Annotated in this window: 43 protein-coding genes and 1 pseudogene; 23 read left to right on the top strand and 21 right to left on the bottom strand. The window is 70.8% G+C overall.

The window, feature by feature from the left end; all coding sequences use genetic code 11:
• Positions 1 to 63 precede the first annotated feature (63 nt).
• Positions 64 to 1,569, bottom strand: coding sequence for an MFS transporter (locus tag G5C51_RS11095; RefSeq protein WP_165235755.1), 1,506 nt, complete (start codon positions 1,567 to 1,569; stop codon positions 64 to 66).
• A gap of 61 nt (positions 1,570 to 1,630) precedes the next feature.
• Between G5C51_RS11095 and G5C51_RS11090 the strand changes: the two genes are divergently transcribed.
• Positions 1,631 to 2,614, top strand: a complete 984-nt coding sequence (locus G5C51_RS11090; RefSeq protein ID WP_165235752.1) for a helix-turn-helix transcriptional regulator — start codon at positions 1,631 to 1,633, stop codon at positions 2,612 to 2,614.
• Here the strand turns inward: G5C51_RS11090 and G5C51_RS11085 are convergent.
• Positions 2,606 to 3,244, bottom strand: coding sequence for a Uma2 family endonuclease (locus G5C51_RS11085; protein ID WP_165235749.1), 639 nt, complete (start codon positions 3,242 to 3,244; stop codon positions 2,606 to 2,608). The two genes, G5C51_RS11090 and G5C51_RS11085, sit on opposite strands and share 9 nt — an antisense overlap.
• A 338-nt stretch (positions 3,245 to 3,582) precedes the next feature.
• Here G5C51_RS11085 and G5C51_RS11080 point away from each other — a divergent pair.
• Positions 3,583 to 4,122 (top strand): annotated as a pseudogene (locus G5C51_RS11080) (3-keto-disaccharide hydrolase); the annotation flags it as partial.
• 14 nt (positions 4,123 to 4,136) lie between these two features.
• Complete coding sequence (locus G5C51_RS11075) at positions 4,137 to 7,625, top strand: ThuA domain-containing protein (protein ID WP_165235747.1); 3,489 nt, start codon at positions 4,137 to 4,139, stop codon at positions 7,623 to 7,625.
• A gap of 50 nt (positions 7,626 to 7,675) precedes the next feature.
• Here the strand turns inward: G5C51_RS11075 and G5C51_RS11070 are convergent, their stop codons facing one another.
• From G5C51_RS11070 to G5C51_RS11055, 4 genes are all read right to left on the bottom strand, one after another.
• Positions 7,676 to 8,212, bottom strand: coding sequence for a GtrA domain-containing protein (locus G5C51_RS11070; protein WP_165235744.1), 537 nt, complete (start codon positions 8,210 to 8,212; stop codon positions 7,676 to 7,678).
• Positions 8,213 to 8,349: 137 nt separating this feature from the next.
• Complete coding sequence (locus G5C51_RS11065; protein ID WP_165235741.1) at positions 8,350 to 9,111, bottom strand: TetR family transcriptional regulator; 762 nt, start codon at positions 9,109 to 9,111, stop codon at positions 8,350 to 8,352.
• Between the two features lie 9 nt (positions 9,112 to 9,120).
• A complete protein-coding gene (locus G5C51_RS11060) occupies positions 9,121 to 9,576 on the bottom strand; it encodes a thiol-disulfide oxidoreductase DCC family protein (RefSeq protein ID WP_165235787.1) in 456 nt (151 codons plus the stop codon).
• Positions 9,577 to 9,578: 2 nt separating this feature from the next.
• The gene (locus G5C51_RS11055) at positions 9,579 to 9,983 is read right to left on the bottom strand and encodes a hypothetical protein (protein ID WP_165235738.1); all 405 of its coding nucleotides are present in this window, start codon (positions 9,981 to 9,983) and stop codon (positions 9,579 to 9,581) included.
• 128 nt (positions 9,984 to 10,111) lie between these two features.
• On the opposite strand from G5C51_RS11055, the gene G5C51_RS11050 reads away from it, so the two are divergent.
• Together G5C51_RS11050 and G5C51_RS11045 are read left to right on the top strand one after the other, a co-directional pair.
• Positions 10,112 to 11,011 (top strand): transglutaminase-like domain-containing protein, encoded by a 900-nt coding sequence (locus G5C51_RS11050; RefSeq protein WP_165235735.1) that lies wholly within the window; start codon positions 10,112 to 10,114, stop codon positions 11,009 to 11,011.
• Between the two features lie 109 nt (positions 11,012 to 11,120).
• Positions 11,121 to 11,567 (top strand): YdeI/OmpD-associated family protein, encoded by a 447-nt coding sequence (locus tag G5C51_RS11045; protein ID WP_165235732.1) that lies wholly within the window; start codon positions 11,121 to 11,123, stop codon positions 11,565 to 11,567.
• A 9-nt stretch (positions 11,568 to 11,576) separates the two neighbouring features.
• Here the strand turns inward: G5C51_RS11045 and G5C51_RS11040 are convergent, their stop codons facing one another.
• Positions 11,577 to 12,341 carry an SDR family NAD(P)-dependent oxidoreductase gene (locus G5C51_RS11040; RefSeq protein WP_165235730.1) on the bottom strand — a complete coding sequence of 255 codons (765 nt, stop codon included), beginning with the start codon at positions 12,339 to 12,341 and terminating at the stop codon, positions 11,577 to 11,579.
• A gap of 91 nt (positions 12,342 to 12,432) precedes the next feature.
• Between G5C51_RS11040 and G5C51_RS11035 the strand changes: the two genes are divergently transcribed.
• A complete protein-coding gene (locus G5C51_RS11035; RefSeq protein ID WP_165235728.1) occupies positions 12,433 to 12,711 on the top strand; it encodes a hypothetical protein in 279 nt (92 codons plus the stop codon).
• A 35-nt stretch (positions 12,712 to 12,746) separates the two neighbouring features.
• On the opposite strand, the gene G5C51_RS11030 is transcribed toward G5C51_RS11035, so the two are convergent.
• The 7 genes from G5C51_RS11030 to G5C51_RS11000 form a co-directional block, all read right to left on the bottom strand.
• Complete coding sequence (locus G5C51_RS11030) at positions 12,747 to 12,923, bottom strand: hypothetical protein (protein WP_165235726.1); 177 nt, start codon at positions 12,921 to 12,923, stop codon at positions 12,747 to 12,749.
• An 8-nt stretch (positions 12,924 to 12,931) separates the two neighbouring features.
• Positions 12,932 to 13,270, bottom strand: a complete 339-nt coding sequence (locus tag G5C51_RS11025; RefSeq protein ID WP_165235724.1) for a DUF4328 domain-containing protein — start codon at positions 13,268 to 13,270, stop codon at positions 12,932 to 12,934.
• A gap of 327 nt (positions 13,271 to 13,597) precedes the next feature.
• Positions 13,598 to 14,356 carry a succinate dehydrogenase iron-sulfur subunit gene (locus G5C51_RS11020; protein WP_165235722.1) on the bottom strand — a complete coding sequence of 253 codons (759 nt, stop codon included), beginning with the start codon at positions 14,354 to 14,356 and terminating at the stop codon, positions 13,598 to 13,600.
• Positions 14,356 to 16,110 carry a succinate dehydrogenase flavoprotein subunit gene (sdhA, locus tag G5C51_RS11015; protein ID WP_165235720.1) on the bottom strand — a complete coding sequence of 585 codons (1,755 nt, stop codon included), beginning with the start codon at positions 16,108 to 16,110 and terminating at the stop codon, positions 14,356 to 14,358. The genes G5C51_RS11020 and sdhA overlap by 1 nt, the downstream gene beginning before the upstream one ends.
• A 25-nt stretch (positions 16,111 to 16,135) precedes the next feature.
• Positions 16,136 to 16,603, bottom strand: a complete 468-nt coding sequence (locus G5C51_RS11010; RefSeq protein WP_165235718.1) for a succinate dehydrogenase hydrophobic membrane anchor subunit — start codon at positions 16,601 to 16,603, stop codon at positions 16,136 to 16,138.
• Positions 16,604 to 16,611: 8 nt separating this feature from the next.
• On the bottom strand, positions 16,612 to 17,016 hold the full coding sequence (gene sdhC / locus G5C51_RS11005; protein WP_165235783.1) for a succinate dehydrogenase, cytochrome b556 subunit: 405 nt from the start codon (positions 17,014 to 17,016) through the stop codon (positions 16,612 to 16,614).
• 146 nt (positions 17,017 to 17,162) lie between these two features.
• Complete coding sequence (locus tag G5C51_RS11000) at positions 17,163 to 17,651, bottom strand: 2-oxo-4-hydroxy-4-carboxy-5-ureidoimidazoline decarboxylase (RefSeq protein WP_165235780.1); 489 nt, start codon at positions 17,649 to 17,651, stop codon at positions 17,163 to 17,165.
• 214 nt (positions 17,652 to 17,865) lie between these two features.
• On the opposite strand from G5C51_RS11000, the gene G5C51_RS10995 reads away from it, so the two are divergent.
• Positions 17,866 to 19,563 (top strand): beta-N-acetylhexosaminidase, encoded by a 1,698-nt coding sequence (locus G5C51_RS10995; RefSeq protein WP_165235716.1) that lies wholly within the window; start codon positions 17,866 to 17,868, stop codon positions 19,561 to 19,563.
• 3 nt (positions 19,564 to 19,566) lie between these two features.
• Here the strand turns inward: G5C51_RS10995 and G5C51_RS10990 are convergent, their stop codons facing one another.
• The 3 genes from G5C51_RS10990 to G5C51_RS10980 all read right to left on the bottom strand — a co-directional run bounded on the left by G5C51_RS10990 (position 19,567) and on the right by G5C51_RS10980 (position 24,449).
• On the bottom strand, positions 19,567 to 20,286 hold the full coding sequence (locus tag G5C51_RS10990; protein WP_165235714.1) for a hypothetical protein: 720 nt from the start codon (positions 20,284 to 20,286) through the stop codon (positions 19,567 to 19,569).
• Positions 20,287 to 20,390: 104 nt separating this feature from the next.
• Positions 20,391 to 22,877: an FG-GAP-like repeat-containing protein gene (locus tag G5C51_RS10985; RefSeq protein ID WP_338118095.1), complete on the bottom strand. Its 2,487-nt coding sequence runs from the start codon at positions 22,875 to 22,877 to the stop codon at positions 20,391 to 20,393.
• Positions 22,878 to 23,006: 129 nt separating this feature from the next.
• Complete coding sequence (locus G5C51_RS10980) at positions 23,007 to 24,449, bottom strand: FG-GAP-like repeat-containing protein (RefSeq protein WP_165235711.1); 1,443 nt, start codon at positions 24,447 to 24,449, stop codon at positions 23,007 to 23,009.
• A 325-nt stretch (positions 24,450 to 24,774) separates the two neighbouring features.
• On the opposite strand from G5C51_RS10980, the gene G5C51_RS10975 reads away from it, so the two are divergent.
• The 3 genes from G5C51_RS10975 to G5C51_RS10965 all read left to right on the top strand — a co-directional run bounded on the left by G5C51_RS10975 (position 24,775) and on the right by G5C51_RS10965 (position 27,168).
• Positions 24,775 to 25,428 carry an RNA polymerase sigma factor gene (locus G5C51_RS10975; protein ID WP_338118094.1) on the top strand — a complete coding sequence of 218 codons (654 nt, stop codon included), beginning with the start codon at positions 24,775 to 24,777 and terminating at the stop codon, positions 25,426 to 25,428.
• On the top strand, positions 25,428 to 26,453 hold the full coding sequence (locus G5C51_RS10970) for a hypothetical protein (protein ID WP_165235708.1): 1,026 nt from the start codon (positions 25,428 to 25,430) through the stop codon (positions 26,451 to 26,453). Before G5C51_RS10975 ends, G5C51_RS10970 begins: the two co-directional genes overlap by 1 nt.
• 136 nt (positions 26,454 to 26,589) lie before the next feature.
• Positions 26,590 to 27,168, top strand: a complete 579-nt coding sequence (locus G5C51_RS10965) for a sigma-70 family RNA polymerase sigma factor (RefSeq protein WP_165235705.1) — start codon at positions 26,590 to 26,592, stop codon at positions 27,166 to 27,168.
• Positions 27,169 to 27,334: 166 nt separating this feature from the next.
• Here the strand turns inward: G5C51_RS10965 and G5C51_RS10960 are convergent, their stop codons facing one another.
• A complete protein-coding gene (locus tag G5C51_RS10960; RefSeq protein WP_420824798.1) occupies positions 27,335 to 28,192 on the bottom strand; it encodes a L,D-transpeptidase family protein in 858 nt (285 codons plus the stop codon).
• Between the two features lie 226 nt (positions 28,193 to 28,418).
• Between G5C51_RS10960 and G5C51_RS10955 the strand changes: the two genes are divergently transcribed.
• On the top strand, positions 28,419 to 29,999 hold the full coding sequence (locus G5C51_RS10955) for an acyl-CoA mutase large subunit family protein (RefSeq protein WP_165235702.1): 1,581 nt from the start codon (positions 28,419 to 28,421) through the stop codon (positions 29,997 to 29,999).
• Positions 30,000 to 30,111: 112 nt separating this feature from the next.
• On the opposite strand, the gene G5C51_RS10950 is transcribed toward G5C51_RS10955, so the two are convergent.
• Positions 30,112 to 31,467, bottom strand: coding sequence for a polysialyltransferase family glycosyltransferase (locus G5C51_RS10950; protein ID WP_165235699.1), 1,356 nt, complete (start codon positions 31,465 to 31,467; stop codon positions 30,112 to 30,114).
• Positions 31,464 to 32,444, bottom strand: a complete 981-nt coding sequence (locus tag G5C51_RS10945; RefSeq protein ID WP_165235695.1) for a glycosyltransferase — start codon at positions 32,442 to 32,444, stop codon at positions 31,464 to 31,466. Before G5C51_RS10945 ends, G5C51_RS10950 begins: the two co-directional genes overlap by 4 nt.
• A 244-nt stretch (positions 32,445 to 32,688) precedes the next feature.
• Here G5C51_RS10945 and G5C51_RS10940 point away from each other — a divergent pair, with 244 nt between their 5' ends.
• From G5C51_RS10940 to G5C51_RS10885, 12 genes are all read left to right on the top strand, one after another.
• Positions 32,689 to 33,987 carry a DUF6716 putative glycosyltransferase gene (locus G5C51_RS10940; RefSeq protein WP_165235768.1) on the top strand — a complete coding sequence of 433 codons (1,299 nt, stop codon included), beginning with the start codon at positions 32,689 to 32,691 and terminating at the stop codon, positions 33,985 to 33,987.
• Between the two features lie 47 nt (positions 33,988 to 34,034).
• Positions 34,035 to 35,396: an acylneuraminate cytidylyltransferase gene (locus G5C51_RS10935; protein ID WP_165235692.1), complete on the top strand. Its 1,362-nt coding sequence runs from the start codon at positions 34,035 to 34,037 to the stop codon at positions 35,394 to 35,396.
• 17 nt (positions 35,397 to 35,413) lie between these two features.
• Positions 35,414 to 36,352: an N-acetylneuraminate synthase family protein gene (locus G5C51_RS10930; RefSeq protein ID WP_165235689.1), complete on the top strand. Its 939-nt coding sequence runs from the start codon at positions 35,414 to 35,416 to the stop codon at positions 36,350 to 36,352.
• Positions 36,349 to 37,425: a hypothetical protein gene (locus G5C51_RS10925; RefSeq protein WP_165235687.1), complete on the top strand. Its 1,077-nt coding sequence runs from the start codon at positions 36,349 to 36,351 to the stop codon at positions 37,423 to 37,425. Before G5C51_RS10930 ends, G5C51_RS10925 begins: the two co-directional genes overlap by 4 nt.
• 116 nt (positions 37,426 to 37,541) lie before the next feature.
• Positions 37,542 to 38,789, top strand: coding sequence for an amidohydrolase (locus G5C51_RS10920; RefSeq protein WP_165235765.1), 1,248 nt, complete (start codon positions 37,542 to 37,544; stop codon positions 38,787 to 38,789).
• Positions 38,790 to 38,875: 86 nt separating this feature from the next.
• Entirely contained in the window at positions 38,876 to 39,931 is a 1,056-nt protein-coding gene (locus G5C51_RS10915; protein WP_165235684.1) for a BMP family ABC transporter substrate-binding protein, read from the top strand.
• A 205-nt stretch (positions 39,932 to 40,136) separates the two neighbouring features.
• Positions 40,137 to 41,201, top strand: coding sequence for a BMP family ABC transporter substrate-binding protein (locus G5C51_RS10910; RefSeq protein ID WP_165235681.1), 1,065 nt, complete (start codon positions 40,137 to 40,139; stop codon positions 41,199 to 41,201).
• Between the two features lie 84 nt (positions 41,202 to 41,285).
• Entirely contained in the window at positions 41,286 to 43,007 is a 1,722-nt protein-coding gene (locus G5C51_RS10905) for an ABC transporter ATP-binding protein (RefSeq protein WP_165235762.1), read from the top strand.
• The gene (locus G5C51_RS10900; RefSeq protein ID WP_165235678.1) at positions 43,004 to 44,119 is read left to right on the top strand and encodes an ABC transporter permease; all 1,116 of its coding nucleotides are present in this window, start codon (positions 43,004 to 43,006) and stop codon (positions 44,117 to 44,119) included. The genes G5C51_RS10905 and G5C51_RS10900 overlap by 4 nt, the downstream gene beginning before the upstream one ends.
• Positions 44,116 to 45,378, top strand: a complete 1,263-nt coding sequence (locus tag G5C51_RS10895) for an ABC transporter permease subunit (RefSeq protein ID WP_165235675.1) — start codon at positions 44,116 to 44,118, stop codon at positions 45,376 to 45,378. Before G5C51_RS10900 ends, G5C51_RS10895 begins: the two co-directional genes overlap by 4 nt.
• Positions 45,375 to 45,803: a cytidine deaminase gene (locus G5C51_RS10890; protein ID WP_165235672.1), complete on the top strand. Its 429-nt coding sequence runs from the start codon at positions 45,375 to 45,377 to the stop codon at positions 45,801 to 45,803. The genes G5C51_RS10895 and G5C51_RS10890 overlap by 4 nt, the downstream gene beginning before the upstream one ends.
• 11 nt (positions 45,804 to 45,814) lie before the next feature.
• Positions 45,815 to 47,092 (top strand): thymidine phosphorylase, encoded by a 1,278-nt coding sequence (locus tag G5C51_RS10885; RefSeq protein ID WP_165235759.1) that lies wholly within the window; start codon positions 45,815 to 45,817, stop codon positions 47,090 to 47,092.
• A gap of 92 nt (positions 47,093 to 47,184) precedes the next feature.
• Here G5C51_RS10885 and G5C51_RS10880 read toward each other — a convergent pair.
• Positions 47,185 to 47,862, bottom strand: a 678-nt coding sequence (locus G5C51_RS10880) for a LysR substrate-binding domain-containing protein (protein ID WP_165235669.1), incomplete at its 5' end; no start/stop codon positions are given.

Genomic DNA, 47,862 nt, shown 5'->3' with positions numbered 1-47,862 from the left:
TGGGAAGAAAAACCCCCGGCGACGGGGCGGCCGCTGCCGGGGGTCGATCGATCGCGCCAGGCCTCAGACGCCCGCGAGCTCCCGCTCGCCCTCCGCCGCCGCGGCCACACCGGACTCGCTGGGCGCGGCCACGCGCCTCGGCAGCGCCGCCATCAGCACCGCAACCACCACCAGAATCCCAGCGACCCACCACATCGACGTCTGAAAACCATCCACAAACGCCGGCCCCGGCCGCCCGTACACCGCCACCTTCTCGTCGACCACATTGAAGAACGCCACCGAAGTCAGCCCGAGCCCAAAGGCGAACCCCAGCTGATTGGTCGTGTTGATCAGCCCGGACGCCGACCCCGCATGCCGCCCCGGCGCCCCCGACAGAATCGTGTCGGTCAGCACCGAGAAGACCATCCCCATGCCGCCACCCATCAGCGCCAGCGGCACCGCCATCTGCAGCGAGGAGATCTCCAGCCCGTACCGCGAAGAAGCCGCCAAGTACAGCAGCACGCCCGCGATCATCGTCACCGCACCACCCTGCAGCACCGCCCGCGCCCCGAACCGCGGCACCAGCTTCTGCACGCTCATCCCCGCCGCCACCGAGCACACGATGGTGAACGGCAGCCCGGTCAGACCGGCGTGCAGCGCCGTCCAACCCAGACCCAGCTGCATGTACAGCGTCCACACCAGGAAGAAGATCCCGAGCGTCGTGGAGAAGGCGACCTGGACGCCGATACCGGCCGCGAAGCGCTTGTCCTTGAAGAGGCTCAGCTCCACCAGCGGCGACCCGTCCTTGGCCTTCTTGCGCCGCTCGTACGCCACGAAGCCGGCCAGCACCGCCAGGCTCGCGCCCATCGAGACGAAGCCCCACGTCGGCCAGTTGTGCTCGCGGCCGTTGATCAGCGGGTAGAGCAGCATCATCAGCCCGGTCGTGGCGAGAGCCACGCCGATCAGATCCAGTCGCAGCGCATCGGGCGCCTTCGACTCGTCGATGAAGCGCGCGCCGAGCAGCAGTCCCGCGATGCCGACGGGCAGGTTGATGAGGAAGATCGGGCGCCAGCCGAGCCCGAGGATGTCCGCCTCGGTGAGCAGCGCGCCGAGCAGCGGCCCGGCCACCGCCCCGAGCCCGACGACCGCGCCGAACATCCCGAAGACCTTGCCCCGCTCCTCCGCCGGGAACGTCACGTGCATGATGCTCAGCACCTGCGGCACCATCAGCGCCGCGGTCGCGCCCTGCAGCACCCGCGCCCCGACCAGCATGCCCGGGTCGGCGGCGATGCCGCACAGCAGCGACGCGAGGGTGAAGCCGGCCATGCCGAGCAGGAAGACCTTCCGGCGGCCGTAGATGTCGCCGAGCCGGCCGCCCGTGATCAGGCCGATGGCGAAGGCGAGCGCGTAACCGGCCGTCACCCACTGGAGGGTGCTGGCCGAGGCACCGAGGTCGCCGCGGATCGCCGGGAGGGCGATGTTGACGATCGTCGCGTCCACGAGGTCCATGAAGGACGCGGTCAGTACGACGGCGAGCGCGATCCAGCGACGCCGATCCTTCTTCGCCTCTAGGGCGTTCTGAAAGGTCATGCTTATAAGCTAGAGGCCATATAGGACAGGTCATGTCCTAGATAGGAGGGACCCTGAAAACATGACGACAGACACCCCGAAGCGCCTGCTGAACCTGCTCTCCCTCCTCCAGACCCCGCGCGAATGGCCCGGCAGCGAGCTCGCCGACCGCCTCAGCGTCTCGACCCGTACGATCCGCCGCGACATCGACCGCCTCCGCGACCTCGGCTATCCGGTGGAGGCGTCCCAGGGCGCCATCGGCGGCTACCGCCTGGTGGCCGGCGCCGCCCTCCCCCCGCTCCTCCTGGAGGACGACGAGGCGGTGGCGATCGCGGTCGGCCTGCGCGCGGCCGCCGGCCAGTCGGTGGAGGGGGTGGAGGAGGCGTCGGTACGGGCCCTGGCCAAGCTCGAGCAGGTACTCCCGTCCCGCCTCCGCCGCCGGGTCAAGTCCCTGGGCACGGCCACGACCACGCTGACCCGCTGGCGCGGCGGCCCGTCGATCGACCCGGCGGTGCTGACGACGCTGGCCACGGCCGCGGCCGCCCGCGAAAAGCTCCGCTTCGGCTACCGGGCGGCGGACGGCACGGAGACCAAGCGCCTGGTCGAGCCGGAAGGCCTGGTCTCGGCGGGCCGCCGCTGGTACTTCCTCGCCTTCGACCTCGACCGCACCGACTGGCGCATCTTCCGCGTCGACCGCATCACGAAGCCCTTCCTTACGGCGGTCCGCTTCACCCCGCGCACCCTCCCGGCAAAGGACGCGGCAACCTACATCGGCGACCGCATGTCGAGCCAGGCCCCGCCGTCTTACGCGGCGGACGTGACGCTGCACGCCCCGTACCGCGAACTGGCCCCGCGCCTGGGCGACTCGGCCGCCAACCTGGAACGCATCGACGACACCACCTGCCGCTACCGCACGGAAGCCGACTCCGTCGACTGGCTCGCCGCCCGCCTGGCCATCCTGGGCTGCGCCTTCGAGGTGCACGAACCGCGGGAGCTGGTGGACTACTTGGCCGCCATGGCCACGAGGGTCAGCCGGGCAGTCAGCCCGAGTTCGTCGTCAGCCTGACTCGGCCGAGTTGTGGGGCCGCGGTTCGCCTGCGGCAAGGATCTCGGCCACGTCGATGGACACCTTGGCGCCGATGGACTCGGGGAGGGTGACGATCTCGCCGGGGGCGTGGACGCGGTGGGTGGCGTACTCGCCTGAGTCCGGGTCGGTGAGCACGTGCACGCGCTGGTGCTTGCGGTTGATGATCACGTAGACCGGGAGTTGGGCGCTCGCGTAGGCGGCGACTTTGTCGCGGATATCGCTCTGGTAATTGTTGGAAGTGACCTCGACCACGAGGCGAAAGGCCAGGGGGTCATAGCAGTTGTTCTCGATGAGGTGCTCGTTGAGATCGGCGTCGACCACTGCCAGGTCGGGGATGGCGTAGTCATCGGGCCCCTCGGGGAGCCACAGGCCGATGGCCTGGAGCACCTTTGTCTCGCCGCCGTGCAGACCGGCAGCGAGGAAGGGGATCATGAGGTCGGTCAGCGCGTTCGCATGCGGGCCGTCCGGGGGTGGGGTCACGACGAGGACGCCTCCGATGATCTCGACGCGGTAGCCCGGGTTCCGCTCCGCGAGCAGGTTCGCCTCTTCAAGCAGAGACCGCTCGTGAGGCTGGTCTGCAGGGAGCCGCTCAACTGCTTCTGCGGACATCACATGCCTCCCTGGGGCCGGTGTCGAGAACATCATGGTAGGGCTGTCGGGCGCGGCATGTCTCGTACGCCCTCGTTCACCCGAAAGGGCCGTGGGCCCGCGACGCGAGGTCGTTTGACCTCTCAGTGGACGAAGTCCGTTGACCTCAGGGCAATATCCGCCTACTTTGTCAGGGCCCCGTCAGTAAGCGCTTGCTGCAACGACGGAAGGACCCCACCTTGTCCAGGCACCTCAGAACGCGCAGGCCGCTCGCCCTCCTGGCCGCCGCGGTCGCGCTCTGCTCCCTCCCGGTGGCCGCACCCGCGGCCGCCGACGCACCCTCCTCGCACCGCCTCGTCCTCTTCGACGGCACCCACACCGACGGCTGGAGCCAGGCCGGACCCGGCGGCTTCGCCCTCGGCGACGGGGCCATGACCTCGTACGGCGGGCTCGGGCTGACCTACTACTCCGCCCGGGAGTTCAGCGACTACCGCCTCACCCTCGACTGGCGCATGTCCGGGGACGACAACTCCGGCGTGCACCTCGGCTTCCCCGCCGGGGACGACCCCGCGATCCGTAACCAGGGCTTCGAGGTGCAGATCGACGCCACCGACGCGCCCGAGAAGACCACCGGATCCGTCTACGGATTCCAGGCCCCCGACATCGCCGCCCGGGACGCGGCGCTGCACCCGCCGGGGGAGTGGAACACCTTCGACCTCGTCGTGACGGGAGACCGGCTCCGCGTCTACCTCAACGGCGTCAAGATCAACGACTTCACCGACACCGTCGTCGAACGCCGGCTGAACCCCGGGCACATCGGGCTGCAGAACCACGGCGACGGCGACGAGGTGTCGTTCCGCGACATCGTCCTCACCCAACTCCCGCGCGACGACCAGTGATCAGGGAGATATCGATGAGCCGCCCGCACAGACCGCCCCTGTCACCGCACCTGTCACCCCTCACCGTCCTGATCGCCCTCTTAGCCCTGCTGCTCGGGATGCTCGGGATGGGTACCGCCACCGCCGCCGACTTCCCGGAGGCCGCCAAGGAGCCCGAGTTCCGGGTCCTGGTCTTCTCCAAGGTGACCAACGAGAAGCACGACTCCATCCCCGCCGGCATCGAGGCCGTCAAGAAGCTCGGCGCCGAGCACAACTTCGAGGTCGTGGCCACCGACGACGCGGCCGCCTTCACCGACGCGAACCTCGCCGAGTTCCAGACGATCGTCTTCAACAACACCAACTCCACCCCGGAGAAGGGCGATCTGCTCAATGCAGAGCAGCGCGCCGCGTTCCAGAAGTTCATCCGGGCCGGCGGCGGCTGGACCGGACTGCACTCCGCCGCGGCCAGCGAGCGCGACTGGGAGTGGTACGAGGGCCTGGTCGGCGCGATCTTCGACAACCACCCCGAGCCGCAGACCGGCCGGGTGAAGGTGCTCGACCGCGTCCACCCCTCCACCAAGGGGCTGCCGGAGCTCTGGGAGCGTACGGAGGAGTGGTACAACTTCCGCACCAACCCGACCGGCAAGGTGCACACCCTCGCCCAGATCAAGGTGCGGGATGGCGTCACCGGCCTCGACGAGGGCGTCGACCACCCGTACTCCTGGTGCCAGAAATACGACGGCGGCCGCTCCTGGTACACGGCCGGCGGCCACGCCGCCGAGTCCTTCGCCGACCCGGCCTTCCTGGAGCATCTGCTCGGCGGCATCGAATGGTCCGCCGGCGCCGCCCCCGGCGACTGCTCGGCCACCCAGACCGGCAACTTCCAGCGCACCCCGCTGGTCGACGAGGACCTCGCCGACCCCTTCGAGCTGGCCGTCGCCCCCGACAAGCGGGTCTTCTACGCCCAGCGCACCGGCGAGCTCAAGGTGGTGGACCAGAAGACGCTCAACGTCACCACCGCCCTGGACTTCGACTACACCCCGGAGATGACCAGCCAGTCCGACGGCCTCCTCGGCCTCGCCCTCGACCCGGACTTCGGCACGAACAACCGGCTCTATCTCCTCCACTCCGACAAGGAGAAACCCCAGATCAACCTGTCCCGCTTCACCATGGGCGACGACGGCAAGGTGGTCCCGGACTCGCAGAAGGTGCTGCTCACCATGCCCACCTGGCGCGGCGAGGGCCGCGCCAACGTACACATGGCGGGCTCGATCACCTTCGACAGCAAGGGCAACCTCCTCGTCGCCACCGGCGACAACACCGACCCCTTCGAGTCCGACGGCTTCGCCCCGATCGACGAGCGGGAAGGGCGGCGGGCCTGGGACGCCCAGGGGACCTCCGGCAACACGAACGACCTGCGCGGGAAGATCCTCCGGATCACGCCGAAGGACGACGGCGGCTACTCCGTCCCGGACGGCAATCTCTTCGCGGCGGGCGAGGACAAGACCCGCCCGGAGATCTACGCGATGGGCTTCCGCAACCCGTTCCGTATCACCGCCGACCCGCATTCCGGCGCCGTCCTGGTCGCCGACTACGGCCCCGACGCGCGCGCCGCCAACCCGGACCGCGGCCCTGAGGGCACGGTCGAGTACACCCGCCTCACCGAGCCGGGCAACCACGGCTGGCCGTACTGCGTGGGCAACAACACCCCGTTCAACGACTACGACTTCGCCACCAAGAAGTCCGGCGCGAAATTCGACTGCGGCGCGCTGAAGAACGACTCCCCGAACAACACCGGCAAGACCGAGCTGCCACCCGCCCAGCCGGCCACCGTCTGGTACGCCTACTCCGCCTCGGCGGAATTCCCCGAGCTGGGCACGGGCGGCGGCGGGCCGATGAGCGGCCCGGTCTACGACTACGACCCGAAGCTGGACAGCAAGACCAAGTTCCCGGAGTACTTCGAGAACAAGTGGATCACCTACGAGCTCACCCGGAAGTGGTTCAAGACCTTCTCGATCCAGCAGAAGGACCAGAAGTTCACCGACCCCCGCTTCCCCGACGCCAAGGCCGGTGACCTGCAGTCCATCAACGGCATCTTCGAGGACATGGACTGGATCCAGCCCTTCGAGGCGCACTTCGGCCCGGACGGCTCGCTCTACGTCATCGACTTCGGCGAGGGCAGCGGCACCGGGCGCGGCGGCAGCAACGAGGGCGCGGGCATCTATCGCATCGATTACGTCGCCGAGGGGCGACCGCCGGTGGCGAAAATGTCGGCATCCCCCGACTCCGGCCCCGGGCCGCTGACGGTCAAGTTCTCCAGCGAGGGCTCGAACGCCCCCGGTGGCGAACCGATCACATACGCCTGGGACTTCGACGGCGACGGCACGACCGACTCCACCGAGCCGAATCCGACGCACACGTACGAGACGAAGGGGCAGTACAACGCCAGCCTGACGGTGGAGGGCCCGCCGGAGCTGACCGGCATCGCCAGCCAGAAGATCACGGTCGGTAATACGAGACCCGAGGTGACCATCACGACGCCACCGGACGGCGGCATGTTCGACTTCGGCGATACGGTCCCGTTCAAGGTCGAGGTCAAGGACGCGGAGGACGGGACGATCGACTGCTCCCGGGTCGTCGTCCAGTCGCAGCTCGGCCATGACAGCCACCTGCATCCGCTGGACAACTACACGGGCTGCGCGGGCGAGATCAAGACCGACCCCGGCGACAGCCACGGCCCCGGCCAGAATCTCTATTACGGCATCAGCGCCCAGTACGAGGACAAGGGCGCCGACGGCGTGCCGAGCCTCGTCGGCTCATCGGCGCTGACCCTGCGGCAGAAGTACCGCGAGGCCGAGCACCGCAACGCCACCGGCGGCGCACACGGCGGCGCCGAGACCCTCAGCAGGGACGACGCCTCCGGCGGCAAGCGCCTCGGCGAGATCGAGCACGGCGACTGGATCGCCCTCGACCCCGGGAACCTCACCGGGATCGACTCGGTCACGGTCGGCGCGTCCTCCGGCGGCATCGGCGGCGACGTGGAATTCCGCTCGGGCGCCCCGGACGGGCCGCTGCTGGGCAAGGCGACGATCCCACCGACGGGCGGCTACGGGAACGTCATCTCCCCGACGGTGGACCTGACCGACCCCGGCGGGGTGGAGAAGATCTACGCGGTCTTCACCAACCCGGCGTGGACGGCGGAGGGCCCGGACCTGCTGGGGCTCGACTGGCTGCACTTCAACGGCCCGGGCGCGGAGAAGGAGTCCGCCGCCAAGGTGTCGCTGACGTCGACCCCGGCGGAGGGCACGGCGCCGCTGGAGGTGTCCCTGGCGGGCACGGTGACGCTGCCACCGGGCCGTACGGCCACCAAGCACCACTGGAACTTCGGCGACAACTCGGCCGCTGACGGCGGGGCGACGGCTACGCATACGTACACGAGAAAGGGGACGTACACGGCGCATCTGACGGTGACGGACGACACGGGTGACCTGACGACTGGTGCGGTACGGATCACGGTGAACTGAGCTCGGGTGGGGGAGGGCCGCGCGGCGGTCCTCCCCCGCTCCTGTGGGGCTCAGGCGGCGATTGCCACGGCGGTGTTACCGGCAATCACCTTGCGCAGCACCGGCTTTGCGGCAGGTGCCGGCTTCGCGACCGGAGCCGCCGCCGCCGGTGCCGGCGTCCTGCGGTCCGCGTAGACCACCGCGCGCAGCACCGCGAAGCGGCCGAGTCCGGCCAGCGCGGACGACGTCAGGTACACGGTCTGCTCGGTCAGCGCCGACGGCGCGGACTGGACCGCGTGCAGGGCGAGCAGCGCGCCCGTCGTGAAGGCGTAGCTCACCGCGACGGTGAGCGCCGACTGGAGGTGTACGCCCCAGCCGCCGCGGTCGCTGCGGAACGAGATGCGGCCGTGCAGTTCGGTGGCGAGGAGCGTGGAGACCACGGTGATCAGGGCGTTGGCGACGACCAGCGGCATCCGCCCGTCGAGCAGTACCAGCGCACCGCTCGACGCCAGGCCGACCCCGCCACCGCAGACGACAAAGCGAACGAAGGCCGCGATGGCCGCACGGCGCGGCGACTGCTGCTGCGTGCGCTGCTGCTGCGTGGTCACGATGGCCTCCGGGGCGGGTCCGAATCGCTGTCCGCGATCTCACCCATGAACCTAGAGACCAGGCCGCGCCCGAACGATCCGGGTGACCCCCCAGTCCGGTGGGGGAAACCCCCCATTCGCCCCTGGGGTTGGAACCCTCAGTCCTTCTTGCGCCGCGTCTTCCGCCGGGCCGTCGCCGGAGCCCTCTCCGCGGCCATGCCCGCCGCCGGAAGAATGAAGTCATGCAGGATGTCCGCCACTTCGCGGGCGAGCGGCCGAAGCAGCCGATACCGGGACAGATCGATGGCGCGCGCCACCATCGGCGACGACCGCTGCACCAGCCGCCGCGTCCGCTCGCAGTCCTCGGTGCGATCGAAGACCCAATACAGCACGATCCCCATCTGATGCAGCCACATCAGCTGCGGCATCAACTCCCGCAGCTCGGGCACGAGCGCAGCCTTCGACCCCGCCAGCACCTGCCGGTGCAGCTCGACCGTCGCCTCACGCGGCTCCTCGGACTCGGGCGAGAAGGGGCTGAGCGGACTGTTCGGATCGGCGGCGTTCTTGAAGAACTGCGCCGCGAACTCGTGATACGGCGCCGCAATATCCAGCCACGCGAGCAGCACCCCCTCCAGTCGGGCGGCGAGATCGGTCTCACGAGCCAGCACGTCCTGCACGGCGGCAGCGTGCGCCTCACCGATCCGATCGTAAAAGCCCTGGATCAGGTGCTCTTTGCTCTTGAAGTAGTAGTACGCATTACCAACCGACACCCCCGCCTCACTAGCGATAGCCCGCATCGTCGTCTTGTCATAACCCCGCTCCTGAAAAAGCCGCAGAGCGGTCTCCAGAATCAACGTGCGAGTCTGCTCCCCCTTGGCAAGCGAGCCAGAGGCCTTCTCGGTCGGCACTGCGTCGTCCACAGGTCGAGCCTAACCGGGGGCACAGGACCCGTCGGGGCAGGTCCGGGACCAGCCGGTCGCCGGGGCGTAGCGCCAGCCGTCCGCGTACGCGCCCCCGCCCCACGGTCGAGCCGCCCCCCGCCACTGCGCCGCCGCCAGCACCGTCGCCCGGGCGGCCTGCGCGCCGGCGCCGGAGCTGAGGCGGTGGGCGAGGGGGCGGTACTTGGCCAGCGCCCACAGGCAGACGATCCAGGCGGAGGCGCCCCGATAGACCTGCCCGCCGTCCCCGACCACGGTGATCTCCTCACGGGTGGCAGCGTGGTCGAGGCCCGGGAAGCGGCGGCGGGCCGTGACCGAGCCGCAGGGGATGAGGGTGAGACGGACGAGCTGGGCCTGTCCGGAGAGCCAGTTGCGCACGAAGGTGCACAGCTTGCAGTCGGCGTCGTAGAGGACGGTCAGCCCGTGGACGGCGGTCGGGGCCCGCATGCTCAGGCCCGCGCCGGGTCGGTCCACGCGTCCGGCTGCACCGGCGGCACCTGCTCGCGCTCGAGCAGGCCGCGGCGGCGGATGCGGCTGAGGACGTAGACGTTGCCGAGGTGCATGACGCCGAGCACGAGCAGGACGACCCCGAGCTTCACCGAGAGCGCCTCGACGAGGCCGCGGCCGTCGTCGACGGCGTCGGCGGTCTTCAGGTACAGGGCGACGAAGCCGAGGTTGACCAGGTAGAAGCCAACCACCAGCAGGTGGTTGACGGCGGCCGCGAGCGTCTCGCTGCCGCGCAGCACGTCGGCGAGGAAGATCTGCCCGTTCCGGCTGAGGGTGCGGGCGACCCAGACGGTCAGGCCGAGGCTGACGCCGATGTAGACGACGTAGGTGGTGACGGTGAGATCCATGCCTTGCCACGCCCTTTCTTGAACGTGTTCAAAAGAGGCTACGGGTAGGACTGTAGCCCTCTTCTTGAACGTGTTCAAGTCGGCCCCGCCTGGACCCTGTCCCTGGGGCAGGGCATACGGTCCCGGGCATGGATGTCACCCAACGGGCCTTCTATATCCGGCAGTCGGGCGCCTCGGAGCCCGGGCCGTTCGACGACTCCGGACTGCCGCACGAGCCGACGGCGCTGGCCCGGCTCGTACGCGGCCTGGTCATTCACCGCGAGGAGGCCGCCGGGCGCTATGGGGTCGAGCTCGCCGCCGGGCGTAAGGCGGAGGAGGCGGAGACGCGGTATGTCGACGAGATGATGGTGCTGGATCGGGGGCGCAGTGGTGGGCTGCCGGTTGCGAAGGCTCCGCGGTCGCCCGTCGAGCGCTTCGCCGGCACCTGTCGGGACTTCGCGCTCCTGCACTGCGCGCTGCTGCGGCATACGGGCACGCCGGCCCGTATCCGCTGTGGCTTCGCGGCCTACTTGGTGCCCGGCACGTACGAGGACCACTGGGTCACCGAGTGGTGGGACGACGCCCGCGGCTGGGTTCTGACCGATCCGCAGGTGGTGCCGGACCCGGATGCGGCGTGGCAGTGGGAGCTGGGCTTCGATCCGTTCGATGTGCCGCGCGACCGCTTCGTCGTCGCGGGGGAGGCCTGGCGGCGGTGTCGTACGGGTCGGGCGGACCCTGCGGCGTACGGCGTCGGTGTCGTGCGCCTGAGCGGCCTCGACTTCGTCAAGGCGAGCGTGGTCCGGGACCTCGCCGCCCTGAACGGCGTCGAGGTCCTGCCCTGGGACGGCTGGGGCCTGGCCGAGGCCGAGCTCGAGCTGCTCGGACCCGCCGACTACGACGTCCTCGACGCCGCCGCGGCCGCGGGCGCCGAGGGCGACTTCCCCGCGGCGCGCCGGCTCTACGCGGCACACGAGGGCCTGCGCGCCCCGCGCCGCATCACCTCGCACACGACGTACGCCGGCGAGCGCCAGATCACCCTCAGGCCCTGATCGCCGCAGAGGCGCAGAGCCGCAAGCGGTCAGGATCAAAGAAGCCGCAGGCCCCGGGCCGGTCGTAGCGTGTACGACACACCCTCACCTCACCGACCAGGGAGCCGGCATGAAGTTCCGTACGCACGTCGAGCCGCCGGAGCCCATGCGCGGCCTGGAGGTCCCGCCCGAGGTCGTCGAGTCGCTCGGCGGCGGCAAGCGCCCGCCGGTGACCATCACGATCAACGGCCACACCTGGAAGAGCCGCGTCGCCATCATGCGCGGCCGCAATCTCCTCGGCCTCAGCAACGCCAACCGCCAGGCCGCCGGCGTCGCCGTCGGCGACGAGATCGAGGTCGACCTGCGCCTCGACACCGAGCCCCGGACCGTGACAGAACCCGCCGACTTCGCCCGCGCCCTGGCCGCCGACCAGGCCGCCCGCGCCGCCTACGACCGCCTGCCCCAGGGCCGTAAACGAAAGCACGTCCTCACCATCGACGCCGCGAAGAAGCCCGAGACCCGGACCCGCCGCATCGAGCAGGCGATCGCGGAACTGCGGGGCGAGACCCGCCCGTAGGACCCGTGCTCACCTCAAATACGACGCCCCGTTGACGTCCAGCACCGCGCCCGAGCTCCACGTCGCCTCCGGCGACGCGAGGTGCCGGACGGCGGCGGCGATCTCCTCGGGGCGTGCCACCCGGCCGAACGGGCTCTGCCGCAGCGTCTCCTCCGTCACCCGGTCCGCGACCCGCTCGGTCGCCACGAAGCCCGGCGCGACGGACGCGACCGCGATGCCGTGCGGCGCGAGCGCCACGGCGAGGGACTGGCCGAGCGCGTGGACGCCGGCCTTGGTCGCGCCGTACGCGGGGTGGTCGGGCTCGCCCCGATACGCGCCGCGGGAGCCGACGTTGACGATCCGGCCGTCCCGGACGCCCGCGTCGATCATGTGGCGGGCGGCGCAGTACGAGACATTCGCGGTGCCGGTCAGATTCACCGCGACCGTCCGCTCCCAGACCGCCTGCCAGTCCTCGTACGAGATCTCGGCGATCGGCTGCGCCAGATTCACGGCGGCGTTGTTGACCAGCACGTGCAGCGTGCCGCCCAGCCCCGCCACCGCCTCGTCGACGATACGGGCCGCCGCCGCCGGATCGGACACGTCGCCGCCGACGAGTACGTGCCCGTCTCCCGCCAGCCCCTGCAGCGTGGCCTCGGCGTCTTCGCGCCGCGACGCGTAGTGGACCGCGACCCGGTCGCCCGCGGCGGCGAAGGCGGTGGCGACGGCGCGGCCGATGCCGCGGGAGGCGCCGGTGACCAGGACGCCGCGGCGCGGGGGTGGTGCGATGTCAGACATCGGCGCACGGTATCACCGGGGCGGCATATGCCAGCAGAAAGGGCCTCGACTCAGCTATAATCGAATGCTCGTTCGAAGGGAGTCCTGCCCCATGACCGAACCACCACCGGAAGCCCTCGGTGTCGCCGAAGCCCACGGCGTAGCGCTGGAGTTGGAGCGCCTGCGCAGCGCCGTCGACGTCGGCTTCGCGACCACCCGCGGCGACCTCGCGCTGCTGCTGCAGCGCGCCGACCAGGCCGAGAAGGTCCTCGACGACCACGACCACCGGCTGGAGATCCTGGAACAGGCCCGCTGGCCGCTGCCCTCGATCGCCGCGCTGACGGGGCTGCTGGCGCTGGCGGTCGCGCTGTACGGCACCTTCGGCCAGTGAGCCGGAGCCGAAGCCGAAGCCGGAGCCGGTGACCGTCAGAAGTACTGGCCGGCCAGCGCGTGCTGCTTGGTCTCCTGCATGCCGCTGAGCTTCCGTATGTACAGGATCGCCAGCACGGCGGCCGTGTACCCGGCCGTCGCGGAGCTGACGGCGTCGGCCGTGTCGGCGGCCTGGTACCGGGTCCCCGCGACCCATCCGCTCCACGAAGCCACGATGAAGGTCAGCCACCACGCCGTGACCGGCCCCAGGCCTGCCGGGCGCCCCCCGCCAGGTTGCCGATCGGGATGAACCAGGACCCGATGGCCCAGCCGGCAGAGCTGCGCAGCTGCCCCACGTCGAACAACTCGGCGTTCTTGCGGGCGCGATGGAACCAGACGATGAACACCGTGGCGATGGCAAGGAAGCAGATCGTCTGCACGATGCCGGCCAGCCCGTACAGGGTGTCGGCCCTGTCGATCTCGCTGTCCGAGGCGGTCATGATCCGGTCCAGCAGGTCACGCATGTGCACACCGATGGCCAGCGAGACCAGATCCACCACGGCCCCGACGATCAGCAGCACGGTGAGCGCGATGGCGAGCCCGCGAAGCGGCCGAAAGGCCGGACTGACGGGCGGCGGCGGTGGCGGCGGATGCCCGGCCTCCGCCGCGGCCGGCGCCCCGGTGAAGAACGGATGGTCCCCCGGTCTCGGCAACGGCTCGGTGCAGACAGCACACCGTGCGCGCCTGACACGAAACACAGAGCATCTGCCGATTCCCCCCACTTTTCGCCCCGACAATCCGAATGGCCGGGCGATTTCGGGAACGCTACCGCAAACGCACGAGAGCCCCGCCTCCCCAGTACGGGGAAGCGGGGCCCTGGTGGAAAAACGCCGGAGCCGGCCGCGAGGTCAGAAGCGCCGGGTGATCAGCGCCCGCTTGACCTCCTGGATCGCCTTCGTGACCTCGATGCCGCGCGGGCAGGCGTCGGTGCAGTTGAAGGTCGTACGGCAGCGCCACACGCCGTCGCGGTCGTTGAGGATCTCCAGCCGCTGCTCACCCGCCTCGTCGCGCGAGTCGAAGATGAAGCGGTGGGCGTTGACGATCGCCGCCGGGCCGAAGTACTGGCCGTCGTTCCAGAAGACCGGGCACGAGGACGTGCAGGCCGCGCACAGGATGCACTTCGTCGTGTCGTCGAAGCGCTCCCGGTCCGCCGCCGACTGCAGCCGCTCACGCGTCGGCTCATTGCCGCTCGTGATCAGGAACGGCATCACATCGCGGTACGCCTGGAAGAACGGGTCCATGTCGACGACCAGGTCCTTCAGGACCGTAAGCCCCTTGATCGGCTCGACCGAGATCGGCTTCTCCGGGCTGAGGTCCTTGATCAGCGTCTTGCACGCCAGCCGGTTGCGGCCGTTGATGCGCATCGCGTCCGAACCGCAGATCCCGTGGGCGCAGGAGCGGCGGAAGGTCAGGGTGCCGTCCACATCCCACTTGATCTTGTGGAGGGCGTCGAGGACGCGCTCCTTCGGGTCGATCTCGATCGTGAAGTCTTCCCAGACCGCCTCGGCCGCGATCTCCGGGTTGAAGCGGCGGATCCGGAAGGTGGCCGTGATGTACGGCGAGGCGGCGGACTCCGCCTCGACCTTGTCCATCGTCGGAGTGCTCATCAGTACTTACGCTCCATCGGCTGGTAGCGGGTCGTGACGACCGGCTTGTAGTCCAGGCGGATCGACTCGCTGCCGTCGGACTCGGTCTCGCGGTACGCCATGGTGTGGCGCATGAAGTTGACGTCGTCGCGGTTCGGGTAGTCCTCGCGGTAGTGACCGCCGCGGGACTCCTTGCGGGCCAGCGCCGAGACCGCCATGACCTCGGCCAGGTCGAGCAGGTTGCCCAGCTCGATGGCCTCCAGCAGGTCGGTGTTGAAGCGCTTGCCCTTGTCCTGCACCGAGACGTTCTTGTAGCGGGCGCGCAGCTCGCCGATCTTCTCGACGGCCGTCTTGATGGTCTGCTCCGTACGGAAGACCATCACGTTGGCGTCCATGCACTCCTGCAGCTCGCGCCGGATGTCCGACACCCGCTCGTCGCCGGTGGCGTCGCGCAGCCGCTCCACCTCGGTGGCGACGAACTCGGCCGGGTTCTCCGGCAGCTCGACGAAGTCGGCCTTCGAGGCGTAGTCCGCGGCGGCGATGCCGGCCCGGCGGCCGAAGACGTTGATGTCGAGGAGCGAGTTGGTGCCGAGGCGGTTGGCGCCGTGCACCGACACACACGCGACCTCGCCGGCGGCGTAGAGGCCCGGCACGACGGTGGTGTTGTCGGCGAGCACCTCACCCTCGACGTTCGTCGGGATGCCGCCCATCGCGTAGTGCGCGGTCGGCTGGATCGGGATCGGGTCGGTGTACGGCTCGATGCCCAGGTACGTACGCGCGAACTCGGTGATGTCCGGGAGCTTCGCGTCCAGCTGCTCCGGCGGCAGGTGGGTCAGGTCCAGGTAGACGTGGTCGCCCTCCGGGCCACACCCACGCCCCTCCCGGATCTCCGTGTAGATGGACCGGGAGACCACGTCGCGCGAGGCCAGGTCCTTCATCACCGGCGCGTACTTCTCCATGAAGCGCTCGCCGTCCTTGTTACGGAGGATGCCGCCCTCACCGCGGGCGCCCTCCGTCAGCAGGATGCCCATCCGCCAGATGCCGGTCGGGTGGAACTGGAAGAACTCCATGTCCTCCAGCGGAATCCCGCGCCGGAAGCAGGACGCCTGGCCGTCACCGGTCAGCGTGTGGGCGTTCGACGTCACCTTGAAGAACTTGCCGGTGCCGCCGGACGCGTAGACGACCGCCTTCGCCTGGAAGACGTGGATCTCGCCGGTGGCCAGCTCGTACGCGACGACGCCCGCCGACCGCTTGACCCCGTCGACCTCGGTGATCAGCTGGTCGAGGACGTAGAACTCGTTGAAGAACTCCACGCCCTCCTTCACGCAGTTCTGGTACAGGGTCTGGAGGATCATGTGGCCCGTGCGGTCCGCGGCATAGCAGGACCGGCGCACCGGGGCCTCGCCGTGGTTACGGGAGTGGCCGCCGAAGCGGCGCTGGTCGATCCGGCCCTCGGGGGTGCGGTTGAACGGCAGGCCCATCTTCTCGAGGTCCAGGACCGAGTCGATGGCCTCCTTCGCCAGGATCTCGGCGGCGTCCTGGTCGACCAGGTAGTCGCCGCCCTTGATCGTGTCGAAGGTGTGCCACTCCCAGTTGTCCTCCTCGACGTTCGCGAGGGCGGCGGCCATGCCGCCCTGGGCGGCGCCGGTGTGGGAGCGGGTCGGATAGAGCTTGGTGAGCACCGCGGTGCGGCTGCGCTTCGTCGACTCGATGGCCGCGCGCATGCCCGCGCCGCCGGCGCCGACGATCACGGTGTCGTACTTGTGGATCTGCATGGGAGTCTCGAACCTCGGTCCCGGGTCAGCGAATGTTCGGGTCGAAGGTGAAGATCACCAGCGTGCCCAGGAGAACGGTGAAGATCGTGGCCGCGTAGAGCAGCATCTTCAGCCAGAAGCGGGTGTTGTCCCGCTCGGCGTAGTCGTTGATGACCGTGCGCAGGCCGTTGGCGCCGTGCAGCATCGCCAGCCACAGCATGATCAGGTCCCAGGCCTGCCAGAACGGGGAGGCCCAGCGGCCGGCGACGAAGGCGAAGGACACCTTCGAGACGCCGCCGTCCAGGACCAGCTGGATCAGCAGGTGGCCGATGACCAGGACGACCAGGACGATGCCGGACAGGCGCATGAAGAGCCAGCCGTACATCTCGAAGTTGCCGCGGGTGGCCTTCGGGGTCTTCGCGGTACGGGCCCGGGGGGCCTCGATGACCGGGGCCGGGTTCTCCGGGGAGATCTCCGAGGAGGAACCCGTCAGCTTGATGTCAGAGGTGGTCATGGCTCAGCTCAGCTCCCGAACAGCTCGCGGAAAGCGTGCCCGAGGACGGGGTACAGCGCCCCGGCCATCAGCACGACCCAGATGCCGACGACGGTCCACAGCATCTGCTTCTGCAGGCGCGGACCCTTCGACCAGAAGTCGACGGCGATGACGCGCAGGCCGTTGAGCGCGTGGAAGAGGACGGCGGCTACGAGGCCGTACTCAAGCAGGGCCACGATGGGCGTCTTGTAGGTCGCCACGACATCGTCGTACGCCTCGGGGGAGACGCGGACGAGGGCGGTGTCGAGGACGTGGACGAACAAGAAGAAGAAGATGAGGACGCCGGTGACGCGATGCGCCACCCAGGACCACATGCCTTCGCGGCCGCGATACAGCGTTCCAGCCGGCACGGATTTCCTCCGGTAACGGGACAGGGGCTTTGCCGGCGATGAGGGTGTCGGTCGTCAGCCCGGCCGGGTACGGTCCACCGGCCACGGGCCATCGTATCGACGGGGTGTCGGCTAACCCGTCAGGGGGTGCCGAGTGTGATTGATCAGGCACGTCTGGCCTACGGAATGTCTCAGCTTGAGGGGATCAAGCGGTCCGAATCCGTCGTCACCAAGCGCCGTAACCGCGCCCGCGCCAGTCGCCGCAGCTCCTCCTTCGCCACCGCCCGCTCCTCTTCCGGCTCGTTCGCCAGGCGCGTGCGGATGCCCGCCAGCACCTGGTCGAGACGCTCGTCCGCCGCGAAGCCGTCCAGGCACAGCACGAAGGCGTGGCCGAAGCGGCTCTCGTACGCGGCGTGGGCCGCGCGCAGCGCCGTCCGCGACGACGGGCGCACCGCCGCCGCCGCGGGCAGCGGCGCCGGCTCGCTGATCAGCGCCTCCGCCAGATCCCCGGGCGTCAGGTCGTAGCTCGCCTCATCGGCGGCGGCGAGCAGCGCGGACACGTCGGGGTACGGGCGGTGCTCGATGATCCGCCGCGCCCAGCGGTGGCTGGCACAGCAGGCGGCGAGCGCGGCCTCCGCGGCTGCGGGGGTGGCCGTGTTGAGGGTGGCGAGGCCGTCCAGGGTCGGCTCCTTAAGGCGTCCTGCGAGGGCTGGGCGAGACGGGTTTCACAAAGGGGTTACGAGACGGGCAGCGGTGCGCCACCGTAGTGCCGGAATCGAACCTTCCGGCCGCGGAGCCGAAGAACTTCACCCGGATGTGGAGGTTTAAGGGCGCGGGGTGGACGGGCGCTCAGGCTCCCGGGGCCCTACCCTCGCCCCCGGAGGTGTGGACCGTATGCGGCATTCGAGGAACTGGCGGCAGACGAGGCTCGGCCGAGCCCTGCCCGGCGCTGCCCTGCTGCGCGACCACCGGCCGTACGTGACCTGGCTTGCCGTCGCGCTCTTCCTCACCGTCGCCGCCGTGGCCTACGCGGTGGAGGCGGGCGATCCGGGGCGGAAGTCCCCGGCCAAGGCCGTGCCCACCGCCCCGGACGCGACCGGCACCGGCGAAGCGCAGGACGGGGCGGACAGCGGCGCGCCGGGGGCCGGCGTCTCGACGCCGCCGGCGACGAAGCCGGTGCGGGCGCCGCGGACCGTCCCCGCGGTCCGTAACTTCGACGCCGGCGGCGGGCCCGCCTGGCGCCCCGGCCCCGGTACCAGGGTGGTGGCCCCGGGCGCCGGATCGCTCGCGGACGAGTCCCGGCGGCTGGCCGGCGAGCTGAAGGTGCATCGCTCCGATGGCCCAGCGCGTACCGGCGACGTCGAGCTGAGGCTGCGGCCCGACCAGGGCGGCGGCCCGGAGGCGTACCGGATCACGAACAAGGACGGCCGCGTCACCATCACCGCGCCCGACGACGCCGGCGTCTTCTACGGCACCCGCACCCTGCTCCAGGCGCTGCGCGGCGGCGCGCTGCCGCCGGGCACCATCGACGACGCCCCGGACCGCGCCCAGCGCGGCCTGAACCTCGACATCGCGCGCAAGCACTTCACCGCCGACTGGATCGAGGCGCGGCTGCACGAGATGGCCGACCTCAAGCTCAACCAGCTCGGGCTGCACTTCTCCGACGACCAGGCGTTCCGGGTGGAGAGCGACAAGCACCCGGAGATCGTGTCGAAGGAGCACCTCACCAAGGACGAGGTGCGGCATCTGGTGAAGACGGCGGCGTCGCTGCACATCACCGTGGTGCCGGAGATCGACTCGCCGGGGCATCTCGGGGCGGTGCTGGACGCGCATCCCGATCTGCAGCTGAAGAACGTGAGCGGGGTGCCGGTGCGCGGCGCGATCGACATCGCGAATCCGCGGTCGGCGAAGCTGGTGGACGAGCTGCTGACGGAGTTCGAGCCGCTGTTCCCCGGCCCGTACTGGCATCTCGGCGGCGACGAATACCGCGCGCTGATGGCGACCGACCCGGAGGCGACCTACCCGGCGCTGGCGGCGAAGGCGAAGGCCGAATACGGGCCGAAGGCGAAGGTCGCGGACCTCACGGCCGGGTGGCTGAACGACCGGGCCGACCTGCTGAAGAAGGACGGCAAGAAGCTCAAGGCCTGGAACGACGGCTTCACCGAGGGCGGCCAGGTGGCCACGCCGAAGGACCGCGAGGTCGAGTACTGGACCGGCAAGGAGATCAACGCCCGCGAGCCGCTCCCGTACCTGGAGGAGGGCCGCAAGGTGGTCAACCTCAACGACGAATACCTCTACTACGTCCTCGGCGAGCCCAACGACTTCACGTACCCGACGGGGAAGCGCATCTATGAGGAGTGGACCCCGGCGGTGCTCCGCGGCAGCAAGCCGGTCCCGGCGCGGTACTCGGACCAGATCCTCGGCGCACGCTTCGCGGTGTGGTGCGACCTCGCGGACACGCAGACGACGACGCAGGTGGCGAAGGGCATCCAGATGCCACTGGCGGCGATGTCCCAGAAGGTGTGGGACCCGCGGAAGCCGTCCGCCTCGTGGGCGGACTTCAAGGAGCTGGCGGAGCGGGTGCGGCCGTAGGCGTCACTCGGTGGTGCTCGCGAGGGCCTTCTCGAGTTTCTTGTTCTGGGCCTCCACCAGGCCCGGTGACGGGGACTTGCCCTGGCTGCCGGCGGGGTGGTTGTAGATGACGACGGCGTGGCCGATGCGGACCACGGTCTTGGACAGGTCGATGCGGAATGACTCGACGGAGCCCGAGAGGTTGAAGGCGATCGCCTCCTCGCCGGCCTGCGGGGCGGGCAGCGTCTTCACCTGCTTGATCTTCACCTTGGGGCCGACGCCGTAACCGCCGGCGCACTCGGCGACCGCCTTCTTCAGGCCGGTCATCATCTGCCGTGCGCCGTCCCCGCGGTACGACTCGATCCGCACGCTGTTGACCTGCTTCTCGACGCTCACGTTGACGCCGGCGAAGGCCACGGGGCGCGGCTCCTTGCGCAGGCTGTACAGCGAACTGGCCTCCAGCGCACGGCACCCGGCGGGCTCGGTCCGCGGCGTCGACTCGTCCTTGAGCAGCATCTTGTCGATCGGCCGGTACTCGAAGCCCTTCAGCCCGTCCGCCTTCGACAGCAGCGCCGCCTTCACCTGCCCCTTGTCGAGCACCGCCTCGGACGCGGGGACCTTCTTCGCGGCGGGCTTGTCCTCCGCGCCGCCCTTGCCGGTATCCGTAACCGCATCGCCTTCGCATCCGGCAGCGGCGAGCACGGCGGCGGTGACGGCGATGGCGGCGATGGCCGATTTGCGCATGAGGTCCCCCGGTTGGCTTGGTAACAGGCGCCCCATGAGACCACAGGCGCCCCGGCACGGTGAGTGCCGGGGCGCCTGCGTTCTGCCGTTGTTCTGCCGTCGTTCTACGGGGCCAGCATCGCCCCCACCCGGGTCCCGGCCGCCGTGCCCAGCTCCGTGCGGCCGTAGTAGACGCCCGCCGGGGACACGCCGCTGCTGCCGCTGTCGAGTTGGAGGATGGTGCCGTCGTACGCGTTCTCGCCCTCGGCGCCGATGGCCAGGTCGGTGCGGGCCCAGCCGGAGAAGTCCGTCAGGGTCGCCGCCGAGCCGACGCGGTCGTCCGTTTCCGTGGAGCCGGGGACGCCCGAGGTGTCCTGGCTGAACGCCTGCGAGCCGGAGCCGGTCAGGCCGCCGGAGGCGCCACGGAGGAGGATCGAGGCGCCCGCGTTGGAGCGGTTGCCGGAGCGGGTGATGTCCTCGCCGGGGGTGCCCGTGAGGACGTCCGCGTAGCCGTCGAGGTTCACGTCGCCGACCGCGACCGAGGCGCCCATGGCGTCGCCGGACTCGGCGGTGCCGGGGACGCTCGCGCTGGCCTGGTGGAGGACGGTACGGGAGGTGCCGAGGCCCGCGGCCGAGCCGTAGACCGCGGTGACCTGGCCGCCCGCGTAGGCGCCGGATTCGGCCGTGTACGGCTGGCCGATGGCCAGGTCCGCGTAGCCGTCGCCGTTGATGTCGCCCGCCGCCACCGAGCGGCCGCCCGGGGTGGTCAGCGTGCCTACGTGGTCGAGGCCGTGAGCAGTGCCCTTCAGCCAGATGACCCGGCCCTTGCCGTTCGTATCGCGGTAGTTGACCGCCACGTCGGCGTAGCCATCGCGGTTGAAATCGCCGCTGGTGGCGTCCGCGTGATCGACGGCGCCGTCGATCAGGCTCCGACCTTGGATGCCGTTGCCGACATCGGGGCCGCCGATGACGGTGGCAGCCATGCCGGAGCCGGCGGCCAGGGAGAAGAAGTCGTCGTAGCCGTCGCCGTTGTAGTCGCCGGCCGTCAAGGCCGTGCCCCACCGGCCGCCGGCGAGCATCTCCTCGGGGATCTGGGTGAAGCCGGCGCCGGAGTTGAAGTCGGGCCCGTAGAGCAGGGTGACGGCGCCCGTGTCCGTGCGCGTTCCGTCGTCCTCGCCCGGCGCGCCGACGATCAGGTCGGCGCGGCCGTCGCCGTTGACGTCCCCCCACGTCGGTGCCGTGCCCCAGGCGTCGCCCGCCTCAGAGGCGCCGGGGACACCGGACGAAGCCTGCGTCAGCTTCTTACGGGATCCCGCCACCGGCCCGTCCGCGCCGCCCGGCACCACTGCCACCGCGCCGGTGCCGTCCCGCGGGACGCCCGCGAGCAGGTCGCCGCGGCCGTCGCGGTTGTAGTCGCTGGTGGCCAGAGCGTGGCCCGCGCCCGGGGCGCCGGCCAGCGAGCGGATCAGGCCGACCTTGCCCTTGAGGTTGGTGCCGGGGCACGCCGTCTTGAAGGTGTCCAGGTGCCGGAAGATCCGCGGCAGCGTGACCGACTGGCCCTTCTGGTACAGCGAGTCGACGTGGTCGGCGCCCGAGACCAGCGTCGCCGACGACTCCGGGTCGTGCCCGAACTGCCCGAGCTTCCAGGCAGCGATCCGCGCGATCGCGTCCTGCACCGCCCGCGACGGCTTCGCCGTCGTCGTGTCGCCGAGGTACGCGATGCCGACCGTCCCGGTGTTGAAGCCGACGTCGTGGGCGCCGACCACCGGCTGGGTGATGCCGCCGCCGCGGCCCTCGTAGATCCGGCCGCACTTGTCGACCAGGAAGTTGTAGCCGATGTCGTTCCAGCCCTGGTTCAGGTGCGCCTGCTGGACGGCGCGCAGCTGCGCAGGGGCGCCGGCACAGGTGTAGCTGTTGGTGGTCGCGGTGTGGTGCACGACGACCGCGTCGACCGTGGTGCCGTACGACGGCGGGCACTCGAGGTTCTGATTGGCGCCCCAGGCGGCCCGGTCGATGACCGGCGGCGCCGCCACGGGGGAGCCGGGCGCCGGGTCGAGCGGCGAGGTGGGCGGGTTGCAGTCCGCCGCGCCGGCCGCCTCCGTAGAGGCCTTGGTGCCCGGGTCGATGAGCTCAAGGGTCATGCCCGCAGGCAGCGCATCCGCGGTGCTGCCGTCGTCGCGTACGAACCGGGCCTCGACGCCGTCGGACGCGCCGGTCCAGGTGAGGTCGGTGCTGCCGCGCAGCCCGGCCTCGGCCGCCTCGCGGCCCTCGGCCCCGGCTTCCGCTTCCTCGCCCAGCGAGCGCCACCCGGACCACTCGCCGCTGCCGGCGTCCCGGGTGCGGATCTGGGCGGTGCCGGGGAGTGCGGCGTCCGAGCGCTGCCAGGTGAGGCTGACCGAGCTGAACGGCGCGGTGTCCCGCTTGGCCACGGTGCCCGCGTCGCTGAGCGCGACGCTCTGGGTGTCCGCGGGCCGCTCCGCCCGCGGGGCACCGGCGTCGTCCGCGTCGCCCGCCGCGTACGCCGTGACGCCGGCGCCGCTCGCCAGGGCTGCCGCCAAGGCGAGCCACACCAGTCTTCGGGACGCCGGTCTCCTGCGCCTGGTCCTGCTCACACATGCTCCTCGCTGAGGGAATCGCGCGCAGGGGCGGGGGGTCGCGCAGAGATCCAGACCAGCGAGGAGCGGTCAGGGTTGTACGAACTCGGTCAGAAAATGGCGCGGCCGAAGAAACCGGCCCGAGAACTACGGCGCCAGCACATCCCCGAGCCGCGCCCCGGCCGGCGTGCCCAGCTGGCTCACGCCGTAATAGACCGCCCCCGGCAGCGAGACGCCCGCCGTGGTCGCGTCGAGCTGCAGCACCGTGCCGTTGCCCGCGTCCTCGCCGCCGACGCCGACCGCGAGGTCCGCGCGCCCGTCCGCGGCGAAGTCGGCCAGCGTCGCGCCGGAGCCGAGCTGGTCGCCGGCCTCCGCCGCGCCTGACACGCCCTCCGCGTCCTGGTGCACGGAGAGGCCGCCGGAGCCGGTGAGCCCGGACGTGCTGCCGCGCAGCAGCAAGGCCGTGCCCGCGTCCGCGTAGTCGGCGGTGTCGCGGGTGAGGTCCTCGCCGGGCGAGCCGGCCAGGATGTCGTCCCGCCCGTCCGCATTGACGTCGCCGATGCCGAGCGAGGCGCCGAGCGCGTCGCCCGCCTCCGCGGTGCCCGGCACCCCGGACGACTCCTGGTTGAGCGTCGTACGGGAGCTGCCGAGGCCGTTCGCCGAGCCGTAGACCGCGGTCACCTGGCCGCCGCTGTGCGCGCCGGACTCGGCGGTGTACGGCTGGCCGACGACGAGATCCGCGTACGAGTCCCCGTTCACATCGCCGGACGCCACCGAGCGGCCGCCCTGCGCCGACACCGCGTAGGTGCCGTCGAGCCCGGCCGCCGTGCCCTTGAAGAGCGCCAGCTTCGCCGCGTCCGTCGATTCGTCGCGGTAGTTCAGCACCACGTCGTCGTAGCCGTCCCGGTTGAAGTCCCCGGCCGCGGCGTCCGCGTACCGGATCTCGCCCGCCGCCACGTCGCCGGCCTGCTCGTCGCCGGAAGCGCTGTCGCGGACCCACCAGAGGCCGTTGGCCTCGCGGCCCTCGCCCGCCGCGAAGACGTCGTCGCGGCCGTCGCCGTTGAAGTCCCCGGCGGCCACCGCGGAGCCGAAGCGGGCGCCGGTGCCCTGGTGGCTGTCGCCGATGGTGTGCCAGGTCCCGGAGGAGAGCCCGGGGCCGGTGAGTACGGTCACGCCGCCGCGGTCGGTGACCACACTGTTCTCGCCGGGCGCCCCGACGATCAGGTCGGCGGTGCCGTCGCCGTTCACATCGCCCCACGCGGTGGCGGCGCCGAAGAGGTCGTTGGCCTCGGATGCTCCCGGCACCCCGGGGCTGTCCTGGGTGAGTGTCTTACGGGCCCCGGCCGCAGGGCCGCCCGCGGCGCCCGGCACCACGGTCACCGTGCCGGCGTTGGCGAGCCCGTTCGCCGCCGCGGTCGCCGTCCCGGCGACGAGATCGGCCCGCCCGTCCCCGTTGAAGTCGTCGGTACGGTCCGCCGCCGCGCGTATCCCGCTCCCGGGCGGAGCGGCCGCCGCGGCCGTCAGACCCAGCACACCCATGCCGCTGCCCAGCACAAGCGCGCCCATCGCTATCCAGCTCGTCGTTCTCACGTAGCCTCCGGCCCGTCGGTGTCCGTAAAAACGCAAAGGACGGCCGGAGCCGCTACCCCCCACAGGAGCAACTCCGGCCGTCGTATCGCCCGGGCCTGGCAGAACCGGGCCCGTATCCTTCTCAGCGTCGGCGGCCCCGGATTTGTCACCAGACCTTCACAGCGGGTCCCGGCGCGAGCAAAGCAGGGGCCTCGAAGAGGGCCCCTGGACGTGGCACCTGCGATGCCCGTAGCGTGCCTACGCCGCACCCGACCGGTGCGGTGCATTACACGCAGCACCGGCTTCGGACAGGGGGCCGGGCCTGGGGGTACGGAAGCTGACCGCAGTGCACACAGATGACGCAGCGCTGACCGCCGCGGTGCACGCAGCGCAGGACGGGGACGAGACGGCGTTCCGCGCCGTCTACCGCGCCGTGCATCCCCGGCTGCTCGGCTACGTCCGTACTCTCGTCGGCGACGCCGACGCCGAGGACATAGCCTCCGAGACCTGGCTGCAGATAACCCGCGACCTCGGCAGCTTCCGCGGCGACGCCGACCGGTTCCGCGGCTGGAGCGCGCGCATCGCCCGCAATCGCGCCGTCGATCATGTCCGGATGCGCGCCCGCCGCCCCGCCCCCGGCGGCGATGAGACCGAACTCACGGAGTGGGCCGCCGCCTCGGACACCGCCTCCGAGGCGATGACCGCGCAGGACACCCGCCGCACCCTCGAATTCATCTCCCAGCTGCCCCGCGAACAGGCCGAGGTGGTGGTGCTGCGGGTGGTGATGGGCCTGGACGTGAAAAGGACCGCTGAGCTGCTGGGCAAGCGCCCCGGCGCGGTCCGTACCGCCGCCCATCGGGGCCTGAAGCAGCTGGCCGAAACGCTGTCCGCGGCAGAGGCCGAAGAAGCGGGCCCAGGCCGCGGTGTTTCCCGCGAAATGCCGGACGGCGTTTCCGGCGGTGTGACAGAAAACGCGGCTCGGACGCTTAAGGGAATGTGATGGCGGACTACCCGAACCATGGCGCCGAGCCCGCCGACGACGATCGTTTCGGCTGGCTCGACGAGGAAGCCGCGGAGCAACTGCTCCGCGGTGGCCCCGTCGTGCCCGGCCACTGGAACGCCCCCGACTCGCCCCGCGGCCGCGCCGAGGCCGAGCGCCTCGCGGCCTTCCTGCAGACGGCGTCGCGGGCCGGCGAACAGCGCACCGGCGGCGACGGCTCGCTGCCCGGCGAGGAGGCGGCGCTCGCCGCGTTCCGCGCCTCCCGCTCGGGGACGGCGACCGTCTCCCGCACCGGCGGCCGCTCCCGGCACGCGGAGAGCGGCGCCTCGCGTTTCCGGCCGCGCCCCGTGCGGGCACTCGCGGCGGTGGCGCTGACGCTGTGCACGGCGGGCGGCGTCGCGGTGGCCACGGGCGGCGTGGCCTCGCTGACCTCGCCCTTCACCCCTTCGCCGACGGCCAGCTCCACCCCGACCGGCGAACACTCCGACTCCTCCGGCTCCGGGCAGAGCTCCGAGCAGCCCTCCGGCGGCGCTTCCGGCCGGGCTGACGGCGCCGCCCCGCAGGGCGAGGACTCCGACAAGGATTCCGCGCCGCCCTCCCACGACGGCTCATCCCCTGCCCCCACGCAGGGAAGCACGAGCGGCGGCGCTACGGACCCGGGCCAGGGCGGCCCCGGCGGCGGTCCCGGAAACGGCTCCGACCCGTCCCAGTCCGAGGCGCTCGACAAGTTGTGCCACGCCTATCTGAACGCCCAGGCGGGCCAGGGCGACGAGCCGGACCGCCGGGCGATGCGCGACCTGAAGAAGGCCGCGGGCAGCGAAAAGGCGATCACGGAATTCTGCGAGAAGCGGGTCGGGTCGACCGGCGGTACGAACCCGTCGGGCCCGCCCGTAACGACCCCGCCCTCGGGTTCGGAAGAGAGCTCAGAACCCTCCACCGGCGGCCCCACGGATTCCGGCTACGCCCCCACCGCGTCGACCTCGCCGACATCCCAGGAATCGCCGGAGTCGGGCTCGGGCGCGTAACCGCCCTTCCACTCAACACCGCGCATTGTCGCGGCGCTTCACCCTCCCCCACGTCCAAGCGGTAATCCGCGCGCATTTCGCGCGCCACGCGGGCACGGCGTGCAGTGCCGCTTTCGGCGATAGGGAACCCGCGGTTGTGGACGCTCACCTGGATGACCGGCTGGCCGCTGCCGTGCGGCGCGCACAGTGCGGCGACGACGGCGCCTTCGACGTCCTCTACCGGGAGCTGAACCCGGTCCTGCTCGGCTACTTGCGCGGCATGGTCGGCGAGGACGCCGAGGACGTCGCCTCCGAGGCCTGGCTGGTGATCGCCCGCGATCTGCACGTCTTCAGCGGGGACGGCGACGGCTTCCGCGGCTGGGCCGTCACCGTCGCCCGCCGCCGCGCGCTGGACGCGCTGCGCAGCCGCAAGCGCCGGCCGCTGGAGACGTACGGCGACCCGGAGCTGCTGCTCGACCTGCCCGACCGCGCCGATACGGCGGAGCTGGCGCTGGAGTCCCTCGGCACCCGCACCGCCATCGAGCTGATCGCCGAACTGCCGCCGGTGGAGGCGGAGGCGGTGCTGCTGCGCGCCGTCGCGGGCCTGGACGCGGCCACGGCGGCGGCGATCCTGGGCAAGAGCGCGGGGGCGGTGCGCACGGCCGCGTACCGCGGGCTGAAGCGCCTGGGGGAGCAGCTGACGCCGCGGGAAGCCGGGGAACCGGCGAGGAAGTGAAGCGGCGCGGGCGGAGTTGGGGGAACGCACTCCGCCCGCGCCTTCAAGCGCGGAGCCTCAGGTACGGGGGGAACCTGGCTCCGCTATTGCCGATGACCAGTCGGCACATTTCTTACAGCGTCACGCCCTTCAAAAACGTCACACCCCCGTCGCGCGGCCCGTCACCTCACCGGTACACGACCACCTGGTCACCCAACTTGACCTGCGAAAACACCGACGCGAGCTTGCCCTCGTCGCGGACGTTCACGCAGCCGTGCGACGCCCCCGCGTACCCCCGGGCGGCGAAGTCGGACGAGTAGTGGACCGCCTGCCCGCCGCTGAAGAACATCGCGTACGGCATCGGCGTGTGGTAGATCGTCGACGTCCAGTGACGGCTCTTCTGGAAGACGCTGAAGGTCCCCTCGCGGGTCGGCGTGTACTGCGAGCCGAAGCGGACGTCCATCGCCGTGACCACCTTGCCGTCGACCATCCACCGCAGGGTGTCGCTGGTCTTGCTGATGCACAGCACCCGGCCCTTGAGGCAGCGCGGGTCCGGCTTGTCGAGCTTGTTGGTGGTAGGCGGGTAGAGCGCGTCGCGGTCCGGCTGCTTGGTCATGGCGGTCAGCCGGGCCCAGGTGACCGTGTCCGTACGCCCCGTCCGGTCGAGGCCGCGCTTGCCCTGGAAGGAGCTGACGGCGGACGCGGTCATGGTGCCGTAATAGCCGGTGGGGGAGCGGTCGAAGTGGCCGATGGCGCGGAGCCTGGCCTGCAGCTCGCGCACCTGCTTGCTCTTGGATCCGGTGCTCATCAGCACCTTCGGCTTGGGCTTGGGCTTGGTGGACTCCGAGGGCTTCTCGCTGGCCTTGCCCTTGCTCTTGGATGGCGACGGCTTCTTGCTCTCCGGCTTCTCCGGAGCCACTGATGACGACTGCTTGCCGCTCGGCTCCTGCGACGCCCCTGCCGTGCCCGTGCACCCGGCGGCCGCGCCTCCCAACAGCACGGCCGCCGCAGCAAGCCCGGCGGCACCACGCGCAGCCCGCGATATCCGGTGTATCACTGTTCCCCCGTTTTCTTACCTTGTTCCTGTCAGCAGGTTTCCCTCCCCTGCCGGGCGTCGAACCTAACCTCGCAACCAGCTGTGAGGAAGGTCCCAGCGTGCTGACCTCCTCCCATGGCACTCCGTGCCGCTACAGTCCGTGTCGGGTGCGAGCCTGCCTGCAAGCGCTGCCGATGACGCAACGACGCGATGACGAAGCGGAGGCCCTGGAGCCATGGCACGACAGTCGGAGTCCGGTCTGCCGATCGAGCCGGTGTACGGCCCGGACGCCCTTGGCGACTGGGACGCCGAGAGCAAGCTGGGGGTTCCCGGCGAGTATCCGTTCACCCGCGGCGTGTACCCGACGATGTACACCGGGCGCCCGTGGACGATGCGCCAGTACGCGGGCTTCGGCACCGCCACGGAGTCGAACCAGCGCTACCAGCAGCTGATCGCCAACGGCACGATGGGCCTCTCGGTCGCCTTCGACCTGCCCACGCAGATGGGCCACGACAGCGACGCCCCGCTCGCGCACGGCGAGGTCGGCAAGGTCGGCGTCGCGATCGACTCGATCGACGACATGCGGGTGCTCTTCGGCGGCATCCCGCTCGACAAGGTCTCGACGTCGATGACGATCAACGCCCCCGCGTCGATCCTGCTGCTCCTCTACCAACTGGTCGCGGAGGAGCAGGGGGTGCCGGCCGACAAGCTCACCGGCACCATCCAGAACGACGTGCTGAAGGAGTACATCGCGCGGGGCACGTACATCTTCCCGCCGAAGCCCTCGCTCCGTCTGATCGCGGACATCTTCAAGTACTGCAAGGCCGAGATCCCCAAGTGGAACACGATCTCGATCTCCGGCTATCACATGGCCGAGGCCGGCGCGACGCCCGCGCAGGAGATCGCCTTCACCCTGGCCGACGGCATCGAGTACGTCCGCACGGCGGTGGCCGCGGGCATGGACGTCGACGACTTCGCCCCCCGCCTCTCCTTCTTCTTCGTCTCCCGTACGACGATCCTGGAGGAGGTCGCCAAGTTCCGCGCGGCGCGCAGGATCTGGGCGAAGGTGATGCGCGACGAGTTCGGCGCCAAGAACCCCAAGTCGCTGATGCTCCGCTTCCACACCCAGACCGCGGGCGTCCAGCTGACCGCCCAGCAGCCCGAGGTGAACCTGGTCCGGGTCGCGGTCCAGGGCCTGGCGGCGGTGCTCGGCGGCACCCAGTCCCTGCACACGAACTCCTTCGACGAGGCCATCGCCCTCCCGACGGACAAGGCCGCCCGGCTGGCGCTGCGCACCCAGCAGGTCATCGCCTACGAGTCGGACGTGACGGCGACGGTCGACCCCTTCGCGGGCTCGTACGTGATCGAGTCGATGACGGACGACGTCGAGCAGGCGGCTCTGGACCTGATGGCGCGGGTCGAGGAGCGGGGCGGCGCGGTCGCCGCGATCGAGCAGGGCTTCCAGAAGAACGAGATCGAGCGCAGCGCGTACGCGATCGCCCAGGAGACGGACGCGGGCGAGCGGGTCGTGGTCGGCGTCAACCGCTTCCAGCTGGACGAGGAAGACCCGTACGAACCGCTCCGTGTCGACCCGGCCATCGAGGCCCAGCAGGTGGAACGCCTGGCGAAGCTGCGGGCGGAGCGCGACCAGGGCGTGGTGGACCACGCCCTGGCGGAACTGAAGAAGGCGGCGTCGGGCACGGACAACGTGCTGTACCCGATGAAGGAAGCGCTGCGCGCGCGAGCGACGGTGGGCGAGGTGTCGAACGCGCTGCGCGAGGTGTGGGGCCAGTACACGCCGTCGGACGTCTTCTGAGCACTGAAACGACGAACGGGCTTGATATCGGCGTGAGCTGACGCCATATCAAGCCCGTCCGGCGCTTGAGGACGAGCGCCGCCAGGCGCGATCCGCGCGCAGCGCGGCTCTCTCAGCCCAAGGCGGCCCGCTGCAAGCGCCGCGCCGACCGCGCAAGCCTCCGCACCGTCGGATTCCGCGGAAGGAACGCCAGCTGCTGCGGCACCGCCCCCGGCAACCCCAGCGCCGTAAGCCGCCGCCGCTTGAAGTACCGCCACGTCCGCGCCGACAGATTCCCGGCGAGCCATCGCTCCGCCACCGGCCGCAGCTCCGGATAGATCTTCGACTGCATCGCAAAACCCACCGTGTTGACCAGCCCGGTCAGCTCCTTGCGGGTACGCGCCTCGGACGGGAACGTCCACGACTTCACCGCCGCCGCGTCCTCCAGACTCGGCAGCATCGCGTCCACCAGCGTCACCGGAATCCGGTTGCTGTTCTGATACGGCGTGATCCGCTCCAGCAGCGCCTTCGTCCCGTACCGCGCCACCGGCAGCCCGTACATCCGCGACGCCGTCATCAGAGCAGTCGAGAAGCAGCCGACAACCAACGCCGGCTTCAGCCGCTGATACAGCACCTCGGCGAGCACCGGCTCAGCCAGCACCGTCAGCTCCGCGCCCGCGGCCTTCGCCTCCCGCTCCAGCGTGTGCCCCCAGCTCGCCGGCGCCGACGGATGCGGCTTAAAAGCGATATGCCGATGTCCCAGCGCGACGGCGCCCCGCACCATCCGCGCGTGCATCTCGGCCTCTTCCTCGGCCGTCAGGATCTCCAGCGCCGAAAGGTACTGCCCGAGGATCAGCACCGGCGGCTCCGGGAACGTAGCCTTCGTAGGCGCCACCGCGGCCTCGATCTCCCGCAGTATCTCCGCCATCGCGTCCCCGGGCACGACCTCCGGCTGCGCCCCGAACTCCGACAGCAGCATCGGCGTCAGCCCGGGCACCAGGTCCAGGTACAGCAGCCGCCGCACCCGCGACCCGATCATGGGGTCGATCTTGTTACGGGTCGGCCCGTAGCTCATCAGCCCGTCCGCGTACACGTGCATCGGCCGGTCCGAGAAGATCGTCGCCAGCGCCGCCGCCGGCGGCACCTGCAGCGACTCGCAGACCACCTCGATGTCGGCGTCGCCCAGGTTCCACTCCTGCCGCAGCGCCCGCTCCCACAGCTGCGCGTCCTGGTCGCGCGGGGTCCAGCCCGAGGGGTGGAAGGGCCGAATGAAGTCATTCCACGAATGGACCGCGTCGTAGTCCGGGCGCATCGACTCAAAGCCGGGCATCTGGTCCAGCGAGGGGCTCAGTTCCGGCGTAGTCGTCGTATTGCTGATGACCAGGATCCGCCGGTGCTGATCCCGCGGCCCGAACAACCCGGCCCGCACGGCGGCAGTAGCGGTGGCCAGCGCGTACTGCGTAGAGGCGACGAAGAGCTGCGTGGTCACGACGCCACCCCCAGCGCCACGGGGTGCGTGCGGCGCACCCGGCGCAGCCGGGCCGCGCGCTTGTCGCCGAGGGCGTCGAGGGTCTCCGCGAGGAGGCGCTGCGGCATGCGCCGCATGGCCGCCGCACTCAGCGTCCGCAATTTCCGTGCCACTGCCGGTTCGAACCTTTCGATTGAATCGAGATGATGTGCCATCACCGCGCAATATGTGCGCACTGCCTTCGGCAGCAGCCGGTCCGCGTCCCGGTCCTTGGCGGTTTCTTCGAGCACCTGGTCGAAGGCGCGGATGAAGTCGAGTTGCCGCACATCGCCGATCTGCGTCAGTGAAGAGGACACCCCGCGGCGGTAGAACACCCCGGCCAGGCTGCTGACCGCGAAGGATTCCGCTTCCCGGTGCAGCCGCCAGATCCACGGCCGGTCCTCGGCCGTACGCAGCCCGTCCTTGAAGCGCAGTACGCCGGAATCCGCGAGCCGCCGGTGGTAGATGCCGGCCCAGGCGTACGCGTAATCCACGGAGGTGGAGCGGTCGGCGGGCAGGATCGCGTCGCGCGGCTTCATCACGATGTCGCGCAGGCCGTGCGGAACGCGGCCGACCGTGCGCTTCTTCCCGGTGAACTGGACATGGTCGGTACGGACGAAGTCGCAGTTCAGCCCCTCGATGGCGGCCGTCAGCCGGCCGTAGTACCCGGGCGCGACCCAGTCGTCTCCGTCGAGGAACGTGAGATATTCACCGGTTGCGGCGTCGATGCCCGTATTGCGGGCCGTCGCCAGGCCGCCGTTGCGCTCGTGCCGTACGAATACGGCCCCGGGCAGCTCGCGGGTGGCCTGCTCCAGGATCTCGGGTGTCGCGTCCCTGGAGCAGTCGTCGACGAGAATGAATTCGAAGTCCTCCCGAGCATTTGCGCGAAGGCTCCGAAGAGTGTCCGGCGCATACGACTGGACGTTGTAGAACGGCACGATGACGGAGAGCTTAACCACGGAGGCGACTTTAGAAGGCCATGCGGCTTCGCTTCTGACATTCCCCGGAAGCAAAGGTGAACGGAGTGCGTCGGAGTGGTTAACCCGCTTGCCGGCCGGGCCGATTCGCCTCGCGGCGGGGTGTTGTTAACCCGTTGTTGTAGTTGAGTTGGGCCGGGCACCGGAATGCCTTTCTAGCGTTCAGCACGTGCTCACCGATTCGGACCAGCAGCTCAGCGCGGATCCCCGTGATCTCCGCGTGGCTGTGATCGCAGATTCCGACACCCGCTGGAAATGGGGCGCGGCGACGGCTCGCCGTATAGCTCCTGGCGGGTCCCTCGGCGGGTATCTGCTGCGTGGCCGGGCCACGCCGACGGTGCGTCAGCTCGACGAGGTCGGCCTGCGCGCCGACTTCCTGCGCGAGGTCACCGGGCCCGAGTTCGTCCGCGAGGCCGGGCGGGACCGTTACGACGCCGTCGTCCTCGCCTGCGTCGGCGGCGCCGTGCAGGCGCTGCTGCACGGCCTCAAGTACTCGTGGGGGGAGGCCGAGAGCCGCCCCGCGCTCGTCACCGGCTATGTCGGTGTCGTCTACGAGAAGCTCGCCGACGGCCTGGTGCTGCGGCACGGTGCCGATGTGGTGCTGGCCAACAGCCGCCACGACGCGGAACGTTTCCGCGCGGTCTACGAGGGCCTCGGCGCCGCATCAGGGGCCGTCACCGAGTGCGCGCTGCCGTTCCTCGGCGGCGCCCCGTACCAGCCGGCCGAGGACCGCCCGTACACGGTCGTCTTCGCCGTCCAGCCTTCCGTGCCCGACACCCGCGGCGACCGGCTGCACCTGCTGGGGCGTGCCGCCGAGCACGCCCGCAGACACCCGGACCGCGAGGTCCTCATCAAGCTCAGATCCCGCCCGGGGGAGCACACCACGCACATCGAGGAGCTGCCGTACCAGCGTCTCGCCGCCAAGCTCCCCGGCGGCCTGCCCGCCAACTGCCGCCTCGCGTACGGCCATATGGGCGAGGTCCTCGACCGGACCGACCTGCTGGTCACGGTCAGCTCCACGGCCGCGCTCGAGGCGCTGCACCGCGGCATCCCGACCGCGATCCTCACCGACCTGGGCGTCCGCGAGGTGCTCGGCAACCACCACTTCCTCGGCTCCGGCCTGCTGGCTTCCTGGGACGACCTGGACGCGGGCCGGGTGCCCGAGCCCGACAAGGAGTGGGTGCGCGGCCAGGGCGTCACCCCGGGCGCCACGGACGCGGAGTACGAGCGCGCCTTCGACGCCGCCCGCGACCGGGTCGCCGAACTCGCCGCCCGCGACTCGCTGCCGCCGCTCGCCCCGTACTACACCCCGTCCAGCGCCCCCGGCTATGTGCCGAAGCTGCTCGCCCGCTACGGCTTCGGCCCCGACGGCGCGCCGCTGCCCGGCGCCTTCGCCGCCCCCGCCGAGAGCGAGTCCGCGCTCCGCCGCGCCAGTCGTGACCTGGTCCGCAAGGCCGCGCGCGGTGCGTACCGCGGCGGCGTCCAGCGGGTGGCCCCGCTGATCCGCCGCATGGGGGCGCTGTGAACCGCAGGCACCTTTCGCCACCCCCCACCCCGAACGAGGAGACCCCGATGACTCCAGCACCAGCTCCGCCGACCGTCCTCGCCGTCATCCCCGCCCGCGGCGGCTCCAAGGGCGTGCCGGGCAAGAACCTCGCCGAGGTCGGCGGCGTCCCGCTGGTGGCCCGCGCGGTGGGCGCCTGCCGGGACGCGGAGCTGGTCACCGACGTGGTGGTCTCCACCGACGACCCGGCCATCGCCGCGGCGGCCCGGGACGCGGGCGCCCAGGTGGTGCAGCGGCCGCCGGCCATCGCGGGCGACACGGCCACCAGCGAGGCGGCGGTGCTGCACGCGATGGACGCCTTCGAGGCGCTCACCGGCAAGGAGACCGACATCGTGGTCTTCGCGCAGTGCACCAGCCCGTTCCTGACGTCGGAGGACGTCGACGGCGTGGCCGGGGCGATCCTCGCCGACGGCGCCGACACCGCGCTGACGGTGGCGCCCTTCCACGGCTTCGTCTGGCGCGACGAGGCGGACGAGCCTTCCCCACTCTCCGAGCGGGGATACCCCATGGCCCAGGCCCGTACCACCGAGGCGGTGCGCAAGGCCGCGCAGGAAGCCGCGCAGGACGGCGGCACCGCGACCACCACCGTCACCGAGGCCCCCGCCTCCGGCTACGGCGTCAACCACGACAAGTCGCACCGCCCGCGCCGCCAGGACCGGCCGCAGGACCTGCTGGAGACCGGCGCGGCGTACGGGATGCGGGCCGCGGGCTTCCGCGACCACAAGCACCGCTTCTTCGGCCGTACGGCCCCGGTGCGCACCGACCCCGCCCGGGTGCTGGAGATCGACGACCCGCACGATCTCGCCCGCGCCCAGGCCCTGGCGCCCCTCCTCGACCGCCGCCACGACTCCGCCGCGCTGCCGCGGTGGGACGACATCGACGCGGTGGTCCTCGATTTCGACGGCACCCAGACCGACGACCGGGTGCTGGTCGATCAGGACGGCCACGAATTCGTGTCCGTCCACCGCGGTGACGGGCTCGGCATCGCCGCTCTGCGCAAGGCGGAGCTGCGGCTGCTGATCCTGTCCACCGAGCAGAACCCGGTCGTCGCGGCACGGGCCCGCAAGCTGCAGATCCCCGTGCTGCACGGCATCGACCGCAAGGACGAAGCGCTCAAGCAGTGGTGCGAGGAGCACGAGATCGCACCCGAGCGCGTGCTGTACGTCGGCAACGACGTGAACGACCTGCCGTGCTTCGGCCTCGTCGGCTGGCCGGTCGCGGTCGCCGGCGCCCATGCCGTCGTCCGCGGCGCCGCCCGCGCCGTCACCACGACCCCGGGGGGCAGCGGCGCGATCCGCGAGATCGCGTCCTGGCTGCTCGGCCCGTCCCTGGCCGGTCCGGCGACTGTCCCCCACAGCACCACCCACTGAACAAAGGAACTTCACTTATGAGCACCCCCCAGCGTTTCCGCGCCCTCGGCGACCGCGTAGTCGGCCCCGGCCGCCCCGTGTACGTCACCGGTGAGATCGGCATCAACCACAACGGTGACATCGAGAACGCCTACAAGCTGATCGACGCCGCCGCCGAAGCCGGCTGCGACGCGGTCAAGTTCCAGAAGCGCACCCCGGAGATCTGCACCCCGCGCGACCAGTGGGACATCATGCGCGACACCCCCTGGGGCCGGATGAGCTACATCGACTACCGGCACCGCGTGGAGTTCGGCGAGGACGAGTACCGCGCCATCGACGCGTACTGCAAGAAGGCCGGCATCGCCTGGTTCGCCTCCCCGTGGGACGAGGAGGCCGTCGCCTTCCTGGAGAAGTTCGAGGTCCCGGCCTACAAGGTGGCCTCCGCCTCGCTCACCGACGACGACCTGCTGCGTGCCATGCGCGCCACCGGCCGCTCCGTGATCCTCTCCACCGGCATGTCGACCCCGAAGCAGATCCGGCACGCGGTCGAGGTCCTCGGCTCCGAGAACATCGTCCTCTGCCACGCCACCTCGACCTACCCGGCGAAGGCGGAGGAGCTCAACCTCCGCATGATCCACACCCTGCAGGCGGAGTTCCCGAACGTCCCGATCGGCTACTCGGGCCACGAGACCGGTCTGCAGACCACCCTCGCCGCGGTCGCCCTCGGCGCCGTCTTCGTCGAGCGGCACATCACCCTCGACCGCGCCATGTGGGGCTCCGACCAGGCCGCCTCGGTCGAGCCGCAGGGCCTGCAGCGCCTGGTCCGCGACATCCGTACCATCGAGGCGTCCCTCGGTGACGGCATCAAGAAGGTGTACGACTCCGAGCTGGCCCCGATGGCGAAGCTGCGCCGGGTCAAGGGTGTCGTGGCCGAGGCCGACGAGGCCGGGGCCGAGCGGGAGCCGGTCGGCGTATGACCGCTGCCGACACCCTGGCGCTGGTCGAGAGCCCCGTCCAGCTCCTGAACGTCCTGGAATGGGCGTACCAGGGAGGGGAGACGACGCCGCTCACGGTGGTCGTCCTCCCGCCGCACGACCCCATGTCCCGTGGCCAGCTGCGCCGGATGGCGTCGCTGGCCCGGGACGAGGGGTTCGAGGTCCGCTGGATGGACGCCAGGGGCGCGGGCCCCAGCGGCCACGGCGGACCGCTGCAGACCATCTCCTCGCTCGCCAGGCCGCTGCGCGCCGCGCGCCGCGTCGTCCTCGGCGACCCGTTCTCCCGGTACGTGCAGACGCTGCTGACGCTCGTCCGCGCGCGGGACATCGTGGTCGTCGACGACGGCACGGCGACGATGGAGTTCGTCGCTCAACTGGCCCGGGGGGAACGGTTCGTCCGCTGGCACCGCAGCGGGCGGGGCGGCGGCGGGGCGCGTGCACTCGCTTTCGCTCCCGTATCGAGTGCCGCGCGCCGCCGCCTGACTCCCGGCAGGGGACGCCGCGTCGAGGTCTTCACCTCGATGCCGGTCGAGCCGCCCGACGGCGTGGTGTGCACGGCGAACGAATTCGCCTGGACCCGCGCCAGGTTCGGCCCGCCGCGGCTGACCCGGGGCAGCGATCTGGTCGGAACGTCCCTGGTGGAGACGGGCGTCGTGGACCCCGGCTGCTACCTGGAGGCGGTCGCCACGCTCGCCCGCGCCCACGGCGCCACCCGCTACTTCGCGCACCGCAGGGAGAAGGAGGACAAGCTCAGGGAGATCTCCGCCCGTACCGGACTGGAGATCGTCCGCCCGGACCTGCCGCTCGAGATCGTGGCGCGGCGCGGACCCATAGGGCGTACGATCGTCAGCTTCCCGTCGACCGTGCTGCACACGCTGCCGCTGGCCCTGGCAGGGACCGGAATTCAGGTGGCGGTGTGCCAGGTGGCCGAGGAGTGGCTGACCACCGGCGCCTCGCCGCGGGCGCACGGCTTCCTCTCCACGGTGGCGGGGACGGCGGAGCAGAACGGCGGGGCGAGCGCCGTACAACTGTCCATTCCTGCAGCTACCGCATAAAGGTGCAGCAGCTTACCCATCCGGGGTGCGCGTTAACCCCCAAGAGGCTGAATCTTTGTTGATCGCGCACCAGTTACCCCTCGAAGCCCCGTACGCTTCTGAGGGTGAACCAGTTGATGTCGCCCGAGACCGCCCCGGAGGCAGCCGCCGACGCGCCAGTGCCCGGCGCGCTGCCCGAGAAGCTGCGCGCCGAACTGATCGCGTTCCGCCGGGACATGCACATGCACCCGGAGCTCGGCAACCAGGAGTTCCGGACCACCACAGTCCTCAAGAACCGGCTGGAGAAGGCGGGTCTACGTCCCCGGCTGCTCCCGGCGGGCACCGGGCTGATCTGCGACATCGGCACCCAAACCGGCCACTGGTCCGCGGCCGACGGCACCCGTCCGATGCTGGCGCTGCGCGCCGACATCGACGCGCTGCCGATCCCCGACACCAAGACCGTTCCGTACCGCTCGACCTTCGCCGACCGGGCCCACGCCTGCGGCCATGACGTGCACACCACGGTGGTGCTCGGCGCCGGCCTCGTGCTGGCCGAGATGGCGCGCGCAGGAACGCTCCCGCGGCCGGTCCGGCTGATCTTCCAGCCCGCCGAGGAGGTGCTGCCCGGCGGCGCCACCGACGCGATCGAGGCGGGCGTGCTGGACGGCGTCGGCCGGATGATCGGCGTGCACTGCGACCCGCGGGTCGAGACCGGCCGGATCGGGCTGCGCACCGGCGCGATCACCTCCGCCTGCGACCGCCTCGAGGTCGCCCTCGACGGCGCCGGCGGCCACACCGCCCGCCCGCACCTGACGACCGACCTGGTCACGGCGGCGGCCCGGGTCGTCACCGATGTGCCGGCCGTCCTCGCCCGCCGCGTCGACACCCGGGCAGGGCTCGCGGTCACCTGGGGCCGGATCGAATCCGGCCACGCCCCGAACGTCATCCCGCAGCACGCCGAACTGTCCGGCACCGTCCGCTGCCTCGACCTCGCCACCTGGCGCGCCGCCCCCGACCTGGTGCACGCCGCCATCGACGAGGTCGCCACCCTGCACCGCGCCAAGTCCTCGATCCGCTACATCCAGGGCGTGCCGCCGGTGGTGAACGAGCCGGCCACCACCGACCTCCTCCAGGACGCCATGGCCGCCCGCCGCGGCGCGTCCGCGGTCGAGCCCACCGAGCAGAGCCTCGGCGGCGAGGACTTCTCCTGGTATCTGGAGCAGGTCCCCGGCGCCATGGCCCGACTGGGCGTCCGCCCCCCGGGTGACACGGGCGCGGTCCGCGACCTGCACGCCGGCGACTTCGACGCGGACGAGGGCGCCATCAAGGTCGGCGTGGAGTTCTTCACGCAGGCGGCGCTGCTGGATGCCGCCCGCCGGGGCTGACGCTCGACGAGCGAAACGGACATATGCCGCGTTACGCTGCGCGAGGTGGCGCCTAGGTGGCGCCCTCGAACAGAAAGGGCGGCTCTGTGCGGCGGCAAACCCACATGGCACTCGCGGGCATCACGGCCGCGGCAGCGGCAGTCGCGCTCGCGGGCTGCGGCAGTAGCAGCAGCAGCGGCGGATCGGGCTCGGACGACGACAAGAAGATCAAGGCCGCGCTCGCCTACGACATCGGCGGGCGCGGCGACCAGTCCTTCAACGACGCCTCGTACGCGGGCCTGGAGAAGGCGAAGAAGGACCTCGGCATCGACGTCCGGGAGGTCGAGCCCACCGACGGCGAGAGCGACGCCGACAAGGCGCAGCGGCTGGGCGAGTTGGCCCGGCAGGGCTACAACCCGGTCATCGCGGTCGGCTTCGCCAACGCACCGGCGGTGAAGGAAGCGGCGCCCAAGTTCCCGAAGACCACCTTCGGGATCGTCGACGACGCCTCGGTGAAGGCCAAGAACGTGGCCAACCTGGTCTTCGCCGACGAGCAGGCCTCGTATCTCGCGGGCGTGGCGGCCGCGAAGGCCACCAAGAGCAACACGGTCGGCTTCGTGGGCGGCGTGGAGACCCCGCTCATCAAGAAGTTCGACGCCGGCTACAGCCAGGGCGTGAAGGACACCAACCCGAAGGTCAAGGTCGTCAAGAAGTATCTGACCCAGCCGCCGGACATGTCCGGGTTCGCCAAGCCGGACCTCGGCAAGGACGCCGCGAAGGGCCAGCTCGACCAGAACGCCGACGTGATCTTCCATGCGGCCGGCGGCGCGGGCAACGGCGTCATCCAGGAGACCGCCGAGGCGGACAAGTGGGCCATCGGCGTCGACTCCGACCAGTACGAGCAGAAGGCCCTGTCCAAGTGGAAGGACCAGATCCTGACGTCCGCCACCAAGAACGTCTCCGGCGCGGTCTTCGACGTCATCAAGTCCGTACAGGACGGCAAGCCGCAGTCCGGCGTGGTCCGCTACGACCTCAAGGACGACGGGGTGGGGCTGTCCGACTCCAACCCGGAGTACGCCAAGGTGAAGGACCTCGAGAAGGCCGTGGACGAGGCCCGCAAGAAGATCGACGACGGCTCGGTGAAGGTGCGCACGAGCCCGTAACGGGGTCGCAGACCTGACAAGCGAGTCCCATGGTTCCGGAGCGCGGAACGGTGGGACTCGCTTTGGGTTGTTACATCGGATCGCTTCTTTCGCGACGATCCGATAACGCCAGGTCCGGCCCCTCTGCACGCGGGTCTACGCGCGTTACTATGCCGCGAAGCCAGCGCCGGTAGGGGCGCTTTTCGAGGGAGAAGGGAAGCCTCTCGTGCGTCGGGTAACCCACATAGCCGTCGCGGCCACAGCAGCCGCGACGCTCGCACTGACCGCAGCCGGCTGCGGCGACAGTTCCAGCACGTCCGGCAGCGGCGGCAGCGAAGGCGGGAAGGACGGCGGCAAGGGCGCCGCGCTCGCCTTCGACATCGGCGGCCGGGGCGACCAGTCGTTCAACGACGCCGCCTACGCGGGTCTGGAGCGCGCCAAGAAGGAGCTCGGGGACAAGGGCAAGTACTTCGAGCCCACCGAGGGCGAGTCGGACGCGGACAAGGTCCAGCGCCTGTCCGAGCTGGCCCGCGCGGGCCACAACCCGGTGATCGGCGTCGGGTTCGTCTACTCCAAGGCCATCTCCGAGGTGTCCAAGAAGTACCCGAAGACCACCTTCGGGATCGTCGACGACGCCGAGGCCAAGGGCAAGAACGTCGCCAACATGCTCTTCCACGAGGAGCAGGCGTCGTACCTCGCGGGCGTGGCCGCCGCGACGACCTCCAAGTCCAAGACCGTCGGCTTCGTCGGCGGCGTCGAGACCACCCTGATCAAGAAGTTCGAGGCCGGTTACGTCCAGGGCGTCAAGGACACCGACCCGAAGGTCAAGGTCGTCAAGAAGTACCTGACCCAGCCGCCGGACTTCTCCGGGTTCGCCAAGCCGGACCTCGGCAAGGAGGCCGCCGGCGGCCAGCTCGACCAGAAGGCCGACGTGATCTACCACGCGGCCGGCGGTGCGGGCACCGGCGTCATCGAGGCGGCGGCCGGGGCCGGCAAGTGGGCCATCGGCGTCGACTCCGACCAGTACCAGCAGAAGACCCTGGCCAAGTACAAGGACAAGATCCTCACCTCGGCCACCAAGAACGTCTCCGGCGCGGTCTTCAACCTGATCAAGTCGGTCAAGGACGGCAAGCCGCAGTCCGGCGAGATCCGCTACGACCTCAAGCAGGGCGGCGTCGCGCTGACCGACACCAACCCCGCGTACACGAAGATGACGGACGTCGTGAAGGCGGTCGACAAGGCCAAGGCGGCCATCGACTCCGGCAAGATCACCGTCAAGGACAAGCCGTAACATTCGAAGCAGCGGGCGTACCCGGCATACATCCGGGTGCGCCCGCTGTGGATCTCGGGGTGCTACGCGCGTAGCATCACCCCTCTGCGACTACCGTCGTCACCCAGCCCGAACCTCCTTTCCCCCAGGAGTGTCGCCATCAACGCGTCAAGTCCTCCCGCAGCCGTAGAGCTGACGGGCATCACCAAGCGTTTCCCAGGTGTCGTGGCCAACCACGACATCCACATCGCGGTGGCCAAGGGCACCGTCCATGCGATCGTCGGGGAGAACGGCGCCGGCAAGTCGACGCTGATGAAGACCCTCTACGGCATGCACAAGCCGGACGAGGGCATCATCGCGGTCGACGGCGAGAAGGTGACCTTCGCCGGCCCGGCGGACGCCATCGCGCACGGCATCGGCATGGTGCACCAGCACTTCATGCTCGCCGACAACCTCACCGTGCTCGAGAACACCGTCCTCGGCGCCGAGAAGCTGCACGGCATCGGCGGCGCCGCGCGCCGCAAGATCTCCGAGCTCTCGGACGCCTACCACCTGAACATCCGGCCCGACGTCCTCGTCGAGGACCTCGGCGTCGCCGACCGGCAGCGCGTGGAGATCCTCAAGGTCCTCTACCGCGGCGCCCGCACGCTGATCCTCGACGAGCCGACCGCGGTCCTCGTACCGCAGGAGGTCGACGCGCTCTTCGACAACCTGCGGGAGCTGAAGTCCGAGGGCCTCACCGTCATCTTCATCTCGCACAAGCTCGGCGAGGTGCTGAGCGTGGCCGACAGCATCACCGTCATCCGCCGCGGCACCACGGTCGACACCGTCAAGCCCGCCGACGTCACCCGCAAGCAGCTCGCGGAGCTGATGGTGGGCAGCGAGCTGCCGACCCCGGAGACCCGTGAGTCGACGGTGACGGACGTACCGATGCTGGAGGTCAGGGAGCTGACCCTGGCCGAGCACGGCGCCCCGGTCCAGGCCGAGACCGTCCCGGCGGTGGACGAGCCGGCCCCCGACACCTCGATCGTCGAGGAGCATGTCGGCGCAGGGCGCCTCCTCCTGGACGGCATCAGCTTCACCATCCGCAAGGGCGAGGTCCTCGGCATCGCCGGCGTGGAGGGCAACGGCCAGACCGAGCTGATCGACGCGGTCATCGGCATGCGCAAGCCCGACTCCGGCGTCGTCGTCCTCGACGGTACGGACGTCTCCGGCTGGCCGGTCCGCAAGCGCCGCGTCGCCGGGCTCGGTTACATCCCCGAGGACCGGCACCGCCACGGCATGCTGCTCAACGCCCCGCTGTGGGAGAACCGGATCCTCGGCCACGTCACCGAGAAGCCCAACTCCCGCGGCGTCCTGCTCGACATCAAGGCCGCCCGCGAGGACACCGAGCGGATCGTGCGCGAGTACGACGTCCGTACCCCCGGCATCGACGTCACCGCCGGCTCGCTCTCCGGCGGCAATCAGCAGAAGCTGATCATCGGCCGCGAGATGAGCCACGCGCCGAAGCTGCTCATCGCCGCCCACCCCACCCGCGGCGTGGACGTCGGCGCGCAGGCCGCGATCTGGGACCAGATCCGCGAGGCCCGGCGCGAGGGCATGGCGGTGCTGCTGATCTCGGCGGACCTGGACGAGCTGATCGGCCTGTCGGACACCCTCCGGGTGATCTACCGCGGCCGGCTGGTGGCGGACGCCGACCCGGCGACCGTAACGCCGGAGGAGCTGGGCTCGGCCATGACGGGTGCCGCCAGCGGACACCTGGCCGAGTCGGAGAGCGGCGCCGCCACGGACACGGAGGACGAGACCCCCGAGGACGAGACCCGATGAAGCGTTTTGACAAAGAGCGGCTGCTGCTGGGATTCGCCGGCCCGGCCCTCGCCCTCCTGGTCGCGATCCTGCTCAGCGCGGTCGTGCTGCTGGCCTCGGGCAAGAACCCGATCGAGCCGTTCCGCCTGATGATCGACTACGCGCAGAACGTCGACATCCAGGTCCTGATCATCAACCAGTGGGGCACGTACTACCTGGCGGCCCTCGCGGTGGCGATCGGCTTCCGGATGAACCTGTTCAACATCGGCGTCGACGGCCAGTACCGGTTCGCGGCGATGGTGTCCGCGCTGGTCGGCGCGAAGATCGCGCTGCCCGGGCCGCTGCACATCTTCGTCATCGTGATCACGGCGATGTTCGTCGGCGCCTTCTGGGCCGGCATCGCGGGCATCCTGAAGACCACCCGCGGGGTGAGCGAGGTCGTCTCCACGATCATGCTCAACTCCATCGCCACCGGGCTGATCGCCTGGCTGACGCTGCCCGCGCAGTTCGGCGTGCAGCCGGAGGGCAGCAACAACCTGACCACCGGCATGATCCCGGAGTCCGGCTGGTTCCCCGGCCTGAAGGTCAACGACCTGGCCGGCGACATCTACGGCTTCGTCTTCGTGGCCGCCGGGCTCGGCATCGTCTACTGGTTCGTCCTCAACCGCACCCGCTTCGGCTTCGACCTGCGGGCGACCGGCGCCTCCGAGTCGGCCGCCGCCGCGAGCGGCGTCGACGCCAAGCGCATGGTGCTCACCTCCATGCTCATCTCGGGCGCCGTCGCGGGTCTCGCCGGCATGCCGGTGCTGCTCGGCGAGACGCACACATACAGCCAGTCCTTCCCGGTCGGCGTCGGCTTCACCGGCATCACCATCGCCCTGCTCGGCCGCAACAACCCGGTCGGCATCGCGCTCGCCGCGCTGCTCATCGCCTTCCTCGACAAGGCGTCCACGGCGCTCGATTACGAGGGCTATCCGAAGGAGATCGCCACGATCATGCAGGGCCTGATCGTGATCTCGGTGGTCGTCTCGTACGAGACCGTCCGCCGCTACGGGCTGCGCCGCCAGCAGAGCAGGGTCGGCGAGGAACTCGCCGCCGCCGCCAAGAACAACCGTGAGGAGGTGTCGGTGTGAGTGCGACGACCGTAGCGACGAAGACGGCGCAGCCACCCGGCCGCCCGTCCCGCGGCAGGCTCTCCCTGCCCTGGATCCTGCTGATCATCGCGGGCGCGCTCGCCCTCGCCTCCGCCGTCCGCCTCATCACCGGGGCGAACGACATCACATCGGTCGGCCAGGTCTCCGGCGCGCTGCGCCTGGCCGTGCCCATCGGCCTCGCCGCGCTCGGCGGGCTGTGGGCCGAGCGGGCCGGCGTGATCAACATCGGGCTCGAGGGCATGATGATCCTCGGCACCTGGTTCGGCGCCTGGGCCGGCTATCAGTGGGGCCCGTGGACCGGCGTGCTGATGGGCATCATCGGCGGCGCGCTCGGCGGCCTGCTGCACGCCATCGTCACGGTGACCTTCGGGGTGAACCACATCGTCTCCGGTGTGGCGATCAACATCCTCGCGCTGGGCGCGACGAAGTACCTGTCGAAGTTCACCTTCGCCGAGGCCGGCGGCAGCGCGAAGCAGTCGCCGACCATCGACCCGATCAAATCGATCACGGTGCCAGGGCTGTCGGACGGGCTGAAGACCCTGAACGACAAACACTGGTTCCTGATCTCCGATATCGCCGGCTTCCTCGGCGGCGTCGTCACCAACATCTCGCTGCTGACCATCGTCGCGATCCTGCTGGTCCCGCTGACCTGGTGGATCCTCTGGCGCACGGCCTTCGGCCTGCGGCTGCGCTCCTGCGGCGAGAACCCGGTGGCGGCCGAGTCGCTCGGCGTGAACGTCTACCAGTACAAGTACATCGCCGTGATCATCTCCGGCGCGCTGGCGGGCCTCGGCGGCGTCTTCCTCTCCGAGGTCGCGGCCAACATCTACCAGGAGGGCCAGACCGGCGGCCGCGGCTACATCGGCCTCGCCGCCATGATCTTCGGCAACTGGATGCCGGGCGGCCTGGCGCTGGGCGCACTCCTCTTCGGCTATACGGACAGCCTCAACGTCCGCTCCGGCGGCGAAAACGTGCACGCCCTGCTGCTCTTCATCGTCGTGCTGCTGGTCGCCGCGGTCGTCTGGCAGGCGCTCCGGAAGAAGTACATCCCCGCCGTCGTCGGCGCGGCCGTCGCGGCGCTGCTGCTGTGGTGGTACCTGGCGGTCGACGAGGTGCCCAGCCAGTTCGTGTCGTTCGCCCCCCACATCACCACGCTGCTGGTGCTGGCGCTGTCCTCGCAGCGATTGCGGATGCCCAAGGCCAACGGCCGCCCGTACCGCAAGGGCGAGGGCGGATGACGGCGGCCGACCTGCCGGACGCGACGCGGCCGGTCAACTGGACCGAGCTGCGCGAAGAGGCGCGGGCCGTCATGGCCCGCGCGTACGCCCCGTACTCGAACTACCCGGTCGGCGCGGCCGCGCTGGTCGACGACGGCCGGACGGTCAGCGGCTGCAATGTGGAGAACTCCGCGTACGGCGTGGCGCTGTGCGCGGAGTGCGGCCTGGTGTCGCAGCTGCACGCCACGGGCGGCGGCAGGCTGGCGGCCTTCAGCTGCGTGAACGGCGCCGGCGACATCATCCTGCCGTGCGGCCGCTGCCGTCAGCTGCTCTACGAGCACGGCGGCGACGACCTGCTGATCGACACTCCCAATGGCGTGCGCACGCTGGGGGAGTTGCTGCCGGAGGCCTTCGGCCCGGCCGACCTGGAGAGGATGAAGCCGTAACCATGGCAGCCATGGACGTGATCTCCGTAATCCGCACCAAGCGCGACCGCGCCCGGCTGACGGACGAGCAGATCGACTGGGTCATCGACGCGTACACCCGCGGCGAGGTCGCCGACGAGCAGATGTCGGCGCTGGCGATGGCCATCTTCCTCAACGGCATGGAGCGCGACGAGATCGCCCGCTGGACGGCGGCGATGATCGCCTCCGGCGAGCGGATGGACTTCTCGTCGCTGCCCCGCCCGACGGCGGACAAGCACTCGACGGGCGGCGTCGGCGACAAGATCACGTTGCCGCTCGCCCCGCTGGTCGCCGCCTGCGGCGCGGCCGTCCCGCAGCTCTCCGGCCGCGGCCTCGGCCACACCGGCGGCACCCTCGACAAGCTGGAGTCCATCCCCGGCTGGCGCGCCCTGCTCTCCAACGACGAGATGCTGGCGGTGCTGCGGGACGTAGGCGCGGTGGTCTGCGCGGCAGGCGACGGCCTGGCGCCCGCGGACAAGAAGCTCTACGCGCTGCGGGACGTGACGGGCACGGTGGAGTCCATCCCCCTGATCGCCTCGTCCATCATGTCGAAGAAGATCGCCGAGGGCACCGGCTCGCTGGTCCTCGACGTGAAGGTCGGCTCCGGCGCCTTCATGAAGAACATCGACGACGCCCGCGAACTGGCCCGCACGATGGTGGGCTTGGGCACGGACCACGGCGTCAAGACCGTAGCCCTGCTTACGGACATGGCCACCCCGCTCGGCCTGACGGCGGGCAACGCCCTCGAAGTCCGCGAGTCGGTCGAGGTCCTGGCGGGCGGCGGCCCGTCCGACGTGGTGGAACTGACCCTCGCCCTGGCCCGCGAAATGCTCGACGCGGCAGGCCTGAAGGACGCCGACCCGGCAAAGGCCCTGGCGGACGGCTCGGCGATGGACGCCTGGCGCCGCATGATCGCGGCCCAGGGCGGCGACCCGGACGCCGCCCTCCCGACGGCCCGGGAGACACAGGTGATAACGGCCCCGACCTCCGGCGTCCTGACCCGCCTGGACGCCTACGCGGTCGGCGTCGCGGCCTGGCGCCTGGGCGCGGGCCGCGCCCGCAAGGAAGACCCGGTCCAGGCCGCCGCGGGCGTCGAACTCCACGCCAAGCCGGGGGAGTCGGTGACCGCGGGCCAGCCGCTGCTGACCCTGCACACGGACACCCCGGAGAAGTTCGACTATGCGCAGCAGGCCCTGACGGACTCGTACGACATCGGCCCGGCAGGGACTTCGTACGAGCCGAACCCGGTGGTGCTGGACCGCATCGGCTGACCTGACCTGACCTGACCCGACCGACCCGACGCGGCTCGCTGTGGATACGCATCACAGCGGGCCGCGTTGCGCATACCGGGGCGCGGGCGCCCTCACGCCGCCAGCAACTGCCCCCGCCGCCCCAGCAGAAACCGCCGGAACGCCGCCACCGGCGGCGTCTCCGCATGCCCCACCTTCCACGCCACCCCGATCTCCCGCACCGCCCGCGGCGCCGACACCGTCAGCTCCACCACCCCCGGCCGCGGCACCGCGGGCGGCGGCAGCAAGGCGACGCCCAGCCCCGCCGCGACCAGCCCGCGCAGCGTCTCGGCCTCCTCGCCCTCGAAGGCGATCCGCGGCTTGAACCCCGCCTGCTCGCACAGGTCATCCGTGATCCGCCGCATCCCGTAACCCGGCTCCAGCGTCACGAACGCCTCCCCGGCCGCCTCCGCCAGCCGCACCCGCTTGCGCGCCGCCAGCCGGTGGTCGTCCGGCACCACCAGCCGCAGCCGCTGCTCCGCCAGCCGCTTCACGCCCAGATCCGGCGCATCCGGCACCGGCGAGGCGAGACACAGATCGAGCTCGCCGCCCCGCAGCCGCTCGATCAGCCACTCCCCATAGTTCTGTACGAGCGTGAACCGCACCCGCGGATGCTCCACCCGGAACTCCCGGATCAACTCCGGCACCGTCTCCGGCCCGAGCGTGTGCAGAAACCCGAAGGCCACCTTCCCCGACGCGGGATCCGCATCGGCCCGTACGGCCTCCGCCGCCCGGCCCACCCCCTCCAGCGC

It is taken from the genome of Streptomyces coryli, from assembly GCF_011044975.1.
In the GTDB taxonomy this organism is placed as follows: domain Bacteria; phylum Actinomycetota; class Actinomycetes; order Streptomycetales; family Streptomycetaceae; genus Streptomyces; species Streptomyces coryli.
Note: the sequence above shows the minus strand (reverse complement) of the source record. Positions and strands in the feature narration are given on the sequence as shown.

Coding starts and splice junctions, on each gene's coding strand:
- G5C51_RS11095 (WP_165235755.1), bottom strand. CDS start 1,569: ATGACCTTTCAGAACGCCCTAGAGGCGAAGAAGGATCGGCGTCGCTGG.
- G5C51_RS11090 (WP_165235752.1), top strand. CDS start 1,631: ATGACGACAGACACCCCGAAGCGCCTGCTGAACCTGCTCTCCCTCCTC.
- G5C51_RS11085 (WP_165235749.1), bottom strand. CDS start 3,244: ATGTCCGCAGAAGCAGTTGAGCGGCTCCCTGCAGACCAGCCTCACGAG.
- G5C51_RS11075 (WP_165235747.1), top strand. CDS start 4,137: ATGAGCCGCCCGCACAGACCGCCCCTGTCACCGCACCTGTCACCCCTC.
- G5C51_RS11060 (WP_165235787.1), bottom strand. CDS start 9,576: ATGCGGGCCCCGACCGCCGTCCACGGGCTGACCGTCCTCTACGACGCC.
- G5C51_RS11055 (WP_165235738.1), bottom strand. CDS start 9,983: ATGGATCTCACCGTCACCACCTACGTCGTCTACATCGGCGTCAGCCTC.
- G5C51_RS11050 (WP_165235735.1), top strand. CDS start 10,112: ATGGATGTCACCCAACGGGCCTTCTATATCCGGCAGTCGGGCGCCTCG.
- G5C51_RS11045 (WP_165235732.1), top strand. CDS start 11,121: ATGAAGTTCCGTACGCACGTCGAGCCGCCGGAGCCCATGCGCGGCCTG.
- G5C51_RS11040 (WP_165235730.1), bottom strand. CDS start 12,341: ATGTCTGACATCGCACCACCCCCGCGCCGCGGCGTCCTGGTCACCGGC.
- G5C51_RS11035 (WP_165235728.1), top strand. CDS start 12,433: ATGACCGAACCACCACCGGAAGCCCTCGGTGTCGCCGAAGCCCACGGC.
- G5C51_RS11020 (WP_165235722.1), bottom strand. CDS start 14,356: ATGAGCACTCCGACGATGGACAAGGTCGAGGCGGAGTCCGCCGCCTCG.
- sdhA (WP_165235720.1), bottom strand. CDS start 16,110: ATGCAGATCCACAAGTACGACACCGTGATCGTCGGCGCCGGCGGCGCG.
- G5C51_RS11010 (WP_165235718.1), bottom strand. CDS start 16,603: ATGACCACCTCTGACATCAAGCTGACGGGTTCCTCCTCGGAGATCTCC.
- G5C51_RS10995 (WP_165235716.1), top strand. CDS start 17,866: ATGCGGCATTCGAGGAACTGGCGGCAGACGAGGCTCGGCCGAGCCCTG.
- G5C51_RS10990 (WP_165235714.1), bottom strand. CDS start 20,286: ATGCGCAAATCGGCCATCGCCGCCATCGCCGTCACCGCCGCCGTGCTC.
- G5C51_RS10970 (WP_165235708.1), top strand. CDS start 25,428: ATGGCGGACTACCCGAACCATGGCGCCGAGCCCGCCGACGACGATCGT.
- G5C51_RS10955 (WP_165235702.1), top strand. CDS start 28,419: ATGGCACGACAGTCGGAGTCCGGTCTGCCGATCGAGCCGGTGTACGGC.
- G5C51_RS10935 (WP_165235692.1), top strand. CDS start 34,035: ATGACTCCAGCACCAGCTCCGCCGACCGTCCTCGCCGTCATCCCCGCC.
- G5C51_RS10930 (WP_165235689.1), top strand. CDS start 35,414: ATGAGCACCCCCCAGCGTTTCCGCGCCCTCGGCGACCGCGTAGTCGGC.
- G5C51_RS10925 (WP_165235687.1), top strand. CDS start 36,349: ATGACCGCTGCCGACACCCTGGCGCTGGTCGAGAGCCCCGTCCAGCTC.
- G5C51_RS10920 (WP_165235765.1), top strand. CDS start 37,542: ATGTCGCCCGAGACCGCCCCGGAGGCAGCCGCCGACGCGCCAGTGCCC.
- G5C51_RS10900 (WP_165235678.1), top strand. CDS start 43,004: ATGAAGCGTTTTGACAAAGAGCGGCTGCTGCTGGGATTCGCCGGCCCG.
- G5C51_RS10890 (WP_165235672.1), top strand. CDS start 45,375: ATGACGGCGGCCGACCTGCCGGACGCGACGCGGCCGGTCAACTGGACC.
- G5C51_RS10885 (WP_165235759.1), top strand. CDS start 45,815: ATGGACGTGATCTCCGTAATCCGCACCAAGCGCGACCGCGCCCGGCTG.